Annotated in this window: 53 protein-coding genes, 1 tRNA gene and 1 other RNA gene (2 of these 55 cut by a window edge); 25 read left to right on the top strand and 30 right to left on the bottom strand. The window is 67.7% G+C overall.

The window, feature by feature from the left end; translation table 11 throughout:
- The 8 genes from KA248_02755 to KA248_02720 all read left to right on the top strand — a co-directional run.
- On the top strand, positions 1-616 hold the 3' portion of the coding sequence (locus KA248_02755; GenBank protein ID MBP7828818.1) for a tetratricopeptide repeat protein. It extends 554 nt beyond the left edge of the window; only the last 616 of its 1,170 coding nucleotides appear in the window; its start codon lies beyond the left edge, outside the window; it ends in the stop codon at positions 614-616.
- 1 nt (position 617) lies between these two features.
- The gene (locus KA248_02750; protein MBP7828817.1) at positions 618-2,864 is read left to right on the top strand and encodes a tetratricopeptide repeat protein; all 2,247 of its coding nucleotides are present in this window, start codon (positions 618-620) and stop codon (positions 2,862-2,864) included.
- A 14-nt stretch (positions 2,865-2,878) separates the two neighbouring features.
- Entirely contained in the window at positions 2,879-3,868 is a 990-nt protein-coding gene (locus KA248_02745) for a tetratricopeptide repeat protein (protein ID MBP7828816.1), read from the top strand.
- A 37-nt stretch (positions 3,869-3,905) separates the two neighbouring features.
- On the top strand, positions 3,906-4,703 hold the full coding sequence (locus KA248_02740; protein ID MBP7828815.1) for a MotA/TolQ/ExbB proton channel family protein: 798 nt from the start codon (positions 3,906-3,908) through the stop codon (positions 4,701-4,703).
- Positions 4,704-4,713: 10 nt separating this feature from the next.
- Positions 4,714-5,175, top strand: coding sequence for a biopolymer transporter ExbD (locus tag KA248_02735; GenBank protein MBP7828814.1), 462 nt, complete (start codon positions 4,714-4,716; stop codon positions 5,173-5,175).
- Complete coding sequence (locus KA248_02730) at positions 5,172-5,615, top strand: biopolymer transporter ExbD (protein MBP7828813.1); 444 nt, start codon at positions 5,172-5,174, stop codon at positions 5,613-5,615. Before KA248_02735 ends, KA248_02730 begins: the two co-directional genes overlap by 4 nt.
- Positions 5,612-6,649, top strand: coding sequence for a hypothetical protein (locus tag KA248_02725; protein MBP7828812.1), 1,038 nt, complete (start codon positions 5,612-5,614; stop codon positions 6,647-6,649). Before KA248_02730 ends, KA248_02725 begins: the two co-directional genes overlap by 4 nt.
- Before the next feature lie 121 nt (positions 6,650-6,770).
- Positions 6,771-8,177, top strand: coding sequence for an adenosylhomocysteinase (locus KA248_02720; GenBank protein ID MBP7828811.1), 1,407 nt, complete (start codon positions 6,771-6,773; stop codon positions 8,175-8,177).
- 88 nt (positions 8,178-8,265) lie between these two features.
- On the opposite strand, the gene KA248_02715 is transcribed toward KA248_02720, so the two are convergent.
- The 4 genes from KA248_02715 to KA248_02700 form a co-directional block, all read right to left on the bottom strand.
- Complete coding sequence (locus KA248_02715) at positions 8,266-8,865, bottom strand: hypothetical protein (GenBank protein ID MBP7828810.1); 600 nt, start codon at positions 8,863-8,865, stop codon at positions 8,266-8,268.
- A gap of 58 nt (positions 8,866-8,923) precedes the next feature.
- On the bottom strand, positions 8,924-9,160 hold the full coding sequence (locus tag KA248_02710; protein MBP7828809.1) for a PGPGW domain-containing protein: 237 nt from the start codon (positions 9,158-9,160) through the stop codon (positions 8,924-8,926).
- Positions 9,161-9,204: 44 nt separating this feature from the next.
- Positions 9,205-10,179 carry a KpsF/GutQ family sugar-phosphate isomerase gene (locus tag KA248_02705; protein MBP7828808.1) on the bottom strand — a complete coding sequence of 325 codons (975 nt, stop codon included), beginning with the start codon at positions 10,177-10,179 and terminating at the stop codon, positions 9,205-9,207.
- Between the two features lie 145 nt (positions 10,180-10,324).
- Positions 10,325-12,466 carry a hypothetical protein gene (locus tag KA248_02700; GenBank protein ID MBP7828807.1) on the bottom strand — a complete coding sequence of 714 codons (2,142 nt, stop codon included), beginning with the start codon at positions 12,464-12,466 and terminating at the stop codon, positions 10,325-10,327.
- 220 nt (positions 12,467-12,686) lie between these two features.
- Here KA248_02700 and KA248_02695 point away from each other — a divergent pair.
- The 7 genes from KA248_02695 (at position 12,687) to KA248_02665 (ending at position 20,377) form a co-directional block, all read left to right on the top strand.
- A tRNA-Arg gene (locus tag KA248_02695) sits at positions 12,687-12,763 on the top strand.
- Positions 12,764-12,808: 45 nt separating this feature from the next.
- Positions 12,809-15,715 (top strand): PD40 domain-containing protein, encoded by a 2,907-nt coding sequence (locus tag KA248_02690; protein MBP7828806.1) that lies wholly within the window; start codon positions 12,809-12,811, stop codon positions 15,713-15,715.
- Between the two features lie 68 nt (positions 15,716-15,783).
- The gene (locus KA248_02685) at positions 15,784-16,968 is read left to right on the top strand and encodes a terpene cyclase/mutase family protein (protein MBP7828805.1); all 1,185 of its coding nucleotides are present in this window, start codon (positions 15,784-15,786) and stop codon (positions 16,966-16,968) included.
- Positions 16,969-17,108: 140 nt separating this feature from the next.
- The gene (locus tag KA248_02680) at positions 17,109-18,917 is read left to right on the top strand and encodes an amidohydrolase (GenBank protein ID MBP7828804.1); all 1,809 of its coding nucleotides are present in this window, start codon (positions 17,109-17,111) and stop codon (positions 18,915-18,917) included.
- A 67-nt stretch (positions 18,918-18,984) separates the two neighbouring features.
- Positions 18,985-19,335: a transfer-messenger RNA gene (ssrA, locus tag KA248_02675) on the top strand.
- Positions 19,336-19,439: 104 nt separating this feature from the next.
- Positions 19,440-19,685: a GIY-YIG nuclease family protein gene (locus KA248_02670; GenBank protein MBP7828803.1), complete on the top strand. Its 246-nt coding sequence runs from the start codon at positions 19,440-19,442 to the stop codon at positions 19,683-19,685.
- A gap of 158 nt (positions 19,686-19,843) precedes the next feature.
- Positions 19,844-20,377, top strand: coding sequence for a hypothetical protein (locus tag KA248_02665; GenBank protein ID MBP7828802.1), 534 nt, complete (start codon positions 19,844-19,846; stop codon positions 20,375-20,377).
- Here KA248_02665 and KA248_02660 read toward each other — a convergent pair.
- From KA248_02660 to KA248_02650, 3 genes are all read right to left on the bottom strand, one after another.
- Positions 20,349-22,991 carry a PEP-CTERM sorting domain-containing protein gene (locus tag KA248_02660; GenBank protein ID MBP7828801.1) on the bottom strand — a complete coding sequence of 881 codons (2,643 nt, stop codon included), beginning with the start codon at positions 22,989-22,991 and terminating at the stop codon, positions 20,349-20,351. The two genes, KA248_02665 and KA248_02660, sit on opposite strands and share 29 nt — an antisense overlap.
- Before the next feature lie 3 nt (positions 22,992-22,994).
- Positions 22,995-23,336 carry a PadR family transcriptional regulator gene (locus KA248_02655; protein ID MBP7828800.1) on the bottom strand — a complete coding sequence of 114 codons (342 nt, stop codon included), beginning with the start codon at positions 23,334-23,336 and terminating at the stop codon, positions 22,995-22,997.
- A gap of 122 nt (positions 23,337-23,458) precedes the next feature.
- Positions 23,459-24,568 carry a LamG domain-containing protein gene (locus KA248_02650; GenBank protein ID MBP7828799.1) on the bottom strand — a complete coding sequence of 370 codons (1,110 nt, stop codon included), beginning with the start codon at positions 24,566-24,568 and terminating at the stop codon, positions 23,459-23,461.
- 115 nt (positions 24,569-24,683) lie between these two features.
- Between KA248_02650 and KA248_02645 the strand changes: the two genes are divergently transcribed.
- A complete protein-coding gene (locus KA248_02645) occupies positions 24,684-25,400 on the top strand; it encodes a redoxin family protein (protein MBP7828798.1) in 717 nt (238 codons plus the stop codon).
- A 39-nt stretch (positions 25,401-25,439) separates the two neighbouring features.
- On the opposite strand, the gene rhlB is transcribed toward KA248_02645, so the two are convergent.
- The gene (gene rhlB, locus KA248_02640; protein MBP7828797.1) at positions 25,440-26,963 is read right to left on the bottom strand and encodes an ATP-dependent RNA helicase RhlB; all 1,524 of its coding nucleotides are present in this window, start codon (positions 26,961-26,963) and stop codon (positions 25,440-25,442) included.
- 165 nt (positions 26,964-27,128) lie between these two features.
- On the opposite strand from rhlB, the gene KA248_02635 reads away from it, so the two are divergent.
- From KA248_02635 to KA248_02625, 3 genes are all read left to right on the top strand, one after another.
- Positions 27,129-27,587 carry a transcriptional repressor gene (locus tag KA248_02635; GenBank protein MBP7828796.1) on the top strand — a complete coding sequence of 153 codons (459 nt, stop codon included), beginning with the start codon at positions 27,129-27,131 and terminating at the stop codon, positions 27,585-27,587.
- Positions 27,588-27,813: 226 nt separating this feature from the next.
- Positions 27,814-28,320, top strand: coding sequence for a ferritin (locus KA248_02630; GenBank protein MBP7828795.1), 507 nt, complete (start codon positions 27,814-27,816; stop codon positions 28,318-28,320).
- Between the two features lie 18 nt (positions 28,321-28,338).
- A complete protein-coding gene (locus KA248_02625) occupies positions 28,339-29,019 on the top strand; it encodes a peroxiredoxin (protein MBP7828794.1) in 681 nt (226 codons plus the stop codon).
- 70 nt (positions 29,020-29,089) lie between these two features.
- On the opposite strand, the gene KA248_02620 is transcribed toward KA248_02625, so the two are convergent.
- The 5 genes from KA248_02620 to nikR form a co-directional block, all read right to left on the bottom strand.
- On the bottom strand, positions 29,090-29,833 hold the full coding sequence (locus KA248_02620; GenBank protein MBP7828793.1) for an ABC transporter ATP-binding protein: 744 nt from the start codon (positions 29,831-29,833) through the stop codon (positions 29,090-29,092).
- Complete coding sequence (gene cbiQ, locus KA248_02615) at positions 29,830-30,624, bottom strand: cobalt ECF transporter T component CbiQ (protein ID MBP7828792.1); 795 nt, start codon at positions 30,622-30,624, stop codon at positions 29,830-29,832. Before cbiQ ends, KA248_02620 begins: the two co-directional genes overlap by 4 nt.
- 98 nt (positions 30,625-30,722) lie before the next feature.
- Complete coding sequence (locus KA248_02610; GenBank protein ID MBP7828791.1) at positions 30,723-31,742, bottom strand: energy-coupling factor ABC transporter permease; 1,020 nt, start codon at positions 31,740-31,742, stop codon at positions 30,723-30,725.
- A gap of 1 nt (position 31,743) precedes the next feature.
- Complete coding sequence (locus KA248_02605) at positions 31,744-32,490, bottom strand: transporter (protein ID MBP7828790.1); 747 nt, start codon at positions 32,488-32,490, stop codon at positions 31,744-31,746.
- A 178-nt stretch (positions 32,491-32,668) separates the two neighbouring features.
- Positions 32,669-33,085 (bottom strand): nickel-responsive transcriptional regulator NikR, encoded by a 417-nt coding sequence (nikR, locus tag KA248_02600; GenBank protein MBP7828789.1) that lies wholly within the window; start codon positions 33,083-33,085, stop codon positions 32,669-32,671.
- Between the two features lie 153 nt (positions 33,086-33,238).
- Between nikR and KA248_02595 the strand changes: the two genes are divergently transcribed.
- A complete protein-coding gene (locus tag KA248_02595; GenBank protein MBP7828788.1) occupies positions 33,239-33,697 on the top strand; it encodes a BLUF domain-containing protein in 459 nt (152 codons plus the stop codon).
- Positions 33,698-33,705: 8 nt separating this feature from the next.
- Here KA248_02595 and KA248_02590 read toward each other — a convergent pair whose 3' ends face one another.
- From KA248_02590 to KA248_02535, 12 genes are all read right to left on the bottom strand, one after another.
- Positions 33,706-34,476, bottom strand: a complete 771-nt coding sequence (locus KA248_02590; GenBank protein ID MBP7828787.1) for a rod shape-determining protein — start codon at positions 34,474-34,476, stop codon at positions 33,706-33,708.
- Complete coding sequence (locus tag KA248_02585; protein ID MBP7828786.1) at positions 34,473-35,864, bottom strand: 2-hydroxyacyl-CoA dehydratase; 1,392 nt, start codon at positions 35,862-35,864, stop codon at positions 34,473-34,475. Before KA248_02585 ends, KA248_02590 begins: the two co-directional genes overlap by 4 nt.
- Positions 35,861-36,820 carry a 2-hydroxyacyl-CoA dehydratase gene (locus tag KA248_02580; GenBank protein ID MBP7828785.1) on the bottom strand — a complete coding sequence of 320 codons (960 nt, stop codon included), beginning with the start codon at positions 36,818-36,820 and terminating at the stop codon, positions 35,861-35,863. The genes KA248_02585 and KA248_02580 overlap by 4 nt, the downstream gene beginning before the upstream one ends.
- Positions 36,811-38,055 (bottom strand): 2-hydroxyacyl-CoA dehydratase, encoded by a 1,245-nt coding sequence (locus KA248_02575; GenBank protein MBP7828784.1) that lies wholly within the window; start codon positions 38,053-38,055, stop codon positions 36,811-36,813. Before KA248_02575 ends, KA248_02580 begins: the two co-directional genes overlap by 10 nt.
- Positions 38,056-38,077: 22 nt before the next feature.
- Positions 38,078-38,881 (bottom strand): class I SAM-dependent methyltransferase, encoded by an 804-nt coding sequence (locus tag KA248_02570; protein MBP7828783.1) that lies wholly within the window; start codon positions 38,879-38,881, stop codon positions 38,078-38,080.
- A 46-nt stretch (positions 38,882-38,927) separates the two neighbouring features.
- Entirely contained in the window at positions 38,928-39,605 is a 678-nt protein-coding gene (locus KA248_02565; GenBank protein MBP7828782.1) for a hypothetical protein, read from the bottom strand.
- Between the two features lie 78 nt (positions 39,606-39,683).
- Positions 39,684-40,367 (bottom strand): signal peptidase I, encoded by a 684-nt coding sequence (lepB, locus tag KA248_02560; GenBank protein ID MBP7828781.1) that lies wholly within the window; start codon positions 40,365-40,367, stop codon positions 39,684-39,686.
- Positions 40,368-40,414: 47 nt separating this feature from the next.
- Positions 40,415-41,074, bottom strand: a complete 660-nt coding sequence (locus KA248_02555; GenBank protein ID MBP7828780.1) for a heavy-metal-associated domain-containing protein — start codon at positions 41,072-41,074, stop codon at positions 40,415-40,417.
- 1,173 nt (positions 41,075-42,247) lie between these two features.
- Positions 42,248-42,931: a hypothetical protein gene (locus tag KA248_02550; protein ID MBP7828779.1), complete on the bottom strand. Its 684-nt coding sequence runs from the start codon at positions 42,929-42,931 to the stop codon at positions 42,248-42,250.
- 69 nt (positions 42,932-43,000) lie between these two features.
- Entirely contained in the window at positions 43,001-43,417 is a 417-nt protein-coding gene (locus KA248_02545; protein MBP7828778.1) for a secondary thiamine-phosphate synthase enzyme YjbQ, read from the bottom strand.
- The gene (locus KA248_02540) at positions 43,414-44,679 is read right to left on the bottom strand and encodes a hypothetical protein (protein MBP7828777.1); all 1,266 of its coding nucleotides are present in this window, start codon (positions 44,677-44,679) and stop codon (positions 43,414-43,416) included. Before KA248_02540 ends, KA248_02545 begins: the two co-directional genes overlap by 4 nt.
- Before the next feature lie 81 nt (positions 44,680-44,760).
- Positions 44,761-45,939, bottom strand: coding sequence for an aldo/keto reductase (locus tag KA248_02535; GenBank protein ID MBP7828776.1), 1,179 nt, complete (start codon positions 45,937-45,939; stop codon positions 44,761-44,763).
- On the opposite strand from KA248_02535, the gene KA248_02530 reads away from it, so the two are divergent.
- From KA248_02530 to KA248_02510, 5 genes are all read left to right on the top strand, one after another.
- Complete coding sequence (locus KA248_02530) at positions 45,938-46,756, top strand: patatin-like phospholipase family protein (protein MBP7828775.1); 819 nt, start codon at positions 45,938-45,940, stop codon at positions 46,754-46,756. The genes KA248_02535 and KA248_02530 overlap by 2 nt on opposite strands.
- 80 nt (positions 46,757-46,836) lie before the next feature.
- Positions 46,837-49,566 (top strand): amidohydrolase family protein, encoded by a 2,730-nt coding sequence (locus tag KA248_02525; GenBank protein MBP7828774.1) that lies wholly within the window; start codon positions 46,837-46,839, stop codon positions 49,564-49,566.
- A 50-nt stretch (positions 49,567-49,616) separates the two neighbouring features.
- The gene (locus KA248_02520) at positions 49,617-50,000 is read left to right on the top strand and encodes a tryptophan-rich sensory protein (GenBank protein ID MBP7828773.1); all 384 of its coding nucleotides are present in this window, start codon (positions 49,617-49,619) and stop codon (positions 49,998-50,000) included.
- A 53-nt stretch (positions 50,001-50,053) separates the two neighbouring features.
- Positions 50,054-50,722, top strand: a complete 669-nt coding sequence (locus KA248_02515) for a YceH family protein (GenBank protein ID MBP7828772.1) — start codon at positions 50,054-50,056, stop codon at positions 50,720-50,722.
- Between the two features lie 321 nt (positions 50,723-51,043).
- Complete coding sequence (locus tag KA248_02510; protein MBP7828771.1) at positions 51,044-53,023, top strand: lamin tail domain-containing protein; 1,980 nt, start codon at positions 51,044-51,046, stop codon at positions 53,021-53,023.
- Here the strand turns inward: KA248_02510 and KA248_02505 are convergent, their stop codons facing one another.
- The 5 genes from KA248_02505 to KA248_02485 form a co-directional block, all read right to left on the bottom strand.
- Positions 53,024-53,386, bottom strand: coding sequence for a hypothetical protein (locus KA248_02505; protein MBP7828770.1), 363 nt, complete (start codon positions 53,384-53,386; stop codon positions 53,024-53,026).
- On the bottom strand, positions 53,383-54,618 hold the full coding sequence (locus KA248_02500; GenBank protein MBP7828769.1) for a hypothetical protein: 1,236 nt from the start codon (positions 54,616-54,618) through the stop codon (positions 53,383-53,385). Before KA248_02500 ends, KA248_02505 begins: the two co-directional genes overlap by 4 nt.
- Positions 54,615-55,178, bottom strand: a complete 564-nt coding sequence (locus KA248_02495) for a serine acetyltransferase (GenBank protein MBP7828768.1) — start codon at positions 55,176-55,178, stop codon at positions 54,615-54,617. The genes KA248_02500 and KA248_02495 overlap by 4 nt, the downstream gene beginning before the upstream one ends.
- Before the next feature lie 91 nt (positions 55,179-55,269).
- Positions 55,270-56,598, bottom strand: a complete 1,329-nt coding sequence (locus KA248_02490; GenBank protein ID MBP7828767.1) for a phenylacetate--CoA ligase family protein — start codon at positions 56,596-56,598, stop codon at positions 55,270-55,272.
- On the bottom strand, positions 56,595-56,618 hold the 3' end of the coding sequence (locus KA248_02485) for an ATP-grasp domain-containing protein (protein MBP7828766.1). The gene runs 1,086 nt beyond the window's last position; 24 of the gene's 1,110 nt are visible here — the last part of the coding sequence; its start codon lies beyond the right edge, outside the window; it ends in the stop codon at positions 56,595-56,597. The genes KA248_02490 and KA248_02485 overlap by 4 nt, the downstream gene beginning before the upstream one ends.

Genomic DNA, 56,618 nt, shown 5'->3' with positions numbered 1-56,618 from the left:
GGGCGCCTTCATCGCGCGCGCGCTGTTCGACCAGGACAAGGCGGTGGAGGCCATCGACATGCTCCGCAAGCTGGAGCAACGGCCGCGCAGCTGGAGCGTGGTCACCTACTGCAATTTCCTGGCCTTCGAGATCGGTGACGCGGCGTTCGACGAGACGGAGTACGAACTGGCCCTCAAGGCCTACCGTCGCGTGAAACCCCGGGCCGTGCTCCTGCGCCGGCAGCGCGAAACCGTGGAGGGCCTTCGCGCCGAACTGGACCGGTTCCGCCGCGCCAAGCCCACCCCCGAGCAGGTCCAGGCGCGCTTCATGCAGGAGCGCCGGCTGCAAGGGTCGCTGGCCCAGGGCGAGGAACTGCTGAAGAAGCTCGAGGCGCTGCCGGACTACGACGCCAGCCTCTTCCACCGGATCGGCCGCTGCTTCTTCAACCTGGACCGCTTCTGGGAGGCCCGCGTGGCCTTCATGCGGGTCGTCGAGGTCGCCTCGGAGGACAAGATCCGCGAGGCGGGCCACTTCGACCTGGTGCTGTGCCTGTCGCGCCTCCGGCGCTTCGACGAGCTGATCGCCGAGGGCGACCGCTACCTGGACCGGTACGACCCGGAGTGGGAGCGGAATTGAGATGAGCTGCTCCCGCACCATAGCCGCCGCGCTGGGAGGATGGATGCTGCTGCTCGCGCAGGACGCCCTGGCGGCCCGCTGGCAGAAGTTGAGCAATTGCCAGCTGATTCCCGGCCGTCCGTTCGACGGCGACACGTTGCCTGTCTCCCACGCCGGCCAGGAATATACCTTCCGTCTCTACTTCGTGGACGCGGCCGAGACGAACCGCGAGAATTCCGCCTTCCTGATCGCGCAGGCGACCTACTGGGACATCCCGGACATGCACGTCGTGCGCGTGGGCCGGGATGCCAGCGAGTTCGTGGCGCGCACGCTGCAGCCGGGCTTCGCGGTGCTGACGCAGTGGGAAAAGGCCGGCGGAACCCCGGAAGCGCCCTGGTACTATGCCTTGATCCAGGCCGGGGAGGACGACCTGGCCGAACTGCTCGTGGAGCAGGGCCTGGCCCGGATCCACGGGGCCAGCACCCCGCCGCCGGACGGCACCAGCCTGGAGGATTTCACCCACCGCCTGCGGCAGGCGGAGAACCGCGCCAAGCACCGCAAGGTCGGCGCGTGGGCCGGGGCCGCACCGCCGGAGGCCGCCCTGTCGGTCACCCCCGCGGCGGACACGGCGCCGCCCCCGCCGGTCCAGTGGCCCAACGTGCCCACCGTTGCGTTCCTGCGCGGGGAGGCCTACGTCAACACGGAGCGCTTCGAAGAGGCCGAGGTGGCCATGCGCGCGCTGCTGCGCCGCTTCCCGGAACACGTCCAGAAGCCCCGCATCGAGTTCTACCTGGGGCTATCCCTGGCCATGCAGGAACGCTTCGAAGAGGCGGTGAAGGTCCTGCGCGGCTGGCTGGCCAAGTACCCGCAGCATATCCTGGCGACGGAGGTCCAGTACTGGCTGCCGATCGCCCTGTTCTACGGCGGGCAGTACGCCGAGGCGCGGCCGCTGTTCGAGGAGTACGCGGAGATGAATTCCATGAGCGTGTACGCGCCCGAGGCGGCGTACCGCGCCGCGCTCTGCCGCTACGCCGTCGAGGATTTCGAGGAGGCGGCCAAGGCCCTGGAGGCCTGGGTGGAGGCCAACCCGGAGCACTACTTCCGGTGGGAAGCGCTGGTCACCCTCGGCGACGCGCTGGCGGCGATCGGCGAACTGGACCGCGCGAAGGGCGCCTACCTGCGCGTGGGCAAGCCCGCCGGGGCGTTCCAGTACATGGCCCTGACGCAGTGCGCGAAGGTCTTCAAGGCGCTGGGCACACCCGACGACCTCAAGGACATGGCCGAGGCCTTCGCGGCGTTCATCCGCGAGAACCCCGACGACGACAACATCATCGACGCCGCCTACCAGGCCGGCTGGGCGCTGCGCCAGACCCGGCGCCTGGACGAGGCGCGCCGCCTCTACTGGTCCATGATCGAGCTCCACGGCAACACGGTGGGCTGGGACGGATTCGATCTCATGCTCCGCGACCTGGCCGGCATGTATGGCGACGAGCCCGGCGGCTTCCCCGCGGTCCTCGCCGAAAGGAAGCAGAAGGCGCTCGACGACAAGCGGCTGACCCTCGCCGCCCGGCTGAACATGGCCGACATCCAGGCCCGCCCGCCCGAGGAGCAGGGCCGCGCCGCCCAGATCCTCGCCTCGAGTTTCAAGACGGAGCAGCTCGGCCTGGAGACGCTGGCGTGGCTGGGCGACCAGCTCGCCGCGCAGGGCAAGACCAACGAGGCCGCGGTCTGCTTCGAGCAACTGCTGAAGATCGGGCCGGAGTCGCGGCATGCCGCCCTGGCGCATACTCGGCTCGCGGAACAGTTGGTGAAGGCGGGGAAGCCGGCGGAAGCGCTCGCGCACGCCGACGCCGCCCTGGCCTATCCCGCGGAACCGAGCCTGGTCATGGAGGCCACGTATTTCCGCGCGCGGAGCCTCCAGGCCGCCGAGCGGTACAGCGAGGCCATCGCGGATTATTCCACCGTGCTCGCCAACCGGGCCAGCCCCCGGGCCCTCAAGCCGGAATCCCTGCTGGCGACCGCGGCCTGTCTGGAGGCCCAGGGCCGGCCGCGCCACGCCATCCCGTACTACCAGCGCGTGTATGTCCTCTACGGCGCCTATACCGGCGCCGTGGCCCAGGCCTACCTCAAGAGCGGCCGGGCCTTCGAGGAACTCAAGGACTTCCAGTCGGCGGCCAAGACGTACAGGGAGATGCTCGAACTGGAGACCCTGTCCGGCACGAAGGAGGCCGCCGAGGCGCGGCAGCGGCTGGAGCAACTGGGCGTATGATGGAAAGAAAAGGCGTGATGAGAATTCGTTGGCACATCGCGGTCGCCGGCCTGTTCCTGGCTTCGGCCTTCCGCGGCGCCGCCCAGGCTCCGGCGGAGCCGGGCGTGGGCCCGGCCATCCTGGTGACCAAGGATGGACCGGTCCAGGCGAGGCTGCTCCGCCTCGACAAGGACATGCTCTGGATCAGCAAGAGCACCGCGGACGGCGGCGCCTTCGAGGCCGGAGTTCCCCTGGCGGACATCCGGCAGGTCCGCCTTCCCGCGCCCCGCGTGTTCGCCGCGGCCGACGTCGCCGCCGCCGAGGCGCAGTTCCGCGCCGTGCACGACGCCCTGGACCGCCTGATCCTCACGCTGCGGCCGTTCCGCTCGCTGCCCGGCATCCCGATGGACGAGGCCATCCTGCGGAAGGGCCAGCTCTACGCGCGGCAGGGCCTGTGGCGCGAGGCCATCCGCCAGTACGAGGACATCCTCAAGCAGCCCCGCGAATCCGAGCAGAAGACCGCGGCCCGCCTTCGCGCCGGGATCGCCAGCGAACTGGCCGGGGATTCCAAGGCCGCGCTGACCTACTTCGAGAATGTCGTGCTGCCGGAGGACGACGAGGAACTGCTGTCCACGGCGCTGTTCTCCCGGGCCAACGCCCTGGCCGCCGAGGGCCGCCCCCAGGACGCGCTGCTGGATTACCTGCGCCTCGTGGTGTTCCATCCGTACACGCAGAACAACGAGCTGCGCGGGCTGGAGGCGGCCGTGGGTTGCTATGCCCAGCTCAAGGACTGGGAGTCGCTGAACAAGACGGTGTCCGTGCTGCAGCAGGACTATCCCGGCACCCGCGAGACCCGGCATGCCGTGGAAATCCAGGGCGAGCACCGCGCGGAGATGGAAGCGGCCGGGACGATCATGGAGGAAAGCGTCCCGGCGGAGGCCGGGGCGACGACCACCACCGGCGCCGCGCCGGCCGAAGCGACCGCGCCGGCCAAAACCGATACGGAAGATCTCCAGGTGGATTAGCCGTTTTTTACTAACGCAGAAAAGGAGCGAATATCCGATGAACAGGCGAACACGACGCGGGCTGACGCTGGTGTTGCTGGTGCTGATGGGCGCCATGGCCGTGAGCTGGGCGCAGGAAGCGGCGGCCCCGGCCGCCGCGCCGGAAGCCGCGGCCGCGCCGGCCGCCCCGGCACCCAAGAAGATGACGCTGTGGGACCTCATCGTGGTCGGCGGCTGGGCCATGTGGCCCCTCGGCGCCTGCTCGCTGGCGATGATCAGCCTGGCCGTGCTGAACTTCCGGCAGATCAGCCAGAAAAAGATGATCCCCGAGGCGGCCCTCGGCCAGCTGCGCGTGGCCGCCAAGGAGCAGAACCTCGAGACCATGGTCAACGTATCGGCCAGCACCAACAGCCTGTTCACCAACGCCCTGCTGGCCGGCCTGCGCAAGTTCAACCCCGAGGACCCGATGGGCGCCAAGGCCAACGTGGAGTCGGCCATTGCGGAGGCCGTGGGCCGCGAGGAATCCCAGGCCGGCTTCTGGATCAACTTCCTCTCCCTGGTGACGGCCATCTCGCCCATGATGGGGCTGCTGGGCACCGTCAGCGGCATGATCGGCGCGTTCCAGAAGATCGGGTCCGGCGGCATGGGCAAGCCGGAACTGCTCGCCGCCAACATCGGCGAGGCCCTGATCACCACGGCGGCCGGCCTGATCATCGCCATCCCGTCGATGTTCTTCTACTTCCTCTTCCGCAACATGCTTAACCGGATCATCCAGCAGGCCGAGCTGAATTACTCGCTGCTCCTGGACGACCTGACCGGCTCCAGTTTCATCGTCGAGGAGGCGCCGACCGCCTGACGGGGACCCGATGAAGCTCCGCAAACAGCCTGATGCCGAACTGGGGGTGGACATGACCCCCATGATCGACTGCGTGTTCCTGCTGCTCATCTTCTTCATGTGCGCCGCGACGATGTCCAAGGTGGACCTGACCCCCGAGGTCCAGCTGCCGGTCGCGCCGAAGGCCGCCGTGCCGGAAGACCTGCGCGGGCGGGGCGTCGTCAACATCCTGCCCATCGGCACGGCGAGTTCCTCCGGCCCGGTGACCGAGGAGCGCCCGTTCATGGTGTACAAGGAACTGGTGGACGACGCCGGGCTGCAGAAGGAAATCGCCGCGCGCCGCGCGGAGGATCCCGAGCTGCGCGTCTACATGCGCATCGACCGCAACGCGGAATTCGCCGTCGTGGGGCGCGCCATCAAGGCCTGCGCCGCCGCCGGGGTGATGGACATCATCTTCGCCACCTTCCAGAGCATCCCGGGAGGTGGCTCATGAAACTCCGCCGCGCCCCGGAAGAGAAGATGGAAATCCAGATGACGCCCATGATCGACTGCGTCTTCCTGCTGCTCATCTTCTTCATGGTCTCCAGCACGTTCTACCGGCAGGAGGCGGATATCGGCTTCGCCCTGCCGGGCGTCGCCGACCAGTCCGAGGCGGTGGAGATCCCCGACGAACAGGTCATCGAGATCACCGCGGATGGCAACATCTTCCTCAACAGCCTCCAGTACGACTCGCCGACCGATCCCAACCTGCCCGAGCTGCTCAAGACGCTGATCCGCTTCAAGCAGACCGCGGACGCCAACAAGGTGCCCGCGCTGCTGACGATCTCCCCGCAGGGCAAGGTCAAGCACCAGCGGGTGGTGGATGTGCTCAATGCCTGCGCCGCCGCCAAGATCGCGAGCGTGACCTTCACCGTCGAGGAGGAAGAGCTGTGAACCTGCAACCCTCGGTCCCCGACCCGTCCCCGGCCGCGGGAAAGTCCCGGAAGATGACCGCCCAGGCCGTGGCCATCAGCGTCGTCGTGCACGTCATCTTCATCCTGGCGGCGGCCTACCTGACGATCATCGTCGTGCAGGCCCGCCAGAAGATGATGTTCGAGGGCAAGAAAAACCCCTCCATCCCCGCCAAGAAACTCGAGCACAGCATCCGCGTGAAGCAGATGCAGAAGCAGGTGCGCAAGCCGCAGGTCCTGCAGCGGCTGGTGACCGAGGCCCCGTCCAAGGTCGCGCTGCCCCAGATGCCCGACCTCAAGACGCCGGATATCAAGAACATGCGGGACACGCCCCTGATGGGCGCGCGGGCGGGGTCGCTCGGCGGGCTCGGCGGCTCCGGCGGCGGCGCGGGCCGCGGGCTGACGGGGGGCACGGGCTACTCGGACACCAAGTTCTTCGGCGAGAACGTCCGCACGCGCGCGGTCGTGATTTGCATGGACATCAGTCCCAGCATGGTCGCCAAGGGCGTCGTGCAGGACGTGACGCAGCAGACGATCACGATGATGGAGGGCATGCATCCCGGCACGCGGTTCAACATCATTGTCTTCGTGGACGGGGCGCTGGCCTTTGCCCCCCAGATGGTCTTCGCCACGCAGGAGAACAAGCAGAAGGCCCTGGCCTGGCTGCAGAAGGGCTTCGACTCGCACCGGGAAGGCAACCGGCCGGGGTATTCCGGCAGCACGCCGTCGGAGGCCATCCGCCTGGCCGCCGACATGGGGTGCGACACGATGTTCGTCCTCTCCGACGACCCGCCGTACCTGAAGAAGGGCAACATGGAAACCGGCGTGGAAATCCCGGAGCACCAGGAGCAGATCCTCGAGCATGCCCGGTCCATCGAGCGCACCACCGGCCGGCCGACGCGGATCAACCCGATCCTCTACAAGCCCTTCAAGAACGACCGGGGCGAACAGGCCAAGACCTTTTACCAGACCCTGGCCCGGTCCACCGGCGGCCGGCGCAAGGTGATCGACGAGTAGGTTGAAGGGAAGATCCGGCCGCAGGGGCGGGACGAGGGCGTCCCGCCTCCATTTTAACTGGAAAAAATCAAAATCACGGGCATAGTAACCCGGTTCGAAGACACAAGAGGGAAGGATGGAGATGAAAAAAGCGTTCAAGGACTTCTGCATCAAGGACCTGCGCCTGGCCGACTTCGGCCGCAAGGAGATCGACCTCGCCGAGCATGAAATGCCGGGCCTGATGGCCCTGCGCGAGGAGTTCGGGAAGAAAAAGCCCCTTCGCGGCGCCCGGATTACGGGCTCGCTGCACATGACCATCCAGACCGCGGTGCTGATCGAGACGCTCCAGCACCTCGGCGCCAAGGTGCGCTGGGCCAGCTGCAATATCTTCTCCACGCAGGACCACGCGGCCGCCGCCCTCGCGGCGCGCGGGACGTCCGTTTTTGCCATCAAGGGCGAGTCGCTGGAACAGTACTGGGAGTTCACCGACCGCATCCTCGACTGGGGCGGCGGCCAGGGCCCGAACATGATCCTCGACGACGGCGGCGACGCGACGCTCTTCGTCCACCTCGGCTACCAGGCCGAGGACCATCCCGAGATCCTCGACCGCAAGCCCGGCAGCCACGAGGAGAAGATCCTCCTCGCGCAATTGAAGAAGGCCGTCCGGCGCGATCCCGGCCGCTTCCACCGCATCGTCAAGGGCATCCGGGGCGTCAGCGAGGAAACCACGACCGGCGTCCACCGGCTCTACAAGATGCACGAGAAGGGCGAACTGCTCTTCCCCGCCTTCAACGTCAACGACTCGGTGACCAAGTCGAAGTTCGACAACATCTACGGCTGCCGCCACTCGCTGGTGGACGGCATCATGCGTGCTACGGACGTGATGGTGTCCGGCAAGGTCGCCGTCGTCGCCGGCTACGGCGACGTGGGGAAGGGGAGCTGCCAGGCCCTCAAGGGCCAGTGCGCCCGCGTCATCGTCACCGAGATCGATCCCATCTGCGCGCTCCAGGCCTCCATGGAAGGCTACGAGGTTATGACGATGGACGAGGCCTGCCGCCTCGGCGACATCTTCGTCACGGCGACCGGCTGTTGCGACGTGATCACCGAGCAACACATGCGCCGGATGAAGAACCTGGCCATCGTGTGCAACATCGGGCACTTCGACCACGAGATCCAGGTGGACCCGATGCGCAAGTACCGCTGGGAGGAGATCAAGCCGCAGGTGCACCGCATCCACCTGCCGAACGGCCGGAGCATCATCCTGCTGGCGGAGGGCCGGCTGGTCAACCTGGGCTGCGCCACGGGCCACCCGAGCTTCGTCATGTCCAACAGCTTCACCAACCAGACCATGGCCCAGATCGAGCTGTACGCGAATCCCGGCAAGTACCCCGTGGGCGTGTACGTGCTGCCGAAGCACCTCGACGAGAAGGTCGCGCGGCTCCACCTGGGCAAGAGCGGCGTCAAGCTGGAGAAGCTCTCGCGGAAGCAGGCGGCCTACCTCGGCGTGCCGGTGAACGGCCCGTACAAGCCGGGGCATTACCGGTATTGAAGCGGCCGCGGCTCGCCGGAGGCTCGCCCTCCAGGAACGAAAAGACAGGAATGGGAGGGCGAGCGTCCCCGCGAGCCGCGAGAAAGAGCTATTCGGTGATCACGACTTTCCAGTCGTGATCGTGGTAATCCGCGTTCCCGGTCCACGCCTGGCCGAGGTTGTTCACCTTGGCCTCCTCGGCGCCGGCGTCGCGCAGCAGGTAGTTCTCGATCGCCCCCAGCGGGCTCCACGCCTTGAGTTGGACGACGTAGTAGTTGTCCCCGCGGCGCGTGTATTCCGGCGGGATGTAGACTTTCCAGATGTCCACCATCACGGTGCCGAATTCCGGTTTGCCGCGGAACACGCCCGCATTCTCCCCCGTGACGTCCAGGATGGCGTTGGCAACCCATTCCGCGATCACCCAGTATTCGCGCTCGCCGTTCCACCAGCGCACGAAGACCTGCTCGTCCGCGTCGCCGGCGAACTGGTTGGCGGTCATCACGTAGATCGTGATCCCGTCGTCGTCGGGGATTTCCGTCTTGCCGTTGCCCAGGAACGTGAAGGCCTGGCCGGGCACGAATTGGGTGGCCCGGTTGTCCTCGCCCGAGGCGGAATGAAACGACCAGTCCAGTTCCACGCCGGCCGCGCGGGCCGCGCCCCACCACGGCAGGGAGGCCAGCAGGCCGAAAACCACGGTTCGCGTGTTCATGAATGCTCCTTGCCCGTCAACCTGGCTGCCCTTCCTATAGCAAAGCGGGCGTCTCCGTTCAAGGCGCCGTTATGGCGGGAGGCTTCGGCGGCCCGGCCCGCCCCTTCCGGGGCAGGACCGGGGCCAGGAACTTCCGCGCCCGGCGCAACCAGAGCCGCGCCCAGGCGAACTCCGACGCGAGGATCGCCATGCCGATCGGGATGACCACGAAGGCCGGGCCGGGCAGCACCAGCAGGGCCGCGCCGATCAATAGGACCGAGCCGCCGACCACGGTCGTGATCACGCGCCGGACCATGCGCAGCGAGGGCGGTGACTTCGGCTTTCTCACGGGGGCGCGGTCTAGAAGATCTTGAACTTGGGCAGATCCTGGATGTCGATCATGCCCATCAGGCGCCCGGCCTCGTCCACGATGATCAGGTCGTCGATGTTGTGCTGCTCGAAGATCGCCAGCACGTCCACGGCCAGGTGCCCGCGGGTCAGCTGGATGGGATCGCGGGTCATGACGTCCTCCATGCGCAGCGAGGCGACGTTCCGCGTGTTGTCGGCGATGTGCCTCCGCAAGTCGCCGTCGGTGCAGATACCGAGCACGCCGTCGGCCTCGTCCACGACCACCGCCGAGCCCGAGCGGGCGCTGGTCATCGCCAGAACGGCGTCCTGCACGCGGGTATCTGGCCGGACGCGCGCGACGCGGTCGCCCGTGCGCATGATGTCCTCCACCCGCATCAGCAGGGTGCGGCCGATCGCCCCGCCGGGGTGCAGCTTGGCATAATCCTCGAGCTGGAAACCCCGGGCCTCGAGCAGGACCATGGCCAGGGCGTCGCCGGTCGCCAGCGTGGCCGTGGTGCTCGCCGTGGGCGCCATGTTGAAGGGGCAGGCCTCGCGGTCCACCTTCACCGGCACCACGATGTCGCAGAGCCGGGAGAGCGCGCTTTCGGGGTCGCCGGTGAACGCGATCGCGGGAGTGCCCGACCGCTTGACGACGGGCAGCAGGGCCAGCAGTTCCTCCGACTCGCCGCTGTAACTCAACACCAGCAGCGCGTCGTTCTCCTGCAGCAGGCCGAGATCCCCGTGCATGGCGTCGGACGGATGCAGGAAGAGGGCCGGCGCGCCGGTGCTGGTCAGCGTGGCCGCGATCTTCTGGCCGATGGGCTGGTTCTTGCCCACGCCGGTAACCACGATCTTGCCGCCGCGGCCGAGCCGGTCCAGCAGCGCGCGGGCGGCCTCTTCAAACGCCGGGCCGAGCCCGTCGCGGACCCTGGCCAGGGCGGCGATCTCCGTGTCCAGGACCTCCCGGGCGCGTTGGATGATATTCAAAACGGTCTCCTTCCGGTTTTCCAATCATTGGAAAAAAAGCCGCGGATTTTTCCAATGATTGGAAAAACCGTCGGGGATTTTTCCAATGTTTGGAAAAAATCTCCAGCCCAATCTTCGGCGCCCCGGCGCCGGCCGGCGGCCGCCGTTATTCCCATGTGTACAGCCTGAAACTCCGCGTCCGCTCCTTGGCCGCCACGCCCCGCGCGCGGGGGCCGTGCACGATCTCGCGATCCGGCCAGTCCGGCGACGACCAGTCCAGGCGGGCCGGCCCCGGATTCACGGGATAGACCCCGAGGTCCTGCCCGGTGGACACGAGGAACCGTACGCGGGCGCCTTCCGCGGCCATGGATCGCAGGACCGCGAGGGCTTCCGGCATGCGGGCATTGAACCGGGTGTCGAGGAAGAGTTCTCCGTTGATGACGGTCCGGCCGTAGAGGAACCGGAGCGGTGTGCCCCAGCGGAAATGGTCCGCGACGACGAGGTCGCCCGGCGCGGTCCGGTCGGCGACCTGGGCCAGGACGCCGGTCAGTCCGTCGTGCTCGGTGACGGACCAGGCGTGCCAGGCCTCGCGCGCGTGCGCGGCGGCCGGCAGCAGGCAGAGCAGGACGGCCAGCGCCCGGCGCCCGGCGCGGATGGGCTCCGCGCCCCACAGCGCGGCGGGGACGAGGGCCGCGAGCAGCGCCGCCAGCGGAACGCCGAACTCCACGTTACGGCGCGCCGCCCAGGGAAGGACGCGGGTGATTTCCGGGTTCAGCAGGCTGACCGCCTCCGCGGCCAGCAGGAAGACGCACCAGGTCTTGAGTCCCAGGTGCCGCGGCTCCCGCGATCGTGCCAGCCACCATCCTCCGGCTGCCGCCAGGACCAGCCAGCCGGCGCCCATGAAATTCACGGCCCCGCGCGCGGCCCACGGCAGCGAGCCCCAGGCCGGCAGCCGGTCCAGGGCGGCGAGCCCGAACACCGCGGCCAGCGCGGCCAGCCCGACGGGGAGCAGCCAGCCCGTGCACAACCCGGGAACACGCCGCAGGAGGCGTTCGGGCAGCACCCGGCTGTCGAGGATCACCACGGCCACGGCGAGGAGGAGGGCCGAACCCAGCAGCGAGGGCACGGTGTCGTACAGCCGCTCCATGTTGGCCGGGTTGCTGAAATAGGCGAAGAGGGCGCCGATACCGAGCCCGCCGAACTGCAGGCTGCGCTCGATATCCATCCGCGGCGCCGGCGTCCGGCGGAGATCGTCGCAGGCGAGGAGGAAGACGAAGAGCATGCCGAACGGCAGGAACGAGAAGCGGTTGATCTCCGCCAGGCAGAGCAGTACACCGAGCAGGCCGGCGGCGCCGAGCGACCGTTCGCGCAGAGGGAAGGCCAGCGCCAGGCCCGAGAGCAGCGTGAGTTGCAGCATTTCCGAAGTCGGGAAGTGCGTGTGATACAGCCACAACGGCTGGGCCACGAGCGCGGCCAGCGCGAACAGCGCGGCGGACCGGCGGTGGGTCAGGCGCAGGGCCGCCGCGGCGAACACCAGCGCGGCCAGGAGCCCGGCAAAATCGTTGACCCGCGTCGCCGCGCGCAGGCCCCCGCACCGGTAGAGCAGCGCGATCAGGCCGGGCGTGCCCGGGAAAAAGAAGGGCTGCAACGTACGCTGGACCCGGTCCAGCGGAACGACCGGGTGCGCCTCCAGGTAGGAATGCCGCGGTCGCGTGAACAGGGAGAGGTCCCGGTCGTCCAGCCGCGCGAAGAAGGGGTCCGGGACGGGATGCAGGCTGCCCGTCCGGCTCATGGTCACGCCCTGGCTGATGTAGATGCCGGGGTCCCAGCCGCCCAGCACCCATTCGCCGCGGCGCGGGAACGCCATGATCACGGCGAAGCCGATCGCCAGCAGCGCCGCGCCGGGAAGCAGGTCCTTCAGGCGATCCAACAGCTTCAGCCGTCCCGTCCACAGGCCCGCCGCCAGGCCGGCCAGCGCCACGGCGGCCACGGCGATCCACTCCGCGGGCTCCGTGTACAGGTTCACGGCGGCCAGACCGATCGTGACCGTGAGCGACGCCAGCAGCCCGGCCAGCGCGGCCTTCGCGGTGAGCAGCCCCGCGCGCGCGGCGCGCCCGCGGGGGGCCGGGTCTTCCGGCCACAACCAACTCCACGCCAGGCCGAGGACCATCAGCCGGACGGCGAGGAGGAGGGCACAGGGGAGCCAGGCGTTGACCTCCACGTTGAACTGCGGGTCGGTGACGTGCATGTTTTCCGTCCGGTGCGCGAATTGTAGCAACTCGTCCCGATCCGGCAAGTTCGCGGCCATTCTACTTTCGGCGTATTCCGGCGCGCGAATCACAGCGGGTTCGTAGCCCCCGCTGTACTTTCAACAGACGTCCACAGTACAGCAGGCGCTATGAGCCTGCTGTTCTGCCCAGAATAAGAATGGCTGGCAAGCTCGCGCGCGGGATTGACGCCGGCGGCAAAGTGCGGTATGAAAATCACCGCGGCAAGAAAAAGTGGGTGTGCGAATGCCGCATTTTCGGGTACCTGTAGCTCAATTGGACAGAGCATCTGACTACGGATCAGAAGGTTGCAGGTTCGACTCCTGCCAGGTACGCCATTCTCCCGGCTTGTTCCGGCCTTCCCGGTGCGCTATTTCTGCGGCATGAACACTCCCCGGGCATGGCGCGCACGGAAACACGGCTGGATTGTCAAAAGCGTTCTTCTCCCGGCCCTGGCCTTCAACTTGATCGCCGCATCCGCACAGCCGCCGGGCGAGGGGGGGCGGAAGCTCCGCCGGTTTCATGAACTGCTGGACCAGGCCAAGGCCCGGGGACAGGACACGGCGGAGGCGGAACGGCTGGACCGCCTGTCCCGGTCCGCGGCACAGGGCGGCGATCGCGCGGAGGCGGAGCGGCTCCTGGAAGAGGCGATGGCCATCCTTGAAATGTCATCGCCGGAAGCGGCGGGGACACGGCCCGAGTATCGGCCCGGCCCGCCCCGGGATCGCGGGCGGCCCGACAGGCCGGGGGCGAACCCATCCTTCTTCGACGGGCCGAACAAGCCGGTCTTTGTCCTTGCCTTCACGCACCACTACGAGGGCCCCGGCGGCTACTACCCGACCGCCGCCGAGGTGCGGCGGATGGGCCGGTTCTTCGTGGACAACGGCATCCCCGGCACGCTGTTTTTTGACGGCATCCTGATCGAGCGGCTCCAGCGGGAAGACCCGACCATCCTGCCGCAAGTCCGCGAGTGGGGCCTGCCGCTGGGCTATCACGGCGAGGAAACGCACGGCCCGTACCCGGTGGCCTCGGAGTTGCTGGGCGAGGTCTACACACTCCACGAGGCGCAGGGCTACCGCGGTCCCTGGTCGCTGACGACGGGGAAGGACTGGAATACCGCCGTGGCGCTGGTCGAAGAACGCTATTCCCACGCGCGGCCGTACCGCCTCGATGAGTCCGCGAGGATGCTGGACCGGCGTCAGCCGTCGGAGACGGACCGCTCCCGTGTCGGCGGCTTGAAGCTGGTACAGCAGGCGTTCGGCAAGGACGTGTCCATGTTGACCAGCCACGGCCTCGAGAGCGCCCCCGAGGGCTACGCGTTCCGGCGCATGAGCCGCTTCGGCCTCGACCAGCCCGCCGTGCCCATCGCCCTGCACGCGCTGCGTATTTTCCGGATCGGCGAGACGGCGGACGGGATCATGAGGATCGCCGGCGAGGACGAGAGCCTGTTCTGGTACATGGGCCGGCTGACCTGCAAGGGCGACGAGGCGGGCGAGGCCGGCTACCGGTTCGGCCCGCTTCGCCACACGTTGGAGACGCTCGACCGCCGCCGCCCGCGCCTGCTGTTGATGGGCTTCAGCAAGGTTGAGGAGCAAGAGGGCGCGCGGACGGCCCGGTACCTGGAGGAGGAATTCTTCCCCGCGAATCCCGGCAGCGGCTGGGTGACCGGGGACACGCTGGCGGACCGCTTCGAGCCGGAAAAAGGATTCGCTCCCTCGACGCAGGATGTCGAAGTCCTGGCCCGGGCGCTGACGCAGAGCTGGAAGGACCGGCCGCCCGACCTGGTCGCCGTGGGCGGCCGGGTCTACTCGCTGTGCGACGCCTTCGAGGCGCTGGCGCGTAACCTCGCGAATCGTCCGGCCGGATCGGATTTGCGCACCCTGTACGGTCCGGTGCTGGAGGATGACAAGCCGCTGCTGGCCAGGGAGACGGCATTCACCGTGGAAGCGATTCGGGCCGCGGCATCCTCGGTCGTCCGGGCCCTGGACGGCGTGGCGGGCGACCGGTTCGTGCCCGCGACCGTGTCCGTGGGCGGCGCGAAGCTGAACAGCGCGGAATTCCTGCAGGCCATGGCCGGCGCGGTCCTGGCGGCCGGGCCGGCGGAATCCGTGACGGCGCCGCCCTCGCGGGTCTTCCCGCCGTATGCCGACCTGCTGCAGGAGGTCTTCAAGCCGCGCGCGGCGCAACCGCTGTGCTACACAAAGGGCCAGTTATGGACCGTGAAGCCGGCGCGGCTTCGGGCCGAGTCCTCCGCGCCGACCGCGAGCGCCCCGGCGGCCGCTTTGTCGGGTCAGCTGAAACTGGTGTTCGCGGCGAATCTGGACAGCGACCAATCGTGCACCCGGGATGCGCATGGCGGGGCCGATCTCTACGGCGTGGACTATGATCTGGCCACCGGCGAGGCGTCGAACCTCCGGCGCCTCACGGACCGGACGGGCCTGGCCGAGTGGTTTCCGGCCCTCTCGCCCGACGGCCGATGGGCCGTCTACGATCGTGAAGAGCGTCCGGCGCCCGGCCGTTCGAGGCCCTCGCTGCATGTGCTGGATCTGGAAACCGGCGGCGACTCGCTCCTGGCGGCGGATGCCCGGTTCGCGGCTTTCTCCGCGGATGGCCGCACGCTCTTCTACTCGCGACAGGAACGGGGCGAGCACAGCCTCTGGAAAGCGGAGGTGCAGGCGGCTGACTCGACGTTCCGCCTGGGCCCCGCCCGGCCAATCGCCGACAGCCGGACGGGCGGCGGAATCCTGGTGGAGGATCCTTCCCCGTTTCCCGATGGAACAACCTTGGCCTATCACCGGAAGGTGGACGACGCGAGCGGCGCCCAGGCGGCCGTGATCGGCGCGGAGGGCTCCAGCCCGCGGGCGCTGACGCCGGCCGACGGCTGCGGGCATGTCGCCGTCAGCCCGGATGGACAGGCCGTGGCCTGTACCCGCTCGCGGGACGGGCGCCTGGTGATCATCCGGAAGGCGGGGGACCCATGGAAGGCGCCCGAGGACGTGGCGTTGTCGGACCGGCCCGCGGACTACGCCGGCTTCGACCCGCGGTTCGGCCGGGTGCGGGAGGTGCGCCACAGTTATGTGGAATGGCTGGCGCCCGACCTGCTCCTGCTGACCACGCACGGCGCGGACGGGGCCCGCGACTTCAACATAGCCCGGCTCTTTCTGGTGCAACTGGGCGCGGAAGGACAGCGCCCGCAGCTGGTGGACTTGTCCACGCCCATCGAGAAACTGGCGGGCCGCTCGGGCCGGGATTTCTGCTCGGCGGCCGGCCGGCTGACACAGACCGATTGACCGCACGCCGGGAAAGTAGTGAACTATTCGGGCGCGGGCGGCGCTTTCCATCAGTAAGAGAGGATGCCATGAAAAACAGGATGCTCCTGGTTCCGCTGGTCTTGATCGCCTGGTCATCGCGGGCGGAGACGGTCACGCTCCAGGCCAACGAGGGTGAACCCGGCCCGGTGCCGGCGACGCTCCAGAACGAGGCGCGCGCGGCGATGGACCGCGCGACGCAGTGGCTCCTGGCGCAGCAGCAGGCCGACGGCAACTGGTCCAACCCGGACTTCCCTGCCCTGACGGCCCTGCCGCTGTGGGCGCTGGCCCTGACGAAATCCGCCGAGAAGGAGGCGATGGACAAGGCCGTCACTTACATCCTGGCCAGCGTCCAGGACGACGGTTCGATCTGGCGCGAGCCGAAGGCGTCGCAGAAGGGCGGGGGCTTGAGCAACTACAACACGGCCATCTGCATGACCGCCCTGCACGCGGTCGGCGACGAGAAGCTGGTGCCGGTGATCCAGAAGGCGCGCCGCTTCCTGGCGGGCTCCCAGCACCTGGGCGGCGATATGTACGAGGGCGGTATGGGCTACGACCCCGAGACCGGCCGCCCGTATGCGGACCTTTCCAACAGCTACATCGCCTACGAAGCCATGCGCCTGACGGAGAACGTCGAGGACCTGCGCCAGGCCGGCGAGGAAAAGGCGGACCTGGACTGGGAAGCCGCGCAGAAGTTCATCTCGCGCGTGCAGAACCGGACGGACAGCAACGACCAGCCCTGGGCGAGCGACGATCCCGAAAACAAAGGCGGGTTCGCGTACAAGCCCGACTCCAGCCAGGCCGGCACGACGACGAACGAGGCCGGTGAGGTCCGGTTCCGCTCATACGGCAGCATGACCTACGCCGGCCTGTTGAGCTTCATCTACGCCGAGGTCGACCGCGAAGACTCCCGCGTGAAATCCGCGTTCGACTGGGCCGCGGCGCACTGGACGCTGGACGAGAACCCCGGCATGGGCGCGCAGGGGCTGTACTACTTCTACAACGTCCTCTCCAAGGCCCTGGCGATGTATGGGCAGGACCAGGTTCCCCTGGCCGACGGCGGCTCGGTGAACTGGCGTAACGAACTGATCCGCAAGCTGGTCGGCCTCCAGAAGATCGACCCCTCCACCGGGCATGGGTACTGGGTAAATGAAGAGGGGCGCTGGTGGGAAGCTGACCCCGTCCTGGTCACGTCCTACTCGATCATTGCCCTGCAGATTGCCCTGGGCCAATAAACAGGCGGTTGCATGGCAGAATGGCGAAGTGATTCACGCCCTGGCTCTCCATGCCTTCGGTTGACAGCGCGACCTGCGTGGCGGAAAGTACGGCGCAGCGAGAAGTTCATGGTGCGAACGTTTTTCTGGGAGGACCGGAGATGAGGAGCGTGATTCGGCTGTTCCTGTGCGCCGCCGCCGGCTGGCTTTCTTACTCGGGCCCCGTCCGGGCGGTTGAACCCGCGGACGCGATCTACAGCGGGGGCGACATCGTCACGGTGAACGACGCGCAGCCCTCGGCGGAGGCACTCGCCGTGAAGGACGGGCGGATCGCCGCTATCGGAGCGCTGGACGAGGTTCTGAAGTTCAGGGGCGAGGGCACGCGCATGGTGGACCTCGACGGGCGGACCCTGCTGCCCGGCTTCATCGATCCGCACTCGCACGTCGCCGCCTACGAAACGGGGTGGGGGCTTCCCGTGCTCAATCCGCCGCCGGTGGGCGACGTGACGTGCATCGCCGATCTCGTCGCCAAGCTCAAGGCGTATGTTGTCGAGAAGCAACTCCCCGGGGGCGCCCTGGTGCTGGGGAACGGCTACGACGACGGGCTGCTGGCGGAGAAGCGGCATCCCACCCGCGCGGATCTCGACCGGGTGTCCACCAACCATCCCGTCCTGATCGTCCATGCCTCGGGCCATCTCCTCGTGGCCAACAGTCTCGCCCTGCAAAAGGTGGGCATCACCAAGGACACGCCCGACCCGGCCGGCGGGGTGATCCGGCGCGACGCAAACGGGGAGCCGAACGGGGTCATGGAAGAACTGGCCGCGCTTCCGTTCCTCAAGCTGATCGTCCCGCGCTCCATGGATGAACAGATCCGCAACCTGGAGGAAGTTCTTTGCTATTACGCGAGCCTCGGCATCACGACCGCCCAGGACGGCATCTCGATGCCCGAGAACATCGCGCTGCTGAACGAGGCGGCGCGGCGGAACACCCTGATCCTCGACGTGGTTTCGTACCCCCGCTGGGATTTCTACAACGACGTCTTGAGCGGCGAGCGGAAGCTGGACATCGAGTACCATTTTCCCGGCGACACGTGCGACCGCATCTTTGTCCCGGCGTCCGGCGCCTCGGCGGGGCCGGAGGTCCTGGCGGACGGCAAGGGGAAGGTCGGGATCTATGTCAACCGCCTCAAGTACGCGGGGATCAAGATCACGGGCGACGGCTCGCCGCAGGGCAAGACGGCCTACCTGACAAAGCCCTACGTGCATCCGCCGGAAGGCCAGCCGGCCGACTACCGGGGCTATCCGACGGTGACCCAGGACGAACTGGACCGGTGGTTCGACGCGGCCTACGAACACAACGTGCAGATCCTCGTGCATTGCAACGGCGACGCGGCCGCGGACCAGATGATCGCCGCCGTGCGCAAGGCGGTGGAAAAGCACGGGAAGAAGGACCTGCGCCCCGTGATGATTCACGCGCAGATGATCCGGCACGACCAGGTGGACGCCATGGCCGAACTGGGCATTATCCCGAGCTTCTTCACGGCGCACACGTTCTACTGGGGCGACTGGCACATCAACGAAACGGTCGGGCCCGAGCGGGCGTTCGGCATGAGCCCCTGCGCGTATGCCCTCAAGAAAGGGCTTCGATTCACGAACCACACCGATGCCAGCGTCGTGCCGCCGAGTCACCTCATGGCCATGTGGACCGCGGTGAACCGCTTGAGCCGGTCCGGGGTCGTGGTCGGTCCGGACGAGCGCATTTCGGCGCTGGACGCCCTCAAGGCCGTCACGATCAACGCGGCGCGCCAGTATTTCGAGGAGAAGGAAAAGGGTTCGCTCGAGGTCGGCAAGCTGGCCGATCTCGTCATCCTCGACCGGAATCCCCTCAAGGTGGATCCGCTGGACATCAAGGACATCCGGGTCCTCGAAACGATCAAGGAAGGGCGGACCATCTACCGGGCAGGCCGCTAAGCCTGCTTGCTTTCAGGCCCCGCGGGGGTAGACTTCAAACAGGAAGTTGTTCTTTCGTTTGTCACATGGGGGCGACCCGGTTTCGACGGGTAAGGTGGAGCTCCGGTGGCGCGCCGAGGACCCCGGTTGGCCTCGTTAAACATCCGGGAAACAACACAAAAGCCAACACAGAGATGGCTCTCGCGGCTTAATGCCGTGACGTCCGGCCGCTGACACCTGCTACGCGGTTCGGGCGAAGACAGCAGGCTGGCCCCAAGGGCGCGTGCCCGGCCGGAGGGGCGAGACCCTAACGTGGGCGCTGGTTTCGCATGTGGCCTGTCCGTTGGCAGCATGCGGGACGAGATCCAAAGACGGAACACGCGCGTAGAAGCCGGTGCGACTCTTGCTCGGACGGGGGTTCAATTCCCCCCGCCTCCAGGCTTCGTCCCGAGCGCCGCGAGGGACGAAGCCGGGCGATCGCGGCGCTCGGAACTTCCGGCTTCGCGCTACGCTTCGCCGTGACAAGACGCCGGGCAAGCCATGATGAAGTTCACCTGCGTGTACCTGCTGCAAAGCGAGGCCGATCCGCGGCGGCACTACACGGGCATGACGGACGATCTCGGGGACCGGCTGCGCCGGCACAACGGGGGCGAGGTGACGCCTGCGTGCAAGCACCGGCCCTGGCGGATTCGTGTAGCCGTGGCGTTCGAAGACCGCCAGCGAGCGGCGGCTTTTGAAGGTTACCTGAAGACACACTCGGGGCGCGTATTTGCCGCCCGTCATTTTTAGGCTTCGTCCCGATACCGCATCGGGACGACGAAGCCAGGCTGTTGCGGCACCCGGAACTCCGCCGCGCTTGACAGCCCTCCTCCCCGGGTTCATCTTTCCTTCGGATGGGCTGATGCAGCCCGGAGTGGCAGGAGCAAGCGAAAGGAAAGGGGGGCATCATGAACAAGCTGTATATCGGGTTGATTCTGGGCCTTGCGTTTATCGTAACGGCGGAGGCGAAGGAAGGGGCCTTGAAGAACGGGGTGGCGGCGGGCTTCCAGATCAACCAGTACCAGGACGATTTCGGGCTGGGGATGAGCCTGACAAGCCCCTACGTGAAGGACCTGTTCGCCGTCCGCGTGCGCGGCAACCTGATGTTCAACGAGAATACCAAGTCCGATGAAACCAATTGGGATTCATACTTCAATTTCACGGCCGGCTTGGTGGGCGTGGCCGGCACCGTGTGTGAGAACATACGGCTCTACGGCGAGGGCGGCTTCATCGGAATTGTCCCCGCCTCGGAGTTTTCCGACAAGGATTTCGTCGCCGGCGGCTACGGCGTGTTCGGCTTTGAGTTCTTCATGGACGCCCGCCGGAACTACTTTATTGAACTCGGCGGCGTGGGCACCGGCGCCCGCGAGGACAACGTGCCCGGCCGGCCGATCTATTCCAACGGCCTGCTTATCAGCGCGGGATTCCGGGGCACTTTTTAAGCATCGCGCCCCGGCGCGACCTTCTTCGCTTCCATGCCCGCGCGGCGGCCATGCCGCCGCCGATCAGGAGCAGCATCCACGTTTCGGGTTCCGGGACGATGCGCGGCACGGTGTCGCCCGCGACGGGCTCCAGCCCGCTTTGCGCATACTGCTGGGCGGTCTCGAGCACGACGGCGCCGGACACCGGCGTGACCAGGCGATAGCGCACGGCCAGCTCGACGGCCTCGTCCTTGTCGGCGTCGTGAATCGATGCACCGAGCCGCAGGATTTCGGAGAATGCCCATAAACGGGCCAGGTGTGTGGATCCCTCGGGGCCCTCCGCTTCCGCCCGGGGAACGCGAGCCCGCTCGAATCGGAAGGAGGGGTTTTTTCCGGCCCACGTGTCGAGCCCCCGCGCCAGCGCGGCCGCCGGGTCGCCGAAATCCATCACGGCCCGCATCGCCGGGCTGCCGTTCAGTTGTTCCGCCACGTGATTGGGCCCGGGGCCGACCTGGAGATCGTGAATGACCGGTCCGCTCGGGCGGCGCTCCGTGCGCTGCAGGAGCGCCTCTTCCCCGTCAAACGAAACAGGCTGCGGCCCGTGAATCCATAGCACGGCGCCCGCGGGGACGGCGGCGGCCAGGTCCCAGGCGGCCAGCAGGGCCGCCACGTTGTCGCATCCGCCGCGGTAGGGTTGCCTCTTCAACGCCTCCGCCACCCCGGCGGCCGCACCGTCCGTCCAGGGCGCGGCCTCGCGGAGGGCCTGCACCCGATCCCCGGCAAAAAGGACCGCTACTTCGACGCCCTCGGGCACATGATCCAGCGCCGAGGCCAGGCGTTCGATGGACCCGGCCATCGGCCGGGAGCCGTCGAAAACAAAAATGATCCGTTCCGGTTTTTGAACGGGAACTTCCTCCAGGGTCTGGCGTACGATGCGGTCCGCGTCCTGCTGCAGGCCGGCCCAGGCGGGGCCACCCGTCATGGCGGCCCGCACGGCGAAGGGGCGGGAAAGAAGCTGGTCGTCGAGTTGGGCGCGCAGCGCGTATACCGTTTCTTCCGGATGCTCGTGGATCGCGGGGTCGCCGGCCAGCAGCGTTTCCAACGGCCGGGGCGATTCAATCCAGGCCGAATGTGCCGTGCTTTCGGGTATCGCAAAGTTTCTCTCGCGGAAATAGGGGAGGCGCAGCAGCCCGGACTCGCGCGATTCCGGCGCGAGCGGCGCGGTGATGCCGACCTTGATCTTCATGGTGCCGCCGTTCGGCGGGACGGGGAAGCACTGCACCAGGACCTGGTCGGGCCCGCTGGTCGTGACGAGGACCGGGTCGCGCCGCTGCTGGACCACGCGCTGGTAGGCGGCCTTCACCTTCGCCCGGCCGGCGTACGCCGCTTCGCGTTCCTCGCCGTCCACCCAGAGCGTCACGCGGGAGACCACGCCGCCGGGCGGCAGGGCGATCTGCGCCCGCGCTTCGCGCTGGCGCTCGGCGTCGTTGCGGAACACGAGGATCCACTCGGTATAGGAGACGCCGCTTGCGGCCTCGATCCGGCTGTCCAGCCGCGACTCGCGGAGGCTCAAGCCCCGCAGGCGGCCGGCGACGGCGTCGCCGCCCTGGTCCCAGTCGAAATCGTCCGCGTTGATGAGGGCCCGGGTGCGCAGCCCGCGCAGTTCCGGTGGGCGCACGGCATTGTAGGGCGTACCGGTAACGCGATAGTAGACCTGCTGTGCCTGCTCGGAAGTGATGCGTCGCCCGAGACCTTCGAAGAGGAACGACACCATGTTGCCGACCATCCGATCGCGCCGGTAGCAGCTCCGGAGCAGGAGGTCGTCGTTCCCAAGGGCGCGGAGCAGACCGATTCCGCGCGCTCGGGCGGCCGGCGATTCGGCGGTGGCCCACTGCAGGCCGGCCTGGGTTACGACCGTGGGCGTGGCGAGCAGCGCGATGATACCCAGCGCGGCCAGCGCCCAGCGCCAGGCGGGCGGCAGCGCGCCGCCCGGCCGGTCGTAGCGCCGCAGGATGCGGCGCACGGCCAGCGCCATGATCAGCGACAGCATCGGGGACAGCGGCAGCAGGCCGATCCCGAAATAGAGGATGCCGATTGCGGCGAACGGCGCGACCGGCAGAAACACGAGCGTGTAGTATAGCGCCACTCCGATGGCGAACCCGTTGAGCCGGCCGAGGAGTTTCAGGCGACCAGGCCACCCGAAGGCGAACCGCGACCAGGTCAGGGCGTTGGCCAGCGGAACGGCGGCGACGAGCAGGACGTGCCAAAGCGTCGGGATGGGGTTGACGAAGATTTCGCCGCAGAGGCCGGTGAACGCTTCAAACACCAGGGTAATGAAGGGGAGCACGACGCCGAGGGCCATGATCAGTCCGAGCGAGATGCGCCGCGGCTTCTCGGGCGCCTCCGGGGGATCGCCCGCGGGCGTGGACCGGGCCGGCCCGAGCCGCGCGAGCACGCGCGCCAGGTCCTCCCGGGTCGCCGTCCGGATCCCGGCCTGTTCGAGTTGCCGCTCGATGTGCCCTCGAAGGTCGCCCTCGACCTCCTCCGGGTCCGCCCCGCTGACGGACGCTGCCGCCCGCGCCTCCGCGAGGTAGCGCTCCAGTTCCGCTTCCGCCGACTCCGTCCATTCCGGCATGGGTCACTCCTTCCGGCCGCGCAGGCCCCGGCTTCCTTGGATCATCAATTCCACGTGATCGTTCATTTGCTTCGCGATTTTCCGCCCCTTGGCCGTCAGCGCGTAGTACTTGCGCGCGGGGCCCCCGGAGGATTCCTCCAGCCGCGTCGTCACGAGGCCCTGCAGCCGCAGGCGGGAGAGCAGGGGATAGAGCGTGCCCTCGGTCACCCCGAGGCCGGCGGTATCCACCAGCGAATTCACCAGGTCATACCCGTAGCGCTCCTCGCCCTCGAGCGCGTTGAGCACGCACAGTTCCAGGAACCCCTTCCGGGCCTGCACGATCCAGTTTTCAAAGTAATCCATGATGCACGATCCCATTTGTCATGCTACCTTGTATAATAAGGTACATGGCTATGCAAGTCAATAGCGGGGCTGCTTTTTTTCCGGGAGGGAGCCGGAGGGTGTCACGGCCGTCCCGGCCGTGACACTCATTCCGCCGCGGCCCGGACGCGGTAGAAGCGGGTGTCGGCCCCGCTGACCGTGCCGGTGAAATACACGGGGCCGTCGGCCCGATGCAGGTTTGTCCAGCCGGGCAGGGGCGTCCAGGCATTGGAAACCAAGCCGGTCGAAGTTTCCAATGATTGGAAATAATTCCGGGACGCGAACCAGTGGAAGCTCATCTCTCCATTCGCCGCGCGCGCGTCCCGCAGGCGGGGAGGCTCCAACTCCACCGGCGCGGTGTTCGTCGGGTTGTCCGCATAGGCCACCCGCTGCCCGTTGCCCGCGAGCGCCTGGTGGAGCCGGCCTGTGATCGCGCCCGCCGTCGAGTCGTACAGAACGGTGTTCGTGCCTTCCTCGAAGCGCCAGCAGGCGACCAGGTCCGGGTGTTCCGATGGATCGAGCACGCGGGCGGCGACGTTCGTCAGCTCTTCCGCCGAAAGTGCCCGGCTCCAGATCCGGAATTCGTCGAGGTAGCCGTGAAACGAGGGATACTCGGTCCCCGCATCGTGTTTCTCGGCGCCGAGGACCAGGAATGGGTCGGAATTCGTCCAGGCCGTGTCGCGCCCGTCGCGGTAGCTCAAGTCGCCGCCCGGTCCGGTGCCCTCGGCGTCGAGCGCGCCGTCCACGTAGATGCGCATCAGGCCGCTGGTCCGCACCCGCGTGACCGCCACGTGGCGCCACGCGCCGCCGGAGAAGTCGTTGGGGCCGACGATGGTCTCGCCCCAGTCGCCGTTGTGCGCGCCGAACGCCAGGACGCGGGCCGCGCCGCCGGCCGAGCCCAGCGCCACACCGTAATCCCCGTAATCGCCGCCGCCGTAGATGTCCCGGTCCACGACCACGTTCCCGGTGATCCAGCCGTCCCCGTTGGCGCCCTCGTTGACCGTTCCGTCGTTGCCGGGGTCCGCCCTCATCCAGAACTCTACGGTGAAGTCGTCGCCGACGTCGGCCGCGGTGGGCGGGTCGAGGGGAAGCTTGGCCCGGTCCACCTGGCCCGTGCCCGTTCCGAAAAACCGGACGGCATGGCGCGAGCCCCGCGCGGGCTCGGCCCACGCCGCCACGGCGGTGAGGAACGCCAGGGACCCAAGGAAGAGTTTCATGGCTGGCCGAAAGATAACGTCAAAAGGGCCCATGTCCAGCGGCGCGGCCGATTTCCATTGAATGCCCTTCCCGCCGGGGGTATAGCATCCGGCGATACGCGGAAGGAAGGATCCCATGCGCTTGGATTATCGTTTCGGAATAGTGGCCGCGTGTGTGGCCTGGTGGTTCGGGGCCGCGTCCGCGGGGGCCGGCGAGATGCGGACGTGGACCAGCGCGGGCGGCTCGACGATGCAGGCGGAGTTCGTCGAGCAGAAGCTGGACCAGGTGATCCTGCGCAACGCGGAAGGCAAACCCATCCAGATACAGATGAACCGGTTGAGCCGGGAGGACCAGATCTACATCGGCTCGCTGCGGGCCGCGGCGGTTCCGGCGGCGCCCGGCGCTCCGGCGGAGGCGGCCATTCCTCCCGCGATCGAGGCCCTCTTCGGCACGCGCCTGGTGAATGCCAAGGGGCAGCGGGTCTCGCCGGCGGTTCTCGATGGGAAAAAGATCGGCATCTACTTCTCCGCGCACTGGTGCCCGCCCTGCCGCGCGTTCACGCCCCAGCTCGTCACCGTCTACAACGAGCTCCAGAAGGCGGGCAAGCCGTTCGAGATCGTCTTCGTGTCCAGCGACCAGACCGAGGCGGACATGTACCGCTACATGAAGGAAATGGAGATGCCCTGGACCGCGGTCCGCTTCCCCGACAAGAACCGGGACGAGCTCAAGAAGAAGTTCAACGTCCAGGGCATCCCGACCCTCGTGATCGTCGATTCCGCCGGCAAGACGATCTCCGCCAACGCGCGCAGCGATGTGGCGAACAAGGGCGCCGCGGCCTTCGACGCGTGGTGAGTTCCGGCTCGCGGGGCCGCTCGCCCTCCAAGGGCGTGCTCAACGCGGACGGCGGCCGCCGCGGCGCGGGCCGCCGCCCCGCCGGGGGCCGAACGAGCGGCCCGGCCGCTCGGGCCGGCGCGAGGAATACTTCGGCTCCCGGGCCTCGTAGAGCGGGGGCGGGAGCTTCAGCCAGTCGTCCTCCGGGTGCGTGCAGGACAGGGTGCGCCCGATGAACTTCTCGACCTGCGGCAGGTAGTGCCCGTCGTCCTCGTCCGCAAAGCAGATCGAGATGCCGCTGGCGCCCGCGCGGCCCGTGCGCCCGATGCGGTGGACGTAATCCTCGGGGTCCATCGGCAGGTTATAATTGATCACATGGCTGATTCCCTCGACGTGCAGCCCGCGGCCCGCGACGTCGGTGGCGACGACCACGCGGATCTTGCCCGCGCGGAAATCCTCGAGCACCCGCAGCCGCTTGCGCTGGTCCACCGCGCCCGTGAGCAGGGCGCAGTCGATGCCGTAGCGCTTCAGGTTCTCCATCAGCCGCTCGGAATGGTCCCGCCGGTTGGCGAACACGAGCACGCGCGTGGCGTTCTCGCGGTTCAGGATGTTGTAGAGCAGCGCGAACTTGTCGCGGAGCGTGACGATATAGACCCGCTGGTCCACGGTGTCCACGGCCACCTGCTCCGGCGCGATCTCGATGTGGACCGGGTCGGTGGTCCACTGCGAGGCCAGCCGCGTGACCTCGGGCGTCAGGGTGGCGGAGAAGAACAGGGTCTGCCGCTCGCTCTTGGGCGGCGTGCTGTGGACGATCGTGCGGACGTCGGGGATGAATCCCATGTCCAGCATCCGGTCGGCCTCGTCGATGACGAGAACCTCGACCTGGTCGAGATGGATGTCGCCGCGCCGTTTGAAGTCCAGGAGGCGTCCGGGCGTGGCGGCGACCAGGTCCACGGGCCCGCCGGTCAGTTCGCGGCGCTGCTTGTCGTAATCCATGCCGCCGTAGACGGCGAGGACGCGCAAGGGCAGGTAGCGGGCCAGTTCGCGGGCGTCCTTCTCGATCTGGATCACCAGTTCACGCGTCGGGGCGATGACCAGGGCGCGCGGCGTGCCCTTGGGCCGGGGGGGCTTTGCCGGGTGACGCAGGAACCGGGTGAACACGGCAATCAGGAAGGCGGCGGTCTTTCCCGTGCCCGTCTGGGCCCGGCCGAAGGCGTCCTTGCCGGAGAGGGTGGGCGGGAGGATGGCCGCCTGGATGGGCGTGCAATATTTGAAGTCCAGGTCGGCGATGGCGTGCAGGATTTCCACGGGCAGGTCGAGGTCCTGGAACCGGGTCTTCCCTTCGACCGGGGGGACCTCGAAGGAGGCCGGGTTCCAAGGAGCAGCCGGGGCCTGTCGTGCCGCGTGCGGTCGCGGTTCATGGGTCCGTTGATTCTGCTGATCCCGTTGTTTGGGCGGATGCCGCTCCGGGGCCTTATGATCCTTGGGGCGGTGCGGCGTCGTCGCAGCGTGCGCCGTCTCGGCCGGTTTCTTCTTCCTTCCCAGGAGGGAATGCAGGACGCGGCGAATGAGTTTGCGAACCATGGGCGGCCATCATGACAGCGGCAGCGCCCCGGGTCAAGCCGGGGTCCTGTGACAGCCGAGGTTCTTTTACACCCGTCGGCCGCCGCATGTTCGTTCGAAATGACTTTACAACCTGCGCTGCGGGAGTATATTCCATCGATAGTAATAATTACTATTGTAGCCCTTGTGAAATCAGGAACAGACAGCATGGAGTCGCGCGTGGAAGCGTTTGCCTCGGCCTGCCGGCACGAGGGCATCAAGGCCACGCACCAGAGGATGGAAGTGTACCGGGAACTGGCGCGCACCGGGGAGCATCCTGACGCCGAGACGCTGTGCCGCCGCGTGCGAAAACGGATGCCGTCCATCTCCCTCGACACCGTGTACCGGACCCTGCGGATGCTGGAAGACCGCGGCATTATCTCGCGCATGGGCACGATCCGGGAGCGGGCGCGGTTCGACGCCAACACGGAACGGCATCACCATTTCGTCTGCACGCGGTGCGGGCTTGTCGGCGATTTCTACTGCGAGACGCTGGACCGGTTCCCGCCGCCGGTCGAGGTGGGGGCGATGGGCCGGGTGGACTCCATCCACGTCGAACTGCGCGGCCTGTGCCTGGAGTGCCAGTCGAAGCGGAAAAAGCGCTAGGTTCTTTTTTGTCGCCTTTACATAGTAATGATAACTGACTAGTAATAATTACTGTTAATGGGCCCGAAAAGAGGGCCATCGGGGCGCTTCCCGGCGGACAGGCGCAGGGCGTTTTTTGCCTCGAAAATGCGGTGTCCGCAGGGTACGATGCCGGCGTGGGAAGGAGTCGCCCCGGGGGGGCGTTTCCGGTGTCGGGGTTCACTCGGAAGGAAAGGAAGGAAGAGGTATGGGCACGAAAGGCATTGAGATCGTGGATATGGACGTGAAAAAACTCGTCGGCCTGCTGAACAAGGCTTTCTCGGACGAGTGGCTGGCGTACTTCCAGTACTGGATCGGCGCCAAGGTGGTGAAGGGCCCGATGAAGGAGGCCGTCATCGCCGAACTCACCCAGCACGCGGCGGACGAACTGCGGCACGCGGACATGCTGTCTACGCGCATCATCCAACTGGGCGGCACCCCGATCGCCGAGCCGAAGGAATGGTACAAGCATTCCAACTGCGGCTACGACGCGCCGGATAATCCCTTTGTGAGGGAGATCCTGGAACAGAACATCAAGGGCGAGCAGTGCGCGATCATGACCTACAAGAAGCTGGTAAGCCTCACTGCGGTCAAGGATCCCGTGACCTACAACATCGTTCTCCAGATCCTGCAGGACGAAGTGGAGCACGAGGAAGACCTGCAGGCAGAGATGGAAGACCTCGAAACCATGTTGAGCAGACACGGGAAAAAGTAACAGAAAGGAACAAGCAAGATGACGGAGCAATCCGCAACCAGCCTGCCCCTGATCGGGGAGAAAGCGCCGTCGTTCAAGGCCAAGACGACCCAGGGGGAAATCGATTTCCCCAAGTGCTACGAGGGTAAGTGGGTCGTGTTCTTCTCGCACCCGGCGGATTTCACGCCGGTGTGCACGACGGAGTTCATGACCTTCGCCTCGATGCAGACGGAGTTCGAGAAGCGCAACTGCAAGCTGCTGGGCCTGTCCATCGACAGCATCTATGCGCACATCGCGTGGCTGCGGACGATCAAGGAGAAGATCCAGTACAAGGACATGAAGGGCATCGAGGTCACCTTCCCGGTGATCGAGGACCTGAAGATGGAGGTCTCGAAGGCCTTCGGGATGCTGCAGCCGGGCGCGAGCAGCACGCAGGCCGTGCGCGCGGTGTTCATCATCGATCCCAAGGGCATCGTGCGGGCGATCCTGTACTACCCGCTCTCCAACGGCCGGAACATGGACGAGGTCATGCGCCTCCTGGTCGCGATGCAGACCTCCGACCAGCACGGCATCGCGACGCCGGCGAACTGGAAGCCGGGCGACGACGTCATCGTGCCGCCGCCGGGCTCCTGCGGCGTGGCCAAGGACCGCGTGGAGAAGCCGGGCGACGATGTGAAGTGCCTGGATTGGTTCATGTGCCTGAAGAAGTGCCCGAAATAAAGACGGCGTCGCGGAGCTTCGCCCTCCAGGCGCTTTGCATGGAGGAGCGAGCTCCCGCGAGCCCGCTGATTCAGTGCGGGTGCCGGTGCCGCAGGACATGCGGGCGCTCGAGGCCGTGGGCCAGCATGAGGGGCTCGTCGTCCAGGACCTGGACGGCGGGCCCTTCGGCTTTCACCAGCCCGCCGTCCAGCAGGATGACGCGGGCGCACACCTCGACTACGAGCTCCAGGTCGTGCGTGGCGATGATCTTCGTGTGCTCGAAGGATTTCAGGAGCTCCATCAGCCGCCGCCGGCCGCGCGGATCGAGATTGGAGGAAGGTTCGTCCATTACCAGCACGTCCGGCGACATCGCCAGCACACCCGCGATGGACACTGCGCGTTTCTCGCCCGCCGAAAGGCGGTAGGGCGGCTGGTCCGCTACGGGGCTCATGCCCACCCGCTCCAGCGCGGCGCGGGCCCGTTCGGCGGCGGCCTCCGGCGCGAGGCCGTGATTGAGCGGGCCGAACGCGACGTCCTCCAGGACAGTCGGCATGAACAGCTGGTCGTCCGGATCCTGGAACACCATGCCCACGGCCCGGCGGATCCGGGGCGCGGTGTCCCGGGTTACCGGGTCATCCCCGATCCGGATCTCGCCGCGCGACGGGAGCAGCGTGCCGTTGAGGTGCTGAAGCAGAGTGGACTTTCCCGCGCCGTTCGGCCCGACGAGGGCCACGGCCTCGCCGTGCGTGATCCGGAAGGAAACGCCCCGCAAGGCCTCGTGTCCGCCGGGATACGTGTAGTGGACGTCCCGCGCCTCGACGATGTGATGGCTCATCGAACTCCTCCGGTCAGCAGGCGGCCCGCCAGTTCGGGCAGGTTCCAGAAACGGGCGGCGGCGAAGAAGGCGATCCAGCCCGAGGTGAAGAGCGTGTCGCGCGCCGACCAGCGGGCCGCGTCCAGGGTGCGGATCTCGCCGTCGAAGCCCCGCGCGAGCATCGCGCCGTAGATCCGTTGGGCGCGGTCCATCGAACGCAGCAGGAGGTGGCCGACCAGCGACCCGTAGACCCGCAGGCCCGGCGCCCGGCCGTCAGCCATGCGCAGCGCCAGCCCCAGCCGCATCCGCCGGGCCTCGTCCGAGATGACGAAAAGATAACGGTAGAGAAACATCAGTTGGACGGCGAAGACGCGCGGCAGGCCCAGCCGCTCCAGGCCCGCGCAGAGCCGGTCCATGCCCGTGCAGGCGACGAGCGCCAGCGCCGCGCCGACGGTGAGCGCAAAGCGGACCAGGATGGAGGCGAACGACAGCCAGCCCGCGGCCACGACGAGCCCGCCGGGCAGCGGTACCGGTTGACGGTCGAGCAGGGGATTGAACAGGCCGATGAACAGCGCGAACGGCGCGGCGACCAGCAGCTTCTTCAGGATCAGCCGGCCGGGAATCCCGCCGCGGGCCAGCAGCGCGACGGGGTATAAAAAGTAGGGGGCCAGCGCGATGACCTCGTGCCGGGGGAACGACATCACGGCGACAATGAAGGCGAGCGTGACGAGTGCCTTCGCCCGGGCATCGAGCCGGTGGATCGGCGAGTCCAGACCGGCCAGTTCATCCATCCGCTGAACCGCGATGATCATGCAATAAGTCCTGTAGCTCCGGCGCTCCGCGCCGGAGACGCGCCGGAGAATTCCGCCGGCGGAGCGGCGGAACTACAGGCCACTTCCGTACACCCCGTTCAGGATGCCACGCGGCGCGGACGCAAAGCAAGCCCCGCCAACACAGCCACGCCCAGCACCAGCAGTCCGCCGACGAGACCGGATACCGACGTGCCCGCGCTGACCGCCGGCCAGGTTTCGGTTTCCGCTTCTTTCTCCGCGACCGCTACGGCGGCCTCCTTGAAGCCATAATCCGGCAGCATCGCCGTGCGTTCCTGCACCCGGGCCAGTTGATCGTGCAGCGCCGAGCCGCCGCCGACCTCCTCGCGGCCGCTGACGCGGGCGATGGACCATTCCAGTCCGTCCGGGTGCGACGAGGCGAACCAGCTCACCGCGCCGCCGATCACGACGGCGGCGAGCGCCAGGCCGGCCAGGGCCGGCTTGAGATTCGCCGGGCCGGCCTGCGGCCCGACCGCTTCCGGCCGCGCGCGCGCGACGAAGGCCACCACCGCCGCCGTCGCCAGGCCCTCCACGATGCCGATGGCCAGGTGAATGGGCGACATCAGCAGGACGAAGGAACCGAGCGGCAATTCGGAGATGCCGGAGGTGGTCGTTTCCAGCACGACGCTGAACGCGCCCAGTTGCAGGCCGATCACCGCGGCGAGCACGGCGGCCAGAGCCGGCCGGGTCCCGGAGCGGGCCGGGCCGGCCAGGGGCTTGTAGATGAACGGGTAGGCGATGAAGGCCGGATAGAAACCCAGGTTCCAGATGTTGCAGCCCAGCGCCAGCAGCCCGCCGTCCGCAAAGAACAGCGCCTGCACGGTCAGCACGGACGCGATGACCAGGAAGCCCGCGTACGGGCCGAGGAGGATCGCCAGGATCAGCCCGCCGCCGAGATGCCCGCTCGAACCCGTGCCCGGGATCGAAAAGTTGATCATCTGCGCGGCGAAGATGAACGCCCCCAGCACGCCCATCATCGGAACGAGCCGGTTATCCAGCGTCTGCCGGACCTTCCGCGCGCACCAGGCCAGCAGCCCGGCGCTCGCCGCCCACATCGTCCCGCCCACGGCGGGGGAAATCAACGCATCGGCCATGTGCATGCTATTTCTCCTTGCTTCCAAAAGCCCACGTCAGGCCCGCCGTCGTGGTGAAATCCGGCCCGTCGTCGCCGATCCGCGAGCCGGCGGCCAGGTCCAGGACCAGCGCGTCCGTGGCGCCGTAACGCAGCCCGAGATTGAACTGGCCGACGGTATCCGCGCCGCTCGAGGTCTCCCGCTCGGCGAAGATCTCGCCGACGGCTTGGACGGCTTCGGTGACCTGGTAGTCCGCCGCCACGCCGTAATGGAGCACGTCGTCGTCCGGGCCGCCGATCCAGGCATAGCCCAGGTTGACGTGGACGCCGGCTTTTTCACTCATAGCCCGCGAGATAATCCAGGTCAGGTCGAAGTCGGTTTGGCCGCTACCGAGGCCCTTGTCCTCGTCCGCCGTCGGCAGCTTCACCGAGGGGGCCAGGGCGTGCCGGGCGCCAAGCGGGCAGGCTTGAATGAACTGCCACTTCGCACCCAGCACCGTATCGCTGATTCCGGACTCGTCCTCGTCACCGGCCTCGACGGAGAGGGCGCCGAAGGCGATCCCGGCCTCGACGGAGGGGGCGACGCCGTAGGTCAGTCCCAGCGGCAGCTCCCAGGCCTTCACGGACCCCTCCTTGGCATAGGCGGCGCCTGCCTCCAGTTCGAAGATTTCCGGGTCCGCGGGATCGGCGTCGTCGATGGCGAGGGGGCGTCCGGCCCAGGCGGAAAGGGGCAGCAGCGCAACAGCCAACGGAACCAGTAACCGTTTCCAATTCATTCCGGGTCATCCTTTCCATCCGGCTTTTTCCGGCTGGCAGTTAATACGTATTATAAAAACGTAACACCAGCAACAATAAAAAATCGATTCGTCATGCTCGGTTGTTCAGGGGGCCGTAGCGGGCGTCGCTTGCGACGCCCGCGGGCGCCGACAAGCGGCGCCCCTACATGAGTGAAGTTCAGGAGAGGCGCCGGCCGGTCGTGCCGGCGGCGAGGGAGACGTGCTTGAGGCCCTTGACCGACTTGAGCCGCCGCACGATGGCCGCGATGTCCCGCGGGCGGCCGCGGACGGCGACGATCTCCAGGCAGTTGTCGTGGTCGAGGTGGATGTGCTGGGTCGAAATGATCGCGTCGTGGCAGTCGTGCTGGGCGTCGGTCAGCTTCCGGACGAGGTCGGGCTTGTGATGATCGTAGACCAGGACGATCGCTCCCGCGACCTCGCCGCCATGGTGCCACTCGTCCTCGACCAGGCTCTTCCGGATCAGGTCGCCGACGGCCTTGGAGCGGGTGGGGCACTTCTCGTGCTCGATCTGGGCGTCGAACTGCTCCAGCAACTCGTTGCTCAATGACACGCTGAACCGGGTGACCTTGGACATGGCGGCGTTCCTTTCGGCCAAATCTTAGCAAACCCTCCGGACCTGAAACAAGGCGCGGGAGGGCCGGGCTTGCCTGCCCGGGGCATAGTTCCGCCCCGGCCGGTTGTTGCTCTCAAGCAATGTGTGCTATGCTATAAACAAAAGGAGGCCGAGATGCACCTGGTGCGACTGACGTACGTGAGCCGGTTGGCGAGGGATTGCGGCGCGGACGAGCTGGGCAGGATCATGACCGTGTCCCGCCGGAATAACAGGAATCTCGGCGTGACGGGGGCCCTGTGCTACTCGCCGCGCGGGTTTCTTCAGATACTGGAAGGCCCGGCGGGCACGGTGAACGAACTCTACCGCCGCATTGTCCAGGACCGGCGCCACGTGGATTGCACGCTCGTGGAATACACGCCCATCCACCAGCGGGATTTCGAGCACTGGTCCATGGCGTATATCCGCGCGGATGAAATCGACACCGCCCTGTTGCGCAAGTACACCACGCGGCAAGCCTTCGATCCGTTCGAGATGATGCCCGGGCAGGCGCGGGCCTTTCTGCAGGCCGTGGCGAAGGAGCGGGCCGAGTTCCTTGCCCGCCAGCAGGCGGCCGTCCGCAAGCGCAAGGCCTGACGGGGGCGTCACGCTTCCGCGGCCAGCAGGGCCGCACCGAGCGCGCCGGTCAAGCGCGGGTCGGGGGCGACCCGGACCGGCCGCCCCAGGGCATCCGCCAGGGCCCGGTCCATCCCGGGGATCAGCGCGACGCCGCCGGTGAAGACGACCGGCTCATCCAACCGATGGCCCGCCATGGAGGCGACGCGTGAAGCCATGGCGTTCTGGACGCCCGCGACGATGTCCTCCGGCCGCTCGCCCGCGGAGAGCAGCCCGACGATCTCCGTCTCGGCAAACACCACGCACATGCTGCTGATGACGGAGGGCCTCTGCGCCCGGCCCGCCGCGGCGCCGAGCTCGTCGAGCGGCAGTTCCAGCCGCTCCGCGACAATCTCCAGGAATCGGCCCGTCCCCGCGGCGCACCGGTCGTTCATCATGAAATCCCGCACCCGCCCGTCGGCGTCGAGCCGGATGAGCTTGCTGTCCTGCCCGCCGATGTCGATCACGGTCCGAGCCTCGGCGACTTGGTGGCGCACGCCGCGGGCGTGGCAGGTGATCTCCGTCAAGGTCGTATCGGCCCACTCGATGGCGTTGCGTCCGTAGCCCGTGGCCACGGTCCGCGCGACATCGCCGGCGGCCATGCTGGCGCGGCGCAGCGCGTCTTGATGCGCATCCTTCGCCCTCTGCGCCTGCTGCACGCCCTGCTCGGCCTGCGCGGAGGCGAGGACCGCGCCCGTCCCGGCGTCCCACAGGACCACCTTGATCATGCGCGACCCCGCGTCTATGCCGGCCGTGATCATGCGCTGGTCCCGGAGCTTCTACGATACCGCGCCGTTTCGATCAATGCCTGAAGTCGGGAGCGGATCGTGGCTTCCAGCGCGTCGCTGACCGGCGGTATCTCGATCTCGGCCGCGGGCAGGTCCAACTGCTGCCGTACCGCTTCGCCGATGACCGCGCCCTCCAGCGCGCAGTGGCTGGCCCCCGGGATGCGGGCGATCACCACGGCCTCCGCCCCGAAGGCGCGCGCGTCGCAGGCGATCCGGGCCGCCCGGTCGACGGCCGGGCCCGCCATCGGATCGGCCAGCGCCATGCGGGCCAGCGCCTCCAGGGGCGGCCGGTCCTCCGGGATTTCGTCCAGCGCGTGCGTGAAGAGATAGTCGGTTCCGCATACCCGGCCGCCGCACGCCTCGAGCAGGTTCATCGCTTTCAGGTCGGCGACCGGGTTGACCCAGAACACGCGGACGGCGTCGGCCGGGAGCACCCCGAGGCCCGCTGCCACCCGCCGGCGAGTCTCGTCCAGCAGGCCGGCGAGCACGCGCCGTGTCTCGGCGCGGTCGGAGCAGAAGTGAAGCGCCAGCATCTCGGCAACCAGCAATTCGAGGGCTGGCAGCGGCGCGCGAGGCGTGGTGAAAGAAATCGCCCGCAGTTTCGCCAGAAGCCGGCGGATGCGGTTGGCCTCGTGGATACCCTCCGCCAGTTGCTCATTGGTCAACGGCTTGCCCGCCAGGTCGCCGAGCGCCGCGGCCACGCGGGCCAGTTCCCCGCGGACGAAGTCCAGCAGCGGGCGCGGGGCCGCAAAACCGCCCGGGAGGGCGACAGCCTCTTCCCCCTCCTCCGGGCGCCGGCGGTGGGGGATTTCCCACCACAGGATCGGGTGGCCGAGGCCGTTCAGCCGTTGCGCGATGGCGGAGAAATCGTCGCAGGTGGCGCCGACACTGCACGTCAGCAGGTCGGGCAAGGGAAAGTGCGCCCCGGTCACGAACGCCCCGAGCATCGCGCGCACGGGGCAGAACGATTCGTCCACGCCCAGCCGGTCCGCGATCTTCAGCAGGGGCGTCTGCGCCATCTTGAAGCACGGCAGCCACCAGGCACCGTCGGGATAGAACGCCGCGAGCCGCGGGGAGGAGTAGGCCATGACGGGAACTGTGCCGAGGTCCTTCATGGCGCCGACAAGCTTCACGCCCGCCGCCCGCGCCGCGGCGAGCCGGTCCTCCTCGGTCAGCAGGAAGTTCCAGAGGTCCAGCGCCGCCGCGGAGTCATCGAACCGCAGGTCGCGTAGGCGCAGGTCGCCCTGTTCCGCGTGGCGGCGGAGCGGGCCGCCGTAAGGGGGTTCCGGGTGGCCCAGTCTTTTCAGTTCGAGGTAGCGCGCGTCCCACTGGTCGAGCGTCAGCTTGGCCGGCGGGGTCATCGCAGGGCCTCCAGCAGCGCCTCGAGGCGCGAGGCGGCATGCGCCGATGGCGGCGTGCCATCGAGAAGAATATCCGCGAAGGGGAGGGCCAGCCACTCCCGGAGGCGCGCGGCCTCGGCGTGCCACAGGTCGCACCACAGGTGGCGGACCAGAACGATGCCGCGCGCGCCGGAGCGGACGATTTCCTTCTTGAGCCAGGTGAACAGGCGCGAATTCGGGCGCTGAAAGATATCCGGGATGCCGGTGAAATAGGTCGCCGCCAGTTCGGCGAAGGGCGCCTCCCGCAGCCGGCGCTGATCGAAGGGCGGCGGCAGGCCGCGTTCCCCGCCCTCGGTCCCGTCCAGCACGACGGTTCCGCCCCGCGCCTCGACCAGGTCAAGAAGCCCAAGGGCTTCCGCCGGCAGCGGACCGCCGAGAAGCGCGATGGGTATTCCGGCCACCGGTGGGCATGGCGCGGGATTCGCGATGGCGCCAGCCCGGTGGAACCGGATCATGGCTTCCGCCGCGGCCCGGCCGCCAAGCACACCGAGCCTGGCCCGAAGGCTCCGGCGGCGCGCTTCGTAATTTGCCATGACGTCGGCCAGCCGTGCGTCGGAGGGCGGGACGCCGCCGAGCCGGACCAGGAAACGGCCCAGTCGCCCCAGTTCGTCGCGGTAGAGTGAGAGCGCGGCCGGGGTTTGCCAGGTATGGGCGACATTGAGCAGGAACGGTCGGGGAGTTGCGCCCTCGCGCAGCTGTTCGGGCATCCGTCGCATCTGGTCGCAGGTTGTGCAGAAGACCGCGCCGTCGGCGCCGGCCGCCTGCGCGGCCGACAGGAAGGCCATCGCGTACGGGCAGGTGCCCGTCACGGTAGCTCGGTGGTCCGAGGCGCCCGGCGTCAATCGGCAAGGAGTCAGCCCGTGCGCCACGATCCACTCGGGGGGCACGAAAGGGGAACTGTAGGCGATTAGCGGCATCCGCGCGAAGCCGGCCGCGGCCGGGCGGTTTCAAAAAGGGCTTGGACCCGCACGGCGATCCGGGCGGAGTCGGACGGGGAGTAGTCGGTCTCGATGCGCAGGTACGGCAGGCCCAGTTCCTCGGTCACGAGACGGCGGACGTGGTGCGTCTCGACGTCGTAGGTCAGGCAGGCCTGCCAGACCAGTTCGATCACGCATTGCACCCGGTACTCCGCCGCGAGCCGGCGCAGCGAGTCGAGGCGGCCCGCGTTCGGCGTCATGACGGAGCAGGGGAGGTGCAGGTACTTCTCTGCCAGCGCGCGCAGGATGTCCGGCGCGTCCGGGTTCGCGTCGTCGAGGATCGGCTTCAGCCCGGTGCAGTTCTCCTGGCAGACGACCAGGCCGCCGTGCCCCTCGATCAGGTCCATCACCCGCTCCGCGCCGTGCGGCAGGGGTACGCCGGTCAGCAGCACGCGGACGCGGCCGCCGGCGGGCGGGTCTAACTTCCGGCCCGGCAGTTCGCTCAAGGCCCGCTCGTACTGCTCCAGGTCGGCCGGGATGCAGGCGATCAGGCTTTTCATGTCCAGCAGTTCGCGGCCCGTGAGCGGCGGTTCGTCGGCCTTCATCAGGGCGGCGAGGTCGCGCTTCCGTTTTCGCTCGCGGTTCATCCGGCGCGTCTCCTCGCGAAGGCGGTCGTCGGTGACGCGGACCCCGAAGCGGTGCTCCAGTACCCGGCGCAGCTTGAGGAACTCCGCCGTCCAACGGTCCAGCGCGTCGGGCTCGTCCGGCTTCTGCGGCAGTTCGAGCAGGTGGAGCGGCCGGGTTTGCGCCATCAGCTCGAACATCTTCTTCTTCCCGTCGCAGGTGGTCTCCGCGACGATCAGGTCTGCCAATTCCAAAAACGGGTTGGCCTTTTCCAGGTGGAAGCCGAACGTGGATTTCACCAGCGGGCAGAGGTTCGCGGGCAGGATTCTCTCCGCCGGAGCGATCATCTCCTCGAAGCCGCCGCACAGGCAGACCGGCATGGCGCCGGCGGCCAGGATCAGCTCGCGCGGGGCGTATTCGCAGGCGATGCCGACGAGTTTCCGGCCGACGGCCTTCTGCTCCTTCGCATAGGCAAGGTTGTGGGACACCATGTCCTTGAACCAGCGGACCGGGGCGGGCGGGGCCGCCTCGCGCACCGGCGTCGGCACGGCCGGCGGCGCGCAGGGATCGGTTTCGCGGGGTTGGGCATTCGGGTTTCCGCAGCAGGCCATGGGCGCTCCTCCGTCGTGGCGATCAGGTCTTCCGGGCGACGAACCGGCCCTGGGCGATCTTGCCCGCGTGGGCCAGCTGCTGCATGAACAGCATTTCGGCCCCGACCGCCTGCAGGACGTTCAGGTCGTTGCCGAGCAGGCGCAGGGCGTCGGAGGTCAGCTGCATGTTGACCATGTTGAGATACAGGTCCACGTGCGGCGCGAACTGCTTGGTGTCCTCCGCGACGAGCATCTCGGCCCTGGCCTTCCGGAGCAGCTGGCGGTAACCCTCGAGGTCCTGGATGCTGGGGAACTTCATAAAAGTCATGAACCGCTGTGCCTCGGCGTCGGACAGCCCGGCCGGCCCCTCGATCCAATCCGTGAAGGCGATCGTGCCGCCCCGGCGCACGAGGCGCACGGCCTCGGCGATCAGCGCCGCCTTGTCCACGACGTAGCACCACGCATCCTCGCCCCAGACGAAGTCCGCCTCGCCGTCCGGCAGGCCGGTCAGGCAGACGCCGGCCTGGACGAACCGGACCCGGTCGTCCAGGCCCGCTGCCGCGCACCGGTCGCGGCCCTGGTCGAGGACCTTGGGCGTGGCGTCCACGCCGGTCATGAAGGCCGCCTGGCGGAACTGGAGCAGGAAGCGCATGCCCGCCCCGTTGCAGCAGCACAGGTCCACCCCGCGCAGGCCGGGCTGGAGGCCGGCCCGGTCCGCCAGCGCCATCGAGGACGCGAAGCCCCCGATATGAATCTGCTGCCCCATGATCAATTCCCAGAGATCGCCCTCCGCGCCGCCGTAGACCTGCTGCACCTGCGCCAGTCCGACTCCATCCAGCTTTTTCATGTTTCTCCTTCCGCCGAGGCCGCGTTCCGGCGCGGTCCCGCGAGCTTCACGACTTTCCGACCGTCCGAAAAAAGCGCCGCACGGCCGAACGGGCCCGGGCCAGCGGGCCGATCTTTCCGATTTCCAGCGCCGTGCGCAACTCCACGTAGAAGTGCGACAGGGCTCGCAGCATGGTCTTGAACAGCTCGTCGCGCCCCTCGGTCTTTCCCCGGCAGACGTGGTGGTGGCTTCCGATGGCTGCGGACTGGACGGGCACGAGCAGCTGGATCCGGGCGAGGTCGTGCTCGCTCATGTCTTTTCCCGTGGACTCGATTTGCATGGCCGCGGCGCGGACGTCGTGCCGGTCCCGCGCGTACTCCTCGTAGCGCAGGGCGATGAGCTTGTCCCAGTCCGCGATGAACCGCTCCTCGACGCTCATTTCCTTTAACTGGTCGAGGTAAGCCCGGGGGAGGCGATCCTTGATCCCGCCGAGGTGGTCGCGCACCTCGTCGGACAGGCGCAGGTCCGGCGCCTCGAGCACGAGCATGATCATAACGAGGAAGGCCAGCACCAGCTCGTTGAAGATGCGGTCCTGCTCCTCCTGCGAAATCGTCCCGAACTCCGCGAGTGCCCGGAAGCGCTTGTCCTGGAACAGGTGGAACGCCGCATGGGAGGCCGCCTGCGACAGACGGGCCGCGGTGGCCTGCGCCATTTCTTCGAGGGTCTTGAATTCGGGCCCGCTCATCCTTCGAGTCCGGCGGGATATTGACGGGCGCCGGCCTGACTCTCAATCCTTCTTTTACTTTCCCCGCGGCGCGCGAGATCAGCGCAAGGTCGTGAACCAGCGGCCGAAGCGGGGCCGATAGTGCCGGTCGGGATCGAACGACACGACCACCGCGCTCGCCCGCCCGACGATCGCGCGTCTCTCCACGAACCCGAAATACCGGGAATCCGCGCTGTTGTCGCGGTTGTCGCCCAGCACCAGGTACCGGCCCTCGGGAACGGCGACCGGTCCGAACGAGCGCAAGGCGGGCGTTCCCGGGATGGCCATGACGGTGTGGTCCAACCCGCCCAGGCACTCGCGGGCCAGTTCGCCCTCGGCGCGCTCGGCGGCGGACAGGAACGCGCCGGTTCTCTCGTCCGCCCGCTCGTATGGCACGGATTCCCCGTTGATGATTAGCCGGTTATTCCGAAGCTCGATGACGTCGCCCGGCAACCCGATCACCCGCTTGACCAGGCGCGTACCGTCCCGCGGGGAATTGAACACGACGATATCCCCGCGTGCGGGTTGTCCCCATTCCGCGAGGTGCCGCGTGGTCAGCGGCACCTTCAGGTCATAGGCCAGCTTGTTCACCAGGATGCGTTCGCATTCCAGGATCGTCGGTTTCATGGAGCCGGAAGGGACATGGTTCCAGTCCGCGATGGAGGAGCGGAAGGGGATCATGATCCCCAGAACGAGGGCGAGATCGCGGCCCCAGGCTTTCCATATCCGGTCGGTTCGGTTCATGCAAAGGCGGCGTAAGGTAGTCACACGGTTTCTCCGGGATCGGGCGGTCAGTACATCCAGATCGGGGTCCAGCCGACCGGATATGAGTCCGGCAGGCCCATGCGGGCCGGTGTATCGTTGGCCTGGTATCCCGCGTTGGCGATCGCGCCTTCGAGGTTCTTCAACGCGAGTTGGTTCGTGTCGTACGTCACGCGGACGGTATGGGCCGCCGGGTCGGGTGTGACGCGCAACGGATCATCGCCCGTGCGCGCCCGGGCGATGGCGCCGACCACGCGGTGTGCGTCCACACCGGTCTTCATGGCGGGAATCGAGATCGCCGCGGCATGCCGGTCGGGCCAGGCCTGAAGCCAGCCGCGGGGCGTGGGCATGGCCGTCGCCGGCCAGTGCCGCACCTCGACGATCCGCGCCTCGTAGCCGATCTCGCGGAGACAGCGCAGGATGTGCTGCTGGTACTCCCGGGAGAGCAACCGGGATCCCTCGTAGTAGAACAGCGTGCCCTTCTCCGCGCAGATGTCGTACCCGTGCTGGAGCGTCGCGCGGCCGACGACCTCATTGAGCGCCGCGTTGGTCACGATCCGCACGTCCCGCTCGGTCTGCATACCGGGTACCTTGATCTCGACCGTACGTTGAGGCTGGCGCACGCAGGAGGCGCCAAGAACCGCCGTCAGACCGAGTAATCCCGCCAGAATCCCGGAGCGAAGTTTCATGATGGATTCCCTTCCCGGCCTATTGGACACCTCCGCCCGGCGTCCGTTCAGCCCGAGGTCCTCCATCTGTACCCCGCCCGCAAGCGCCAGCTCGAAACCGATCACCCCACACGGATCGACTCAATGCAGTCCGGCTTGTCATCGGGGGCATCCTGGAGACCTGTCCCTCTGCCGCGAGACAAGCGGTGCGCAGGGGCCCTGGTGGGCGGATCCGATCAAGAGGCTGCTGCCCTCCGGAGAATCATTAGATTGTATGCCGTCCTGTTGCCTATCTCATATTGACCTCCCGCGTTATGGCGTGGCCTGTTGTTTGCCGAGTGTGGCCTTCCATCACTGGAAAGGAGCGAGGCCTGCTGCATTCCACACTTTTTCCGGTACGAGTATCATGATGTTTACTGGGTGGCGGATGGACTCAAGTGCAGGGGTTGGCCGGGTAACAAAAGACCCCCGCGGCCTTGTGCCGCGGGTGAAGAAGTTCGGTGTCTATGGCGCGTCAACTGATGAACTCCTTCCCCTGCCGCACAAGGCGGCAGGGGCCGTGGCGAACTTGAGTCCATCAGCCACCCAGTTCATGTTTTTCTCGGCAGGGCCGACTTCATGCGGGCCATGGCCGACTTAAAAAGTCGGCTCTGTCTGGAGGAAGAACAGGGACACAGAAATTATGTCCAAGGTGGTCTCTATCCATTTCTTCCGGTTGCATCATGATGCGGTTGCATGAATAAAAAAGTAAGCCACCGAAACAGCCGTTTCCATGTCCCCAAGCTTCCCTGATTGAGCGTCTCGACCGGTTCGCCGCCGGTTGAGCAGGTGCGGGCGCGGTTCGGACCATCTCGTTGCCGGGGCGGCTACGTTCCGCGAGTTCCTTGCGCAGCAGCAGGCCGGGCGACGCAAGGCGCGCTGCGAGCCGGGGAAACCCGCTTGTTGTTCGTGTCGCCCGAGCGGCTGATGATGGAGGATTTCCTGGGCGACCTCACGCAACTGGCGGTGCGGCGGTTCGCCATCGACGAGGTCCATTGCATCAGCCCGTGGGGCCATGATTTCCGCCCGGAATACCGGCAACTGGCCGTCCTGCGGAAGCATTTCCCCGCGGCGAGCGCAAGCAGGCGCGGTGGGGCGAAGCGGTGTGCGCCGTCATTCGCACCCACCAGGCCGGCGGCTGACCCGGGAGCGGGATCAGTCGTAGCGGGTCTGCGGATCGGGATGCTGGAGCGACCGGCAACTGCCGTCGTTCATGATCACGCGCAGGTAGAGGTTGGGAGGATAGACCTCGATGTGCATGGTCCCGTAGTACCGCGGCCGTCCGTCCGCCTCGTTCGGCAGCTGGCGGTACATTTCGTCGAAGAACATGCCGTCCGCCGTAAACAGCGTGACCCGGCTGATGCGATCCTGATAGCTGACGGGAAAAACGAATTTCAGCGTGCCGCGCAGGTTGGCGGGGTTGCTGACGAAGCCGCCCCCGCCGTCGGTCAGGGGGAGTTGCTCGCAGCCGGTGCCGCTGAAGGTCTCCCCGTAGAACCGGCTGTTGTCGATGCCCCGCTGCTGGGCGTAGACCGTTTGCTCCGGCTTCAACAAGGCGTTGGTGGAGACGGGATCGGCCGGAAGGGCTTCTTCCTCGAGGACCTCGGACTCGGCTGCGGCTTGCGGGGCGGGTTCCTCCGCGGACTCCGAGGTGTTGGTGCTGGAAGCCAGGGTCCGCCCGTCGGCCTCGAAGGGTTCCTCCCCGGTGTCCAGTTCGCAGCCCGCGACGAGGGCGCCCAGCAAGGCCATGAAAGCGATTCCGCCGAGCCACCGGGAGGCCTCGATGTTCCGATCGCTACGTAATTTCCTGGCCCCGTCCGCGTGAATTTTATTTTTCATGCGCGGAAAATAGTGACGGAAGGCGCTGGTGTAAAGCGCGTAGAGAAATTTTTGCTGTCGGCCGCCGGGTCAGCCGACCACGCTGACCACGACGACGCGCGAGCGAGGCTCGACGTCGCATTCCAGGTGGAAAATCTGCTGCCACGTCCCGAGGCGCGGGCGGCCCTCGCTCACCGGCACCGTCAGCGAGGGGCCCAGCAGCGTCGCCTGCAGGTGCGAGTGCCCGTTGCCGTCGTGCCAGGCCTGCTCGTGCCCGTAGGCGCGGGAGGGCGGGATCAGCCGGTCGAGCAACTCCCCGATGTCCCGCTGCAACCCGGGCTCGAACTCGATCATGCCGACGCAAGCCGTGCTGCCGACGTTGAAGACGTGCGCGAGGCCGGTCCGCACCCCGGAGCGCGCGACCACGGCCGCGACGGCGTCTGTCAGGTCGTGGATGTCCCGGTGGCCTGCCGTCTCCAGGCGGATTTCCTCCTGGTGGGTCTTCATTCGCCCGAGAGCGCGGCGCGGACCCCGAGCGGATCGGCCGAGACGGCGTCGGGCTCCATCGCGATCTCCAGGTTCGTGACGCCCGGGTGCGTGATCCTGATCACGACCTGGGTCCCGACGCGGTCAAACGACGCCGGGTAGTTCACGCCGACGGGAAGCCACCCGGCGGGGCAGTAGATTTCGACCCGGTTCATGTTCGTCATGCGCCGGAAGAGCCGCTGCCCCTTCTCATTCACCCCGTAGGATGCCGGGTGCCGGTAGCGGTTCTCCAGCACGTACCGGTCGATGGCGAGGTCCTTGACCAGCGGGTTGACGACGTCCACGAACGGCCGCTCCGCGATCCGCAGGGTGGAGGCCAAGGCATCCTGCGTGGCGGAGTCGTAGGCGTGGTGGCTCGAGATGATCGTGTCCACGGCCGACGCGCCGATGCTGAACGTCGCGGAGGGCGAGAGGATCACCACGTCGAACGCGCCCATCTCCTCGCCCAGCCCGTAGACGACCACGGGGTGCGCGTTGATGGCCTCCTCGAACACGACGTTCATCAGGTCGCGGTACTGCGCCGCCGTGGACCCGGTCGCCGGCACCTTGCCGTCCCACGCGATGGGCTCGATCCGGTCGTCCGCCCCGAGGTCGGCGCCCTGCACGGCGACGCCGTTACGGTCGTAGAGGTTGCGGGCGAGCAGCGCCTTCGAGCCGGGATCCACGAGCACGGCCACCCGGTTGCCGATGAAGAGATTGTCCTGGACGGGCGGGATCATCTCGCCGCTCACGTGCACGCCGATGCCGTGGTCCGCGATCACGTTGCGCGCCACCAGCGGGTTGGAGCGGAGGATCAGCACGCCCTGGTTCGTCTGCGTGCCGACGATCGCGTTGTTCACCGCGACGCCGCTCCCGCCCTCGAACAGCACGGCGGCCTGGGCCTGTCCTTCCAGGCGGCACTCGAAGACGCCCATGAAGTGCCCGAGCGTCCGCACGCCGTGCTGGCCGCCGCGGATCGTGAAGCCGAGGATACCCGACCGGTTCTCGCCCATGACGCCCGGTGCGGCGTCCGGCACGTTCAGGATTGTCCGGTCGGCCCCGGCGCCCACGAGGAGGACGCCCTTCTTGAGCCGGACCGGCCCCTGGTATTCGCCCGCCGGAACCTCGATCACGCTGCCGGTCGCGCTGTTGACCAGCGCCTGCAGGCTCTGCTGGGCCTGCGCAGGAGCCGCCGCGATGCCAAGGAGAACCACCGCCGCCAGGAACGCTATCCGCTTACTCATGATACGCCTCCGGTCATTGAACTGAACTGTCGTGCAGTATACTCCATGTCCCGCCCCGCGTGAACCGGCAATTTGGCCCTTCTACAAGGCGCGTATTTCCTTCAGCCGCTCGATGATCGGCAGGTGTTGCGTGCAGCGCTCCTCGCACGCCCCGCACTCGGTGCACCGACCAGCGACCGCCTTGTCCAGACTCCACTGCCAGTGCAGCCGCTCCAGGATGGCCTTCTTCTCGCCCTCGAGGATGAGCATGTTGTAGGCGTCCATCATCCGGGGGATCGGGACGTCCGCGGGGCAGGGGAGGCAGTACTCGCAACCCGTGCACAGGCCGTCGAAGCTCTCCTCGAGGTTCCGCTCCACGCGGGCGATCTCCGCGTCGGTCCGCGGCGTGAACCCGTCCAGCGCGGCCAGCGCGCTGTCCACGTCCGCCTTGTCGCGGAAGCCGACCAGCGCGCAGGTGATCGCCGCGTGCGAGAGGTTGAACCGCAGGGCGGCGGTGACCACGTCCGGATCGTTCTCCGCGCGGATGAAATCGAAGCGCTTCGGGTGGGCGGGGATCAACCCGCCGGCGAGCGGGTTCATGGTCACCACGCCCAGGCCGGCCCGGGCCGAGGCCTCGAGGGCCGCTCGCCGGAAACGGAAGTTGGCGGCGTTAAAACCGAGCGTCACACCCTCGAAGATCCCCTCCGCGATCACCGCCGCCGTCTCGTCGCCGTCCATGTGCGACGAGAAGACCAGATGCTCGATCAGGCCTTCCTCCTTCGCCCGGAGCGCCTCCCGGACCGCCCCGCCCCGTTTCCGCGCCGTCCAGTCGGCGGGATTCATGAGGCACCAGACGTGGAAGAAATGGACCCGGTCCACGCCGAGCCGCTGCAGCGAGCGCTCGAGGCCCTTCCGGAACGCCGCGCCGTCGTCCTCGCCGCACTTGCTGGAGACGTAGAAGGTGCCGGGCTTCAGGTGGCGGATCGCGGCCCCGACGATCTCCTCGCTGCGGTCGCCGCAGTAGATCGGCGCGGTGTCGAAGTAGTTGACGCCCCGCGCGTGCGCGTGGAGCAGGGTCTCGGCTGCCCGGCCGATGTCCCGGTCGTTCTGCGGCGTCTCGAAGCGCATGCACCCGGCGCCGATGACCGAGAGGTGCTTGCCGGTCTGTCCGAACGGTCGGTAAAGCATGGGGCAAAGATAGGGCCGCCGCGCCTCTTCTTCAAGCCGCGCCACGACTTTCGGGTTGCCGTCCGGCGGCGTGCAGGTTAGAGCGTATCCCATGAAGAAGCTCGGCCTGGCATTGGGCGGCGGGGGCGCAAAGGGCTTGGCGCATATCCCCATGCTGGAGGTCCTTGACGAGCTGGGCCTGCGGCCGCACCGCATCGCGGGCACGAGCATCGGCGCGGTGGTCGGCGCCCTCTATGCCTCGGGCCTGTCCGGCGCCCGCATCCGGGAAGGCGCGCGGAAGATGGTCGTCAGCCGGCGCGACAGCTTGCGCGAGGCCCTTCGCAAGAAGGAGGCGCTCAAGTGGTTCGGCTTCCTGGACCTCGAGTTCGGGCGCCGCGGCCTGCTCAAGGGCGACAAGTTCATCGAGTTCCTTTACGGCAAGATGGGCGTCCGGACCTTCGAGGAGCTGAAGATCCCGCTGCGCGTCGTGGCCACGGATTTCAACACGGCGGAGCAGGTCCTGCTCGATTCCGGCAGCCTGCCGGACGCGATCAAGGCCAGCATGGGCCTGCCCGGCGTCTTTACGCCCGTCACGCGCGCGGGCCGCGTCCTGATCGACGGCGGCGGCGTCAACCCGGTGCCTTGGGACGTGCTGGACGACTGCGACTTCGTAGTGGCCGTCGACATCATGGGCGACCTGGATCCGGCCGGCCCGCCCGTCCCGAACCTCTTCCGCGCCGTGCTGGGCACGTTCGACATCATGCAAAAATCCATCATCGCGGAAAAACTCCGGCGCGCGCCGCCGGACCTGTACATCCGCCCGGCCATCCGCGGCGTGGACATCCTGGACTTTTATCGCGCCGAGGATGTTTTTGAGATGGCCGCGCCCGCGGCCCGGGAACTGAAGCAGGCGCTCCAGCGCCTCCTCTGATCGGCGCGGCCCGGTTTGCCTTATACAAGATCGCCCCCGCGCGGTACTATACGCGGACTCATGCGCGGAGATCTTGTACGGTGAGCGGCCTTCCCCGGCGGCGGGCGGCCGGCTGTTTCCTTCTCCTTTCCCTGGCGGCGGGGGAGTCGGCGGCCCTGACCGTGTCGAACGTCCAGTACACGACCGCCGCGGGCGGGGCCTCGCCGTACAACGGCAGCAGTGTGACGGTCAGCGGCGTGGCCGTGTACGCGGACCCGCTGGGCTACACGCTCTCCGACGCCGGCGGCGGGCCGTGGAGCGGCGTCTACATCAACGACCCGTTCCACCGGCCGAACCCCGGGGACCGCGTCACGCTCACCGGCCTGGCCAGGGAATCCCGCAACATGACCGTGCTGACGAACATCTCCGCGTACAGCCGGACCTCCACGGGCCTGCCGGTGGCCGCGACCTGGATACCCGGGCGGCAGGTGACCAACGAGGCGTACGAGGGCGTGCTGGTCCGCGTCACGAACGCCACGGTGCGGAACGTCAACGTCGGCAACACGGAGACCTACTGGCAGGCGGGCGACACCTCCGCGAATTTCTACGTCGCCACCCGCGTGCCCTACCGGTACATCTGGGCCTCCAACCAGGTGCTGTCGGCGATCCAGGGCGTGGTCTTTTCCAGCGGCGGGACCAACTCCATCTCGCCGCGCTCCGACGACGACCTCGTCGGGCGGACGGTCTACGAGTACGCCCTGCGCGGCCTCGTGATGACGCCGGCCGGCCCGCGCACGAACTGGTATGTGCACGTGCGGGACGACGACATCGTCGCCGTGACGTCCGCCGCGCCGCCGGGCGTCACCGCCGCGGACACCGGCGGCATCATCTTCCCCGGTCTGCTCGACGTGCACAACCACCCGGCCTACAACTCATTCCCGACCCTGATGTTCAACAACTTCCCGTACGGGCACCGGGACGAGTGGGGCGAGGACGACGCGGAGTACGACGATTGGAAGGCCCGGCGTTCGACGCTGCGCACCGCCATTGACGATGCCAACACGGCTGCGATCACCAAGTACGGCGAGTGCCTGGAACTGATGTCCGGCTGCGTCGCCATCCAGGGCCAGAGCAGTGCCGACCAGGAGCATTGCCATCCGGACGTCATCCTGTACAACATCGAACAGTTCCCGTCGCGGGTCTGGTGCAATATTTTCCCGTGGCGGATGACAAATTCGGCGGGCATTTCCGATCGCACGAACCTGCTGCTCCGTATTTCGGGCGGGGCTATCAACGCCACGATGATTCACCTGTCGGAGGGCACCGATACCACGGCCCGCGCGCAGTTCGCCACGTGGCGCGGCTGGGGCATGCTCAATTCGAGCGTGGCGATCATCCATGGCGCGGCGCTGGGCACCAACGAGTTTGCGCAGATGGCCGCGGCGGGCGCCAAGCTGGTGTGGGCGCCGATGTCGAACATGAAGCTCTACGGCGCCACGGCCAACGTCCGCGCCGCGAAGGCGGCCGGCGTGGTGATCGGCCTGTCGCCGGACTGGACGCCCAGCGGCTGCTTCAACCTGCTCGAGGAACTGGGCTACGCCTGGGAGCTGAACCAGTCCGTTTTCAGCAACGCCTTCACGGCGAGCGAGATGTGCGACATGGTAACGATCAACAACGCCCGCTGCGCGGGCCTGACCAACCGGTACGGGCAGATCGCGGCGGGTTTCAACGCGGGCCTCGTGGTGATCGAGGGAGACCCCGCCGACCCATACCTGTCGCTGATCTGCGCCCGCCCGCCCACCGTGCTGTTGACCGTCGTGGACGGCACGCCCCGCTACGGGGATACGGTGTTGATGGCGAATTTGGGCGTGCCCGGCGAGAGCGTGGAGGTGGGCGGCCGCAGCAAGACCCTGAACATCGCCGTGACGCATCCCTTCCTGGAGTACAGCCAGCGGACCTTTGCCAACCTGCGCTCCTCGCTGCAGGCGGGCCATGCCGCGCTCACTCCCATCAACGAGTTGGACTCGGAGGAGCTTCAGTTTCTGGACCTCTCGTTCCTCCAGGGCAACGGTGACGACGTCGTGCCGTTCCGCGCGGACAACCCGATCAGCGCCGGGCCGGGCGGCGGGACCTACGACCTCGGCTCGAACTTGAGCCTGACCTTCCGCTACCAGGATTTCTGGGACAACGACACCTTCGTCACCGGCCTGACCCACACGATTTCCATCGTCCCCGCGCGGTATTCCAACCTGGTGCTCCAGACCGTCGCGACCAACTGGCCCAACGACCCGGCGCGCGAGACGGTGAGCTTCACGGTCGATTTCCAGGATATGCACACGAATTATATCTTCTGCTTCGTCACCCGCGACCTGCAGGGCAACGGGCGCACCTCGCAGGTCGGCGCCGTCTCGTTCCGGATCGAGCCGCACACGGGCGGGGACAGCGACCGCGACGGCCTGCCCAACGAGTGGGAGCAGTTGTACTTCGGGTTCTTCACCAACGCGACGGCCGGGGCCAATCCCGACGGCGACCTGCTGGACAACCTCGAGGAGTACGTCGCCGACACGGTGCCGACCAACGCGGCGTCGTGTTTCACGGCGTACGTCGAGGCCGTCGCGGAGGCCGGTGGCGTGATGCGGTTACGCTCGCCGGTGCCGACGTCCGCGCAGCGCCGGTACGATGCCTGGTGGACGACGAACCTCGCGGGCGACGTGGCGTGGACGCCGGTCGGGCTCAACCTGCCCGGCGCGGCGGACGGGAGCGCGGTGACCCTGTCGGTGACCAACGCGCAGTCCGCCGCCTTCTACCGCGTGGGCGTGAAACTGCCCTGAACCCTGTGCCGTCTCTTGGCCTGCCGCGCGGCGCGGTGTATGTTGGCCCCATGAACGCCTGGTATGCTTCGCTGACCCTGCCTCCACTCACGCCGCCGTCGTGGGTTTTCGGACCGGCCTGGACGACCCTCTACGCGCTCATCGCCGTTTCGATCGTCGTCTACTACCGGTCCCGCCCGCCCGCGGGCCGGCTGGTGACCACGGCGGTCCTCGCGTTCCACCTGCTGACCAATTTCATCTGGTCGCCCCTCTTCTTCGGCCTGCAGCGGCCCGGCCTGGCGCTGGCGGACATCCTGCTGCTCGACGTCTCGCTCGTCGCGGTCATCCTGCTCTTCCGCCGGGCGAGCCGGCTCGCCGCCGCGCTCCTCGTGCCGTACCTGCTCTGGGTCCTGTTCGCGACGTACCTGAACGCCGGGATCGTGGCGCTCAATTGACGCCGGCCGCCCTGCCTCTTGTCTTCGCCCGCGGTTCGTGACAGGATGCCCGCATGCAACCGCCGCTTTCGTCCGACGAGGTACGGATCCTCGGCGCGCTGATCGAGAAGGAAATCACGACGCCCGAGTATTACCCGCTCTCGCTCAACGCCCTGACCAATGCCTGCAACCAGAAATCCAACCGGTTCCCGGTCGTGGCCTTCGACGATCACAGGACCGATGGCCTGCTGGAGGGCCTGCGGGACAAGCGCCTCGTGGCCATGGTCACGGGGACGTCCAACCGCGTGCCCAAGTTCAAGCAGCTGCTGGCCGAGACCATAGGCCTGGATGGCAAGGACACGGCCGTGATGTGCGAGTTGATGTTGCGCGGGCCGCAGACGGCGGCCCAGCTCCGCGCCCACGCCGCGCGCCTCCATCCGTTCGAGGGCCTGCCCGAAGTGGAGGCCGTGCTCCAGGGCCTGGTTGAACGACCGCAGGGCCCGCTCGTCGTGAAGCTGCCGCGTCAGCCCGGGCACAAGGAACAGCGCTACGCGCATCTCCTGGCGGGCCCGCCGGCCCCGCCCGAAGCCCTCGCCTCCCCGGCGCCGGCGGAAAAAGAGGATAGCCAGGGGGCGGATACGTTGGAGCAACTCCGAGCCGAAGTCTCGTCGCTTCGGGCCGAGGTGGAAGAACTGCGTCAGCGGGTGACGGCCATGCACCCGCCTCCGCCTGTCCCTTCCTGAATTAGCGAAGGATGTGGTCAGGAGAGTGGCCCGGCCGTCCCGGCTGTGTCACCCCTCGCCTGATCATACTCAAAGGCCATGTCTGTGAATTCAGGCGTCCCTTCGATCCCCGCGCCTCCGGCCTCTTCGATCATCGGCTTGAAATTTTCGCGTTGTGTTTTATACTGCCGCTGCGGGACGGCCGATCCGTTCCGCACACTCATCAGCGTAAGCATAGGAAGAAAAGGAAACGTCTGTAAGAGAATTCATGGCGCTCGGATTCGCAACGGCGGGCGGGGGTGGGAGCGGAGTGTATTACAACCCGTGCGGGGGACGAGAGCCATGTATAACATCCATCGTTCAAAGCGGATACCCATTGCGGCCTGGGCCTGTGTGTTGATCGTTGCGGGGAATGTCCGGCAAGCCGACGCCGCGATCGTGACGTTGACCAACGCGGCGTCCATTTCCATCCCCACCTCCGGCGCGGGCAGCCCATATCCTTTGACGATCGTCGTGTCCGGCCTGCCCGACCACGTGGTTACCAATGTCGTCGTGCAACTCCAGGGCTTCGAGCACTCGTTCCCCGATGACGTGGACGTGATGCTGGTCAGCCCCTCGGGCCATAATATCCTGCTCATGTCGGACGTGGGCGGCAGCGAGAATGCAACGTCCCTCGTGTTCACGATCTCGGATTCGGCCGTCGCGAGCCTGCCTGACGGCGGCGTTCTGACCAGCGGAACCTACCGCCCGACCAACATCGGCGCTCCCGACGCGTTCGCCGCCCCGGCCCCGGCCCCCTCGCCGGCCGCGAGCCTGTCCGCGCTGGCGGGATCGCCCGCGCGGGGCACGTGGAGCCTGTACGTCACGGACGACACGGGCGGTGATTTGGGTGCGTTCACCAACGGATGGACCCTGCAACTCATGACGGCCACGAACCCGCTGCCTGCGCATGTTGTCATCAGCGAGTTCCGCGTACGGGGTCCGACCGGCGCCAATGACGAGTACGTCGAACTGTACAACAACTCGGACTATCCCGTAGTCGTAACCAACACGGACGGCTCGGCGGGCTGGAGCGTGGCCGCCACCAACGGCCTCCGGTTCGTCATCCCCAACGGCACAATCATCCCGGCGCGCGGCCATTTTCTCGGCGTCAACAGCGGCTCCTACAGCCTCGGCAGTTATCCCGCCGGCCCGGGGGCGGCCGCCACCGGCAATGTGACCTTCGCGACCGACATTCCCGACAACGCGGGCATCGCGCTCTTCCGGACCGCCAATCCCGCCAACTACGATCTCGCCCGGCGCATGGACGCCGTCGGATCCTCCAGCGAAACCAATACGCTCTACAAGGAGGGTGCGGGCTACCCGGCGCTTACGCCCTTCTCGATCGATTACGCCTTTGTCCGCAATTTCACCAGCGGCGAGGCGCAGGACACCGGGACCAACCGCGCGGATTTCATCTTCGTGGACAGCAACGGCACGTCCGCCGGCGCCGGTCAGCGGCTCGGGGCGCCCGGCCCGGAAAACCTCTCCAGCCCCGGGAGGCTGCACGCCGGGCCTTTCACCGTCCTCAACGCGCCCGTGGACGCGGAGGCCAGTGTGGGCAGCCCCCCCAACCGGTCCCGCGACTACACGTCCGACCCCGCCAACAACAGCACCTTCGGGACATTGAGCCTCCGGCGCAAGATCATCAACAACTCCGCGGCCCCCATTACCCGCCTGCGATTCCGAGTCGTTGACCTCACCACTTTCCCGGCGCCTTCGAGCATCGCCGACCTGCGTCCGCGAACCAGCACCAATATCGTCGTATCGCTCTCCACCGGGGGCACAGTCGTGGTCAGCGGCCTCGTCCTTGAGCAACCGCCTTCCCAGCCTAACGGAGGAGGATTCAACTCCACCCTCACCGTAAGCGGCATTACCACGAACTCGCCGCTCAACCCGGGGGGCACCACCAACGTGCAGTTCCTGCTCGGCATCCAGCAGACGATCAACATCCGCTTCGCCATCCTGACGGAGACCACGCCGCCCCTGGCCACCGAGCCGCTGCTCGTCGTGGGCGAGACCGACCTCGCCTGGTCCGACGAATCCGACGGCGGTGACATCTTCCGAAAGATCACCAAGACCGACAACACCCTGGTCGCGGAGTTCTCCTCGTCCTTGGTCCGGAACTACCAGCTACAGACCTCGAGCAACGCGCTCGCGGCGTCCCCCACCTGGCTCGATCTGGGGGGAACCATTACAGGCCGCTATACCAGCCTGTCGGTGACGAATGTCGGCGGAGCGGCTGCCACCAGCCGCATCTACCGTGTCGTGGCGCGCCCTTGATCAGCGGGGCGACGAGACCGGCTGACGCCGCAAATCCAGCCGAACGCGGCGGCCCTTTCGCGTGGTGAGCAGGCCAGAGATGCGATCCTCGGCGGTCCGTTCGCCCTCGAACCGGTGGCCCGAGTGATGCGTCCCGTGCAGGCGGTTGCTCTCGACCGCGCCGTTGAAGTGATAGGTGTACAGCCCTCCGAACGGCCCGCGGACTTCCGCGGTACCGGCCGCGTTGGTGCTCCACTGCACGGCCTGCACCGAGAAGCGGAAGAAAAGCACCCGGCCCTGCCAGGTCCCCGTGACCGGCGTTTCCGCGCGGGCGGCCGCTGCCCACAAGCCGCAGGCCAGGAGGATGACTCGTCCGAATCTCATGGCCACAAGCGGCCGAGGCCGACCCCTATAAAGGAATAGGACGCGAGGAGAAAAAGGGCGAGGGGCACGAACCAGGGAATGCGCCGCGACTCATGCTCCGAGAGCCCGAGCCCGGCCAGCAGGGCGGTGGGCAGCAGGGGAAAGAGGTACCGGCCCTGGGGCTGGAAGTCGTACATCCAGCAGAACAGGGCGGCGATCAGCACCACGGCCAGCCCGGCCGCCGAGGCCATCAGCAGCAGGACCCCCCGCGGCCAAGTCCAACCGCGCCACGTGAACGCCGCGGCCAGGAAAAGGAACCCGAACATAATATTCTGGACGATGTAGTAGGCCGGCGGAGCCAGGATGTTCATGTGGCCGTACACGCCGCCGAAGCTGCGCGTGATCCGGCGCGCCCAGGGCCGCTGTGCGAGCATGTCGGCCAGCGATACGCCCTGGGCGCGCAGCGCGAGCCCCGCGTACGCGCCGGGCGTCCCGATCCGGCTGGGCTTGAAGGCGTCCGCCGCGTACTCCTCCCGGAGCGCCGCCTTGCGCTCCTCCTTTTCGAAGCGGTTGATCACCGCGTCGCGGACGAGGAGGGGGGCCGCGACGGCCGCGGCGAGGCCGGCGACGGCGAGGGCCCGCTTCGGGCCGGTCCGCCACGCGAGGCACAGCACCGCGAAAACGGCGAAGGGCCAGTAGTTGTGCTTGGCGAGCAGCAGCAGGCCGAGGAGCAGGGCGGCCGGGGCGGCCCGCCGCCAGCCCGCCGGGCCCGGTCCCGCGACGAGCAGCGCGATGAGAAAGGAAAGGAAGAACGGGAACGCATCGCTGTTGAAATAGCTGAACGTGTACCAGACCTGCGGCGTCCAGAGCAGGCAGACGGCGGGCAGCAGGGTGCGTGGAGCGAGGCGCCAGGCGGCCGCCGCCAGGGCCAGGAACCCGGCGACGCTTCCCAGGCGCAGCCCGAGGGCGAATCGGCTGCTGAACCCGGACAGCCGCGCCGCTTTGGCCGCGAGCGGGTAGAGGATCTGCGGGGGCGAGGCGAGCAGGTACGAGGTGCCGTATTCGGGGTCGAGATAGCCCGGCACGAGCGGATCGTCGGCCGCCGGCGGCAGCCAGCGGTCGAGGAAGAAGCTGGCCGTGGTCACGTGCAGTTCCTCGTCCGGGTGCGCGCCGCCGGGGCTGAATAGCGCCATGAGCAGGACCTGGGCGGCCGCCAGGAGCAGGAGCACGCCGGTCAGTCGGGCGGTATTCACGGGAAGGCCTTGTTCAGCCGCTCGAGGACGGCCGGGTCTCGCTCCGCGAGCCATTGCCCGTTGTCGAAGAAGAGCCAGCGTTCCTTCCGGCGCGTGTAGAAACGATTGTTGAGCGGTTCCTTCGCGGCGACCACCGGCGCGCCGGCAATCGCGATGCCGTTCTCCGGCACGGATTCCCGCACCACCGCGTTGGCCCCGATGCGGGACCGCGCGCCGACCGTGACGCGGCCGACGATCTTCGCGCCCGCCCCGATATAACACTGGTCGCCCACGACCGGCGCGCCGAGCCCGGCGGAATCGGGCAGGAGATTGGAGCCGATCGTCACCTGCTGGAAGATCACGCAGTTCCTCCCGACCCGCGCGTACCGCGACACGAACACGCCCCGGATGCCGTGCGGGAGGCAGGGCTTGCCGCCGAACTCGGCCTCGTGCGAAATCCATCCGCCGCCGAGAAACTGGAGGGCGTCGTACAACCAGACCAGCACGGCGCGGAGCGGCGCCCACCGCGCGTGGCGGCACAGCAGCCGAAACTCCCACAGGATGTCGGAATAGCCGAACATATGATGCCTGAAAACAAACTCTTCTGTAGTGGCGCCTCTGCGAGGCGCCCAGGCGGCTCATAGAGCCGCCGCTACAGCGCTGGAAACAGTATTACTGTTCCGAAGCGCGAGAGTGAAGCTGTTTGTTGACCACGAACCGGATCTTCCCGTTGGCGTCCGGGGCAATCCGGTCCGGGAACTCGAAACGGATTTTCAGCGCCGGGCCCACGCGGTCGCGCAGGTGCCGTTCCACCTCGGCCACGATTTCAGGCCGGAAGGAAGGGTTGCGCACGAGGCGCACGACAAGGCCGTCCGGCGCGTCCTGGACGACCTGGGCGAAATCGAAACCCCGGTTGAATTTGAAGGCGGCGTCCAGCCGGCCCACGCGGCGCCCGTCGGGCGTGACCACGACGTCCTCCAGGCGGCCGTCGATGGCTTCCACGACCGTGTGCGCGCGGCCGCAGGGGCAGGGCGTCGGGCCGATCCGGGCCAGGTCGCGGGTGCGGTAGCGGATCAGCGGCATGGCGCGGTGGAAGAGCGACGTGCCCGTGAGCTCGCCGGTTTCGCCGGGCGCGACGGGCCGCCCCTCCGCGTCGAGCAATTCCAGGAGGCCGTACTCCGCCTGGTGGTGGTAGGCCCCGCGCCCGCACTGCGCGATGACGCAGACCTGTTCCCACTGGCTGTACACGTCGAACACCCGGCACCCGAAGGAGGTTTCGATCTGCTCCCGCTGGTACGGCAGGAGGTTTTCGGAGTTCGTCGAGATCGAGCGAATCCCGATCCGCCGGAGCGCGGCGGGGTCGTCGATGAACCGGCTGAATTCATAGAGGGCCGAGGGATAGCCCCGCAGGAAGACCGGCCGGAAGCGGAGCAGTTCGTCCAGGATTTGCCGCGCCGTTTGGGCGGTGAGGTTGAAGGAGGAGACGTACAGTGCGTTCATCGCGCGCACCCGCCGGAAGAGGACGCCGTCGTCGAACACCGGGCCCGCGATCAGGGCCCAGCGCTGCCCGAGCCGGTAGCCGGCCCAGTTCCAGACCCGCCAGAAAGTCGCGAACTTGGCGGCCGCCAGGCCGCGGTCGGCGTAGAAGGTCAGGGGGGTGCCCGTCGAGCCGCTGGTCCGGACGGGGACGGGGCCGAGCCGCGCGAATTCACGCGAGCGCAGGTCGGCGGCGCGCTCGCGGACGAGCTCCTTGGTCAGCGGCGGGATTCGCACGAGGTCCGGCGCGCCGCGGATGTCGCCGGGCTTGAGCCCCTCGCGGTCGAAGAGATCGCGGTAGTACGGCACCTGCTCGTACGCGTAGCGGACGAGCGCGCGCAGGCGTTCGTCCTGCCAGGCCCGGAGCCGCTCCGGGGTGAAACGCTCGGCCCGGGCCAGGAACCGGCGGTGTCGCGCGATGCGCCAGGGGTGAAAAAAGGTTCGGAGGTTGAAGTCGGTGATCATTCGATGACGATCCGGATGCC

The sequence above is a fragment of the Kiritimatiellia bacterium genome (assembly GCA_018001225.1).
Lineage (GTDB): Bacteria > Verrucomicrobiota > Kiritimatiellia > CAIQIC01 > JAGNIJ01 > JAGNIJ01.
Note: the sequence above shows the minus strand (reverse complement) of the source record. Positions and strands in the feature narration are given on the sequence as shown.

Excerpts from the sequence above, each read along its gene's own strand:
- KA248_02545 (MBP7828778.1), bottom strand. The coding sequence starts at position 43,417 with ATGAAGACCCACCAGGAGGAAATCCGCCTGGAGACGGCAGGCCACCGG.
- KA248_02715 (MBP7828810.1), bottom strand. The coding sequence starts at position 8,865 with ATGAACACGCGAACCGTGGTTTTCGGCCTGCTGGCCTCCCTGCCGTGG.
- KA248_02510 (MBP7828771.1), top strand. The coding sequence starts at position 51,044 with ATGTATAACATCCATCGTTCAAAGCGGATACCCATTGCGGCCTGGGCC.
- KA248_02580 (MBP7828785.1), bottom strand. The coding sequence starts at position 36,820 with ATGCCGCTAATCGCCTACAGTTCCCCTTTCGTGCCCCCCGAGTGGATC.
- KA248_02490 (MBP7828767.1), bottom strand. The coding sequence starts at position 56,598 with ATGATCACCGACTTCAACCTCCGAACCTTTTTTCACCCCTGGCGCATC.
- KA248_02630 (MBP7828795.1), top strand. The coding sequence starts at position 27,814 with ATGGGCACGAAAGGCATTGAGATCGTGGATATGGACGTGAAAAAACTC.
- KA248_02665 (MBP7828802.1), top strand. The coding sequence starts at position 19,844 with ATGAACAAGCTGTATATCGGGTTGATTCTGGGCCTTGCGTTTATCGTA.
- KA248_02670 (MBP7828803.1), top strand. The coding sequence starts at position 19,440 with ATGAAGTTCACCTGCGTGTACCTGCTGCAAAGCGAGGCCGATCCGCGG.
- KA248_02650 (MBP7828799.1), bottom strand. The coding sequence starts at position 24,568 with ATGAAACTCTTCCTTGGGTCCCTGGCGTTCCTCACCGCCGTGGCGGCG.
- KA248_02710 (MBP7828809.1), bottom strand. The coding sequence starts at position 9,160 with ATGGTCCGGCGCGTGATCACGACCGTGGTCGGCGGCTCGGTCCTATTG.
- KA248_02515 (MBP7828772.1), top strand. The coding sequence starts at position 50,054 with ATGCAACCGCCGCTTTCGTCCGACGAGGTACGGATCCTCGGCGCGCTG.
- KA248_02750 (MBP7828817.1), top strand. The coding sequence starts at position 618 with ATGAGCTGCTCCCGCACCATAGCCGCCGCGCTGGGAGGATGGATGCTG.
- lepB (MBP7828781.1), bottom strand. The coding sequence starts at position 40,367 with ATGAACCGAACCGACCGGATATGGAAAGCCTGGGGCCGCGATCTCGCC.
- KA248_02585 (MBP7828786.1), bottom strand. The coding sequence starts at position 35,864 with ATGACCCCGCCGGCCAAGCTGACGCTCGACCAGTGGGACGCGCGCTAC.
- KA248_02570 (MBP7828783.1), bottom strand. The coding sequence starts at position 38,881 with ATGAAAAAGCTGGATGGAGTCGGACTGGCGCAGGTGCAGCAGGTCTAC.
- KA248_02735 (MBP7828814.1), top strand. The coding sequence starts at position 4,714 with ATGAAGCTCCGCAAACAGCCTGATGCCGAACTGGGGGTGGACATGACC.
- KA248_02680 (MBP7828804.1), top strand. The coding sequence starts at position 17,109 with ATGAGGAGCGTGATTCGGCTGTTCCTGTGCGCCGCCGCCGGCTGGCTT.
- KA248_02605 (MBP7828790.1), bottom strand. The coding sequence starts at position 32,490 with ATGAATTGGAAACGGTTACTGGTTCCGTTGGCTGTTGCGCTGCTGCCC.
- KA248_02550 (MBP7828779.1), bottom strand. The coding sequence starts at position 42,931 with ATGAAAAATAAAATTCACGCGGACGGGGCCAGGAAATTACGTAGCGAT.
- KA248_02535 (MBP7828776.1), bottom strand. The coding sequence starts at position 45,939 with ATGGGATACGCTCTAACCTGCACGCCGCCGGACGGCAACCCGAAAGTC.
- KA248_02700 (MBP7828807.1), bottom strand. The coding sequence starts at position 12,466 with ATGGCCGCGAACTTGCCGGATCGGGACGAGTTGCTACAATTCGCGCAC.
- KA248_02520 (MBP7828773.1), top strand. The coding sequence starts at position 49,617 with ATGAACGCCTGGTATGCTTCGCTGACCCTGCCTCCACTCACGCCGCCG.
- KA248_02540 (MBP7828777.1), bottom strand. The coding sequence starts at position 44,679 with ATGAGTAAGCGGATAGCGTTCCTGGCGGCGGTGGTTCTCCTTGGCATC.
- KA248_02530 (MBP7828775.1), top strand. The coding sequence starts at position 45,938 with ATGAAGAAGCTCGGCCTGGCATTGGGCGGCGGGGGCGCAAAGGGCTTG.
- KA248_02620 (MBP7828793.1), bottom strand. The coding sequence starts at position 29,833 with ATGAGCCATCACATCGTCGAGGCGCGGGACGTCCACTACACGTATCCC.
- KA248_02645 (MBP7828798.1), top strand. The coding sequence starts at position 24,684 with ATGCGCTTGGATTATCGTTTCGGAATAGTGGCCGCGTGTGTGGCCTGG.
- KA248_02740 (MBP7828815.1), top strand. The coding sequence starts at position 3,906 with ATGAACAGGCGAACACGACGCGGGCTGACGCTGGTGTTGCTGGTGCTG.
- KA248_02690 (MBP7828806.1), top strand. The coding sequence starts at position 12,809 with ATGAACACTCCCCGGGCATGGCGCGCACGGAAACACGGCTGGATTGTC.
- KA248_02660 (MBP7828801.1), bottom strand. The coding sequence starts at position 22,991 with ATGCCGGAATGGACGGAGTCGGCGGAAGCGGAACTGGAGCGCTACCTC.
- cbiQ (MBP7828792.1), bottom strand. The coding sequence starts at position 30,624 with ATGATCATCGCGGTTCAGCGGATGGATGAACTGGCCGGTCTGGACTCG.
- KA248_02575 (MBP7828784.1), bottom strand. The coding sequence starts at position 38,055 with ATGGCCTGCTGCGGAAACCCGAATGCCCAACCCCGCGAAACCGATCCC.
- KA248_02555 (MBP7828780.1), bottom strand. The coding sequence starts at position 41,074 with ATGAAACTTCGCTCCGGGATTCTGGCGGGATTACTCGGTCTGACGGCG.
- KA248_02720 (MBP7828811.1), top strand. The coding sequence starts at position 6,771 with ATGAAAAAAGCGTTCAAGGACTTCTGCATCAAGGACCTGCGCCTGGCC.
- KA248_02685 (MBP7828805.1), top strand. The coding sequence starts at position 15,784 with ATGAAAAACAGGATGCTCCTGGTTCCGCTGGTCTTGATCGCCTGGTCA.
- KA248_02595 (MBP7828788.1), top strand. The coding sequence starts at position 33,239 with ATGCACCTGGTGCGACTGACGTACGTGAGCCGGTTGGCGAGGGATTGC.
- KA248_02505 (MBP7828770.1), bottom strand. The coding sequence starts at position 53,386 with ATGAGATTCGGACGAGTCATCCTCCTGGCCTGCGGCTTGTGGGCAGCG.
- rhlB (MBP7828797.1), bottom strand. The coding sequence starts at position 26,963 with ATGGTTCGCAAACTCATTCGCCGCGTCCTGCATTCCCTCCTGGGAAGG.
- KA248_02565 (MBP7828782.1), bottom strand. The coding sequence starts at position 39,605 with ATGAGCGGGCCCGAATTCAAGACCCTCGAAGAAATGGCGCAGGCCACC.
- KA248_02590 (MBP7828787.1), bottom strand. The coding sequence starts at position 34,476 with ATGATCACGGCCGGCATAGACGCGGGGTCGCGCATGATCAAGGTGGTC.
- KA248_02495 (MBP7828768.1), bottom strand. The coding sequence starts at position 55,178 with ATGTTCGGCTATTCCGACATCCTGTGGGAGTTTCGGCTGCTGTGCCGC.
- KA248_02730 (MBP7828813.1), top strand. The coding sequence starts at position 5,172 with ATGAAACTCCGCCGCGCCCCGGAAGAGAAGATGGAAATCCAGATGACG.
- KA248_02625 (MBP7828794.1), top strand. The coding sequence starts at position 28,339 with ATGACGGAGCAATCCGCAACCAGCCTGCCCCTGATCGGGGAGAAAGCG.
- nikR (MBP7828789.1), bottom strand. The coding sequence starts at position 33,085 with ATGTCCAAGGTCACCCGGTTCAGCGTGTCATTGAGCAACGAGTTGCTG.
- KA248_02610 (MBP7828791.1), bottom strand. The coding sequence starts at position 31,742 with ATGCACATGGCCGATGCGTTGATTTCCCCCGCCGTGGGCGGGACGATG.